The sequence below is a fragment of the Paracoccus chinensis genome, assembly GCF_900102885.1.
In the GTDB taxonomy this organism is placed as follows: domain Bacteria; phylum Pseudomonadota; class Alphaproteobacteria; order Rhodobacterales; family Rhodobacteraceae; genus Paracoccus; species Paracoccus chinensis.
Genome location: NZ_FNGE01000002.1, coordinates 1 through 55,361, shown reverse-complemented (window position 1 = coordinate 55,361; position 55,361 = coordinate 1). Strand labels below are relative to the sequence as shown.

53 protein-coding genes, 2 tRNA genes, 1 rRNA gene and 1 pseudogene (1 of these 57 running past the window's edge) are annotated in these 55,361 nt (G+C 68.6%); 23 read left to right on the top strand and 34 right to left on the bottom strand.

Annotated features, from left to right (window positions below; all coding sequences use genetic code 11):
* Positions 1-836 carry the 5' portion of a glutamate--tRNA ligase gene (gene gltX, locus BLQ03_RS02170; protein ID WP_090752245.1) on the bottom strand. It extends 493 nt beyond the left edge of the window, so the window shows 836 of its 1,329 coding nt (coding positions 1-836); the start codon lies at positions 834-836; the stop codon falls past the left edge of the window.
* 89 nt (positions 837-925) lie between these two features.
* Between gltX and BLQ03_RS02165 the strand changes: the two genes are divergently transcribed.
* From BLQ03_RS02165 to yihA, 5 genes are all read left to right on the top strand, one after another.
* The gene (locus BLQ03_RS02165; RefSeq protein WP_090752243.1) at positions 926-1,333 is read left to right on the top strand and encodes a metallopeptidase family protein; all 408 of its coding nucleotides are present in this window, start codon (positions 926-928) and stop codon (positions 1,331-1,333) included.
* Between the two features lie 2 nt (positions 1,334-1,335).
* Entirely contained in the window at positions 1,336-2,298 is a 963-nt protein-coding gene (locus BLQ03_RS02160; protein WP_245688642.1) for a 1-phosphofructokinase family hexose kinase, read from the top strand.
* A 98-nt stretch (positions 2,299-2,396) separates the two neighbouring features.
* Complete coding sequence (gene yidC / locus BLQ03_RS02155) at positions 2,397-4,256, top strand: membrane protein insertase YidC (RefSeq protein ID WP_090752238.1); 1,860 nt, start codon at positions 2,397-2,399, stop codon at positions 4,254-4,256.
* Entirely contained in the window at positions 4,253-5,011 is a 759-nt protein-coding gene (locus BLQ03_RS02150) for an MOSC domain-containing protein (RefSeq protein ID WP_090752235.1), read from the top strand. Before yidC ends, BLQ03_RS02150 begins: the two co-directional genes overlap by 4 nt.
* Positions 5,008-5,664 carry a ribosome biogenesis GTP-binding protein YihA/YsxC gene (gene yihA / locus BLQ03_RS02145; RefSeq protein ID WP_090752232.1) on the top strand — a complete coding sequence of 219 codons (657 nt, stop codon included), beginning with the start codon at positions 5,008-5,010 and terminating at the stop codon, positions 5,662-5,664. The genes BLQ03_RS02150 and yihA overlap by 4 nt, the downstream gene beginning before the upstream one ends.
* 4 nt (positions 5,665-5,668) lie before the next feature.
* Here yihA and BLQ03_RS02140 read toward each other — a convergent pair whose 3' ends face one another.
* Entirely contained in the window at positions 5,669-6,508 is an 840-nt protein-coding gene (locus tag BLQ03_RS02140; RefSeq protein ID WP_245688641.1) for an ABC transporter permease, read from the bottom strand.
* Between the two features lie 76 nt (positions 6,509-6,584).
* Here BLQ03_RS02140 and BLQ03_RS18560 point away from each other — a divergent pair, with 76 nt between their 5' ends.
* On the top strand, positions 6,585-8,366 hold the full coding sequence (locus BLQ03_RS18560; RefSeq protein WP_217629642.1) for a KpsE/RkpR family capsule polysaccharide export protein: 1,782 nt from the start codon (positions 6,585-6,587) through the stop codon (positions 8,364-8,366).
* A 10-nt stretch (positions 8,367-8,376) separates the two neighbouring features.
* On the top strand, positions 8,377-9,051 hold the full coding sequence (locus tag BLQ03_RS02130; RefSeq protein ID WP_090752229.1) for an ABC transporter ATP-binding protein: 675 nt from the start codon (positions 8,377-8,379) through the stop codon (positions 9,049-9,051).
* Here the strand turns inward: BLQ03_RS02130 and BLQ03_RS02125 are convergent.
* The gene (locus BLQ03_RS02125; RefSeq protein WP_090752227.1) at positions 9,048-10,418 is read right to left on the bottom strand and encodes a phosphohexomutase domain-containing protein; all 1,371 of its coding nucleotides are present in this window, start codon (positions 10,416-10,418) and stop codon (positions 9,048-9,050) included. The genes BLQ03_RS02130 and BLQ03_RS02125 overlap by 4 nt on opposite strands.
* A 128-nt stretch (positions 10,419-10,546) precedes the next feature.
* Here BLQ03_RS02125 and BLQ03_RS02120 point away from each other — a divergent pair, with 128 nt between their 5' ends.
* The 3 genes from BLQ03_RS02120 to BLQ03_RS02110 are packed head-to-tail and all read left to right on the top strand — an operon-like array spanning position 10,547 to position 12,407.
* Entirely contained in the window at positions 10,547-10,954 is a 408-nt protein-coding gene (locus BLQ03_RS02120) for a ketosteroid isomerase-related protein (RefSeq protein ID WP_090752225.1), read from the top strand.
* A complete protein-coding gene (locus BLQ03_RS02115) occupies positions 10,951-11,532 on the top strand; it encodes a GNAT family N-acetyltransferase (RefSeq protein ID WP_090752223.1) in 582 nt (193 codons plus the stop codon). Before BLQ03_RS02120 ends, BLQ03_RS02115 begins: the two co-directional genes overlap by 4 nt.
* Entirely contained in the window at positions 11,529-12,407 is an 879-nt protein-coding gene (locus BLQ03_RS02110; RefSeq protein ID WP_090752222.1) for a carbon-nitrogen hydrolase family protein, read from the top strand. Before BLQ03_RS02115 ends, BLQ03_RS02110 begins: the two co-directional genes overlap by 4 nt.
* On the opposite strand, the gene ttcA is transcribed toward BLQ03_RS02110, so the two are convergent.
* From ttcA to rpmH, 4 genes are all read right to left on the bottom strand, one after another.
* Positions 12,395-13,282, bottom strand: a complete 888-nt coding sequence (gene ttcA / locus BLQ03_RS02105; RefSeq protein ID WP_090752220.1) for a tRNA 2-thiocytidine(32) synthetase TtcA — start codon at positions 13,280-13,282, stop codon at positions 12,395-12,397. The genes BLQ03_RS02110 and ttcA overlap by 13 nt on opposite strands.
* A 37-nt stretch (positions 13,283-13,319) precedes the next feature.
* The gene (gene yidD / locus BLQ03_RS02100; protein WP_090752218.1) at positions 13,320-13,553 is read right to left on the bottom strand and encodes a membrane protein insertion efficiency factor YidD; all 234 of its coding nucleotides are present in this window, start codon (positions 13,551-13,553) and stop codon (positions 13,320-13,322) included.
* Positions 13,550-13,951, bottom strand: coding sequence for a ribonuclease P protein component (gene rnpA / locus BLQ03_RS02095; RefSeq protein WP_090752972.1), 402 nt, complete (start codon positions 13,949-13,951; stop codon positions 13,550-13,552). The genes yidD and rnpA overlap by 4 nt, the downstream gene beginning before the upstream one ends.
* Positions 13,952-14,037: 86 nt before the next feature.
* Positions 14,038-14,172, bottom strand: a complete 135-nt coding sequence (gene rpmH / locus BLQ03_RS02090) for a 50S ribosomal protein L34 (protein ID WP_036703770.1) — start codon at positions 14,170-14,172, stop codon at positions 14,038-14,040.
* Positions 14,173-14,428: 256 nt separating this feature from the next.
* Between rpmH and BLQ03_RS02085 the strand changes: the two genes are divergently transcribed.
* Complete coding sequence (locus BLQ03_RS02085; protein ID WP_090752216.1) at positions 14,429-15,835, top strand: sensor histidine kinase; 1,407 nt, start codon at positions 14,429-14,431, stop codon at positions 15,833-15,835.
* A gap of 69 nt (positions 15,836-15,904) precedes the next feature.
* Positions 15,905-15,981 (top strand) — tRNA-Arg (locus tag BLQ03_RS02080).
* Positions 15,982-15,987: 6 nt separating this feature from the next.
* On the opposite strand, the gene BLQ03_RS02075 is transcribed toward BLQ03_RS02080, so the two are convergent.
* From BLQ03_RS02075 to BLQ03_RS17860, 6 genes are all read right to left on the bottom strand, one after another.
* The gene (locus tag BLQ03_RS02075; protein ID WP_090752214.1) at positions 15,988-17,136 is read right to left on the bottom strand and encodes a tyrosine-type recombinase/integrase; all 1,149 of its coding nucleotides are present in this window, start codon (positions 17,134-17,136) and stop codon (positions 15,988-15,990) included.
* The gene (locus tag BLQ03_RS02070) at positions 17,129-17,311 is read right to left on the bottom strand and encodes a hypothetical protein (protein WP_090752212.1); all 183 of its coding nucleotides are present in this window, start codon (positions 17,309-17,311) and stop codon (positions 17,129-17,131) included. Before BLQ03_RS02070 ends, BLQ03_RS02075 begins: the two co-directional genes overlap by 8 nt.
* Positions 17,312-17,314: 3 nt before the next feature.
* Positions 17,315-17,782 carry a hypothetical protein gene (locus tag BLQ03_RS02065; RefSeq protein ID WP_090752210.1) on the bottom strand — a complete coding sequence of 156 codons (468 nt, stop codon included), beginning with the start codon at positions 17,780-17,782 and terminating at the stop codon, positions 17,315-17,317.
* 99 nt (positions 17,783-17,881) lie between these two features.
* Positions 17,882-18,076 (bottom strand): hypothetical protein, encoded by a 195-nt coding sequence (locus BLQ03_RS02060; protein WP_090752208.1) that lies wholly within the window; start codon positions 18,074-18,076, stop codon positions 17,882-17,884.
* The gene (locus tag BLQ03_RS02055; RefSeq protein ID WP_090752206.1) at positions 18,076-18,300 is read right to left on the bottom strand and encodes a hypothetical protein; all 225 of its coding nucleotides are present in this window, start codon (positions 18,298-18,300) and stop codon (positions 18,076-18,078) included. Before BLQ03_RS02055 ends, BLQ03_RS02060 begins: the two co-directional genes overlap by 1 nt.
* 13 nt (positions 18,301-18,313) lie before the next feature.
* Positions 18,314-18,463 (bottom strand): Arc domain-containing protein, encoded by a 150-nt coding sequence (locus tag BLQ03_RS17860; protein WP_139166605.1) that lies wholly within the window; start codon positions 18,461-18,463, stop codon positions 18,314-18,316.
* A 74-nt stretch (positions 18,464-18,537) separates the two neighbouring features.
* Between BLQ03_RS17860 and BLQ03_RS02050 the strand changes: the two genes are divergently transcribed.
* A complete protein-coding gene (locus BLQ03_RS02050) occupies positions 18,538-18,927 on the top strand; it encodes a hypothetical protein (protein ID WP_090752204.1) in 390 nt (129 codons plus the stop codon).
* Positions 18,928-19,159: 232 nt separating this feature from the next.
* Here BLQ03_RS02050 and BLQ03_RS02045 read toward each other — a convergent pair whose 3' ends face one another.
* The 13 genes and pseudogenes from BLQ03_RS02045 to BLQ03_RS01985 all read right to left on the bottom strand — a co-directional run bounded on the left by BLQ03_RS02045 (position 19,160) and on the right by BLQ03_RS01985 (position 31,292).
* A complete protein-coding gene (locus tag BLQ03_RS02045; RefSeq protein WP_090752202.1) occupies positions 19,160-20,224 on the bottom strand; it encodes a phage portal protein in 1,065 nt (354 codons plus the stop codon).
* A 1-nt stretch (position 20,225) separates the two neighbouring features.
* Positions 20,226-20,780: an HK97 family phage prohead protease gene (locus BLQ03_RS02040; RefSeq protein WP_090752200.1), complete on the bottom strand. Its 555-nt coding sequence runs from the start codon at positions 20,778-20,780 to the stop codon at positions 20,226-20,228.
* Positions 20,780-22,030, bottom strand: a complete 1,251-nt coding sequence (locus BLQ03_RS02035) for a phage major capsid protein (protein WP_090752198.1) — start codon at positions 22,028-22,030, stop codon at positions 20,780-20,782. The genes BLQ03_RS02040 and BLQ03_RS02035 overlap by 1 nt, the downstream gene beginning before the upstream one ends.
* On the bottom strand, positions 22,023-22,370 hold the full coding sequence (locus tag BLQ03_RS02030) for an HNH endonuclease (protein ID WP_090752196.1): 348 nt from the start codon (positions 22,368-22,370) through the stop codon (positions 22,023-22,025). The genes BLQ03_RS02035 and BLQ03_RS02030 overlap by 8 nt, the downstream gene beginning before the upstream one ends.
* Positions 22,361-23,869 (bottom strand): terminase large subunit domain-containing protein, encoded by a 1,509-nt coding sequence (locus BLQ03_RS02025; protein ID WP_245688640.1) that lies wholly within the window; start codon positions 23,867-23,869, stop codon positions 22,361-22,363. The genes BLQ03_RS02030 and BLQ03_RS02025 overlap by 10 nt, the downstream gene beginning before the upstream one ends.
* 170 nt (positions 23,870-24,039) lie before the next feature.
* Positions 24,040-24,324, bottom strand: coding sequence for a head-tail connector protein (locus BLQ03_RS02020; RefSeq protein ID WP_090752192.1), 285 nt, complete (start codon positions 24,322-24,324; stop codon positions 24,040-24,042).
* Positions 24,321-25,715: an AAA family ATPase gene (locus tag BLQ03_RS02015; RefSeq protein WP_090752190.1), complete on the bottom strand. Its 1,395-nt coding sequence runs from the start codon at positions 25,713-25,715 to the stop codon at positions 24,321-24,323. Before BLQ03_RS02015 ends, BLQ03_RS02020 begins: the two co-directional genes overlap by 4 nt.
* Positions 25,715-26,602 carry a hypothetical protein gene (locus BLQ03_RS02010; RefSeq protein WP_090752186.1) on the bottom strand — a complete coding sequence of 296 codons (888 nt, stop codon included), beginning with the start codon at positions 26,600-26,602 and terminating at the stop codon, positions 25,715-25,717. Before BLQ03_RS02010 ends, BLQ03_RS02015 begins: the two co-directional genes overlap by 1 nt.
* Positions 26,599-27,159: a hypothetical protein gene (locus tag BLQ03_RS02005; protein WP_139166604.1), complete on the bottom strand. Its 561-nt coding sequence runs from the start codon at positions 27,157-27,159 to the stop codon at positions 26,599-26,601. Before BLQ03_RS02005 ends, BLQ03_RS02010 begins: the two co-directional genes overlap by 4 nt.
* 90 nt (positions 27,160-27,249) lie before the next feature.
* Positions 27,250-28,757: pseudogene (gene scpC / locus BLQ03_RS02000) on the bottom strand (succinyl-CoA:acetate CoA-transferase ScpC).
* Positions 28,758-28,976: 219 nt separating this feature from the next.
* Positions 28,977-29,465, bottom strand: coding sequence for a DUF411 domain-containing protein (locus BLQ03_RS01995; protein WP_090752183.1), 489 nt, complete (start codon positions 29,463-29,465; stop codon positions 28,977-28,979).
* Between the two features lie 115 nt (positions 29,466-29,580).
* The gene (locus tag BLQ03_RS01990) at positions 29,581-30,216 is read right to left on the bottom strand and encodes an aminotransferase class IV family protein (RefSeq protein ID WP_090752181.1); all 636 of its coding nucleotides are present in this window, start codon (positions 30,214-30,216) and stop codon (positions 29,581-29,583) included.
* Positions 30,174-31,292, bottom strand: a complete 1,119-nt coding sequence (locus BLQ03_RS01985) for an aminodeoxychorismate synthase component I (protein ID WP_090752969.1) — start codon at positions 31,290-31,292, stop codon at positions 30,174-30,176. The genes BLQ03_RS01990 and BLQ03_RS01985 overlap by 43 nt, the downstream gene beginning before the upstream one ends.
* Before the next feature lie 160 nt (positions 31,293-31,452).
* On the opposite strand from BLQ03_RS01985, the gene BLQ03_RS01980 reads away from it, so the two are divergent.
* Genes BLQ03_RS01980 through BLQ03_RS01970 form a run of 3 tightly spaced genes read left to right on the top strand, consistent with a single transcriptional unit; the run spans position 31,453 to position 35,494 of the window.
* A complete protein-coding gene (locus BLQ03_RS01980) occupies positions 31,453-34,662 on the top strand; it encodes a response regulator (protein WP_139166603.1) in 3,210 nt (1,069 codons plus the stop codon).
* Positions 34,662-35,033: a response regulator gene (locus BLQ03_RS01975; protein WP_090752177.1), complete on the top strand. Its 372-nt coding sequence runs from the start codon at positions 34,662-34,664 to the stop codon at positions 35,031-35,033. Before BLQ03_RS01980 ends, BLQ03_RS01975 begins: the two co-directional genes overlap by 1 nt.
* Positions 35,030-35,494, top strand: a complete 465-nt coding sequence (locus BLQ03_RS01970) for a CBS domain-containing protein (RefSeq protein WP_090752175.1) — start codon at positions 35,030-35,032, stop codon at positions 35,492-35,494. Before BLQ03_RS01975 ends, BLQ03_RS01970 begins: the two co-directional genes overlap by 4 nt.
* Here BLQ03_RS01970 and BLQ03_RS01965 read toward each other — a convergent pair.
* Positions 35,482-36,039, bottom strand: a complete 558-nt coding sequence (locus tag BLQ03_RS01965; protein ID WP_175558747.1) for a DUF533 domain-containing protein — start codon at positions 36,037-36,039, stop codon at positions 35,482-35,484. The two genes, BLQ03_RS01970 and BLQ03_RS01965, sit on opposite strands and share 13 nt — an antisense overlap.
* 94 nt (positions 36,040-36,133) lie before the next feature.
* On the opposite strand from BLQ03_RS01965, the gene BLQ03_RS01960 reads away from it, so the two are divergent.
* Together BLQ03_RS01960 and BLQ03_RS01955 are read left to right on the top strand one after the other, a co-directional pair.
* Positions 36,134-37,915 (top strand): SLC13 family permease, encoded by a 1,782-nt coding sequence (locus tag BLQ03_RS01960; protein WP_090752169.1) that lies wholly within the window; start codon positions 36,134-36,136, stop codon positions 37,913-37,915.
* A 50-nt stretch (positions 37,916-37,965) separates the two neighbouring features.
* Positions 37,966-38,847: an alpha/beta fold hydrolase gene (locus BLQ03_RS01955; protein ID WP_090752166.1), complete on the top strand. Its 882-nt coding sequence runs from the start codon at positions 37,966-37,968 to the stop codon at positions 38,845-38,847.
* 20 nt (positions 38,848-38,867) lie between these two features.
* Here BLQ03_RS01955 and BLQ03_RS01950 read toward each other — a convergent pair whose 3' ends face one another.
* On the bottom strand, positions 38,868-39,914 hold the full coding sequence (locus tag BLQ03_RS01950; protein WP_090752163.1) for an AbrB family transcriptional regulator: 1,047 nt from the start codon (positions 39,912-39,914) through the stop codon (positions 38,868-38,870).
* 278 nt (positions 39,915-40,192) lie between these two features.
* On the opposite strand from BLQ03_RS01950, the gene BLQ03_RS01945 reads away from it, so the two are divergent.
* Positions 40,193-40,648 (top strand): c-type cytochrome, encoded by a 456-nt coding sequence (locus BLQ03_RS01945; protein WP_090752160.1) that lies wholly within the window; start codon positions 40,193-40,195, stop codon positions 40,646-40,648.
* Positions 40,649-40,747: 99 nt separating this feature from the next.
* Here BLQ03_RS01945 and BLQ03_RS18980 read toward each other — a convergent pair whose 3' ends face one another.
* From BLQ03_RS18980 to otsB, 4 genes are all read right to left on the bottom strand, one after another.
* Positions 40,748-40,870 carry a hypothetical protein gene (locus BLQ03_RS18980; RefSeq protein WP_281200986.1) on the bottom strand — a complete coding sequence of 41 codons (123 nt, stop codon included), beginning with the start codon at positions 40,868-40,870 and terminating at the stop codon, positions 40,748-40,750.
* 81 nt (positions 40,871-40,951) lie between these two features.
* Complete coding sequence (gene otsA / locus BLQ03_RS01940) at positions 40,952-42,352, bottom strand: alpha,alpha-trehalose-phosphate synthase (UDP-forming) (protein WP_090752157.1); 1,401 nt, start codon at positions 42,350-42,352, stop codon at positions 40,952-40,954.
* Positions 42,349-44,184, bottom strand: coding sequence for a glycoside hydrolase family 15 protein (locus BLQ03_RS01935; protein WP_090752154.1), 1,836 nt, complete (start codon positions 44,182-44,184; stop codon positions 42,349-42,351). The genes otsA and BLQ03_RS01935 overlap by 4 nt, the downstream gene beginning before the upstream one ends.
* A complete protein-coding gene (otsB, locus tag BLQ03_RS01930) occupies positions 44,181-44,954 on the bottom strand; it encodes a trehalose-phosphatase (RefSeq protein WP_090752152.1) in 774 nt (257 codons plus the stop codon). The genes BLQ03_RS01935 and otsB overlap by 4 nt, the downstream gene beginning before the upstream one ends.
* Positions 44,955-45,484: 530 nt before the next feature.
* On the opposite strand from otsB, the gene BLQ03_RS17855 reads away from it, so the two are divergent.
* The 4 genes from BLQ03_RS17855 to BLQ03_RS01915 all read left to right on the top strand — a co-directional run bounded on the left by BLQ03_RS17855 (position 45,485) and on the right by BLQ03_RS01915 (position 54,197).
* Positions 45,485-45,706, top strand: a complete 222-nt coding sequence (locus tag BLQ03_RS17855) for a hypothetical protein (RefSeq protein ID WP_139166601.1) — start codon at positions 45,485-45,487, stop codon at positions 45,704-45,706.
* 868 nt (positions 45,707-46,574) lie between these two features.
* Positions 46,575-46,964 (top strand): response regulator, encoded by a 390-nt coding sequence (locus BLQ03_RS01925; RefSeq protein WP_090752150.1) that lies wholly within the window; start codon positions 46,575-46,577, stop codon positions 46,962-46,964.
* Between the two features lie 13 nt (positions 46,965-46,977).
* Positions 46,978-52,215 carry a HAMP domain-containing protein gene (locus BLQ03_RS01920; protein ID WP_217629641.1) on the top strand — a complete coding sequence of 1,746 codons (5,238 nt, stop codon included), beginning with the start codon at positions 46,978-46,980 and terminating at the stop codon, positions 52,213-52,215.
* Positions 52,212-54,197: a response regulator gene (locus BLQ03_RS01915; RefSeq protein ID WP_090752145.1), complete on the top strand. Its 1,986-nt coding sequence runs from the start codon at positions 52,212-52,214 to the stop codon at positions 54,195-54,197. Before BLQ03_RS01920 ends, BLQ03_RS01915 begins: the two co-directional genes overlap by 4 nt.
* Positions 54,198-55,023: 826 nt before the next feature.
* Here the strand turns inward: BLQ03_RS01915 and BLQ03_RS01910 are convergent.
* Positions 55,024-55,100, bottom strand: a tRNA-Met gene (locus tag BLQ03_RS01910).
* Positions 55,101-55,191: 91 nt separating this feature from the next.
* Positions 55,192-55,306: ribosomal RNA gene (rrf, locus tag BLQ03_RS01905) — 5S ribosomal RNA — on the bottom strand.
* Positions 55,307-55,361 lie beyond the last annotated feature (55 nt).

Here is a 55,361-nt window from a genome sequence, read left to right as displayed (position 1 = left end):
ATCCGCAGCGCGACGGGCTGGTTCGACCCCAGCCGCGCCATCAGCGACAGCAGCGCCTCGGGTGCCACGCCCTTTTCGCGCAGGTCGCGCAGAGACAGCGTGCCGAGGCGCTTGGACAGTTCCTCGCCCTGCGGGCCGGTCAGCAGCGAATGGTGGGCAAAGCGCGGGGGCGTGCCGCCCAGCGCCTTGATGATCTGGATCTGCGTCGCGGTGTTGGTCACATGGTCGGCGCCGCGCACGATGTCGGTCACGCCCATGTCCACGTCATCCACGGAACTGGCGAAGGTATAGAGCACCTGCCCGTCCGCGCGGATCAGAACCGGGTCGCTGACCGAGGCCGCGTCGATCGACACATCGCCGATGATGCCGTCCGGCCATTCGATCCGTTCCTGGTCCAGCCTGAAGCGCCAGTAGCCCTCGCGCCCCTCGGTCCGCAGCCGCGCGCGGTCCTCGTCCGACAGGTTCAGCCCCGCGCGGTCATAGACCGGGGGCTTGCCCATGTTCAGCTGCTTCTTGCGCTTGAGGTCCAGTTCGGTCGGTGTCTCGAAGACCTCGTAAAGCCGTCCCGCGGCGCGCAGCTGGTCGGCGGCCTCGGCGTAGCGGTCCAGCCGATCGGACTGCCGCTCGATCCGGTCCCACTGCAGCCCCAGCCACTCCAGATCGCGCTGGATGCCGTCGGCGTATTCCTGCTTCGACCGCTCGCGGTCGGTGTCGTCCAGCCGCAGGATGAAGGTGCCGCCGGTCTTGCGGGCGATCAGGTAGTTCATCAGGGCGGTGCGCAGGTTGCCGACGTGGATATGGCCGGTCGGCGAGGGCGCGAAACGGGTCGTGGTCATCGGCGTCTCCTTGATCCGCCCGCTCTTTCACACCGGGCGATTCTTGTCCATATCGGCCCCCGATGCCGCCCAACCGCCAAGGGAATGCCATGACCGACTGGACCGAGGCCTCAGCACCCTCTGCCGACGACATCGAGGCGCTTGCGCGCGAGGTCCTGGCGGGCCTGCCGCCCGAGTTCGCGGGTTATGCCGCCGCGGTCATCCTGCGGGTCGAGGACGTGGCCGGCGAGGACGTGCTGGACGAACTGGAAATCGACGACCCGCTGGAGCTGACCGGCCTTTACGACGGCATCCCCCAGACCGAGAAGTCGCCCAGCCAGCCCCAGCATTTCCCCGACACCGTCTGGCTGTTCCGCCGCGCGCTCCTGGACGAATGGGCCGAACGCGGCGACGTGAGCCTGGGCGCGCTGGTCCGCAACGTGGTGATCCACGAATTCGCCCATCACTTCGGCTGGTCGGACGGCGACATCGCCCGGATCGATCGGTGGTGGGAATGATCTTGGCTCCGCAGCCCCAGGCGCCGGTCCTGACCGTCACGCTGAACCCGGCGCTGGACATCTCGACCAGCACCGACGAGGTGGTGCCGGACCTCAAGCTGCGCTGCGAGGCCCCCGACATCGATCCCGGCGGCGGCGGCATCAACGTCAGCCGCGCCATTGCCAACATGGGCGGGCGGTCCCGCGCGCTGGTGGCGCTGGGGGGCGCGACGGGCTCGCGGCTCTGCGACCTGCTGCATGAAACCGGCCTGCCCGTCCTGCGGCTGAACGCGCCGGGCGAGACGCGGCAGTCTCTGTCGGTCATCGACCGCAGCAACGGCGCGCAGTTCCGCTTTGTCCTGCCGGGGCCGGAATGGCGCCCCTCGGACGTGCGGGGCGCGCTGGACGCCATCGTGGGCGCCGCGCCGCAGGGCGGCATCCTGGTGATTTCCGGCTCGAACCCGCCCGGCGTGCCGCCCGATTTCGCGGTGTCGCTGGCCCGCCGCATGGCCGGGCGCGACACGCGGATGTTCGTGGACACCTCGGGCGCGGCGCTGGCGGCGGTGGCGGCCGCGCGCAACGCGCCCATCGCGGTCCTGCGGATGGACGACGCCGAGGCGGAGGGGCTGGCAGGCTGTCCCCTGCCCACCCGCAAGGACACGGCCGACTTCGCATCTGGCCTCGTGCAGGCAGGCGCGGCGCAGTCGGTGATCGTGGCGCGGGGGGCGGACGGCAACATCGTGGCCTGCCCCGAGGGGCGCTGGCACGCCGAAGCGCCGCCCGTTCCCGTCATCAGCAAGGTCGGCGCCGGCGACAGCTTCGTTGCGGGCTATACGCTGGCGGTGGCGCGCGGGATGGCCGTGGCGGACGCGCTGGCGCTGGCCGCAGCGGCCGCGGCGGCGGCCTGCATGACGCCTGCGACCGACCTCTGCCGCCCCGAGGACGTGGCCCGGCTTTACGAGGAACGCGTCGTCACCCCGATCTGAGGGGCCGCAGGCGCGCCCTCACCCGCTATTGGCTTGACCTTTGCAGGGGGGTCCGCTTGAAGCGGCGCGTATTTCTCGCAAGAAGCCGGGGTCCGAGGATGGACGACAACAACCGCAACCTGATCCTTGCCATGGTGCTGTCGGCGCTGGTCATGATCGGGTGGTATGCCTTCTTCGCGCCGCCGCCGCCCGAGCCTGTGGCCCCGACGACGACGACGCAGCAGACGGCGACCGGGGCAGTCGCGCCCAGCGCGCCGGCCGACCAGGCGCCGGGACCGACCCTGATCGGCGCGGCCGACGACCCGGTGCTGACCGCGCCGCGCGTCCCCATCGAATCGCCCTCGCTGCAGGGCTCGATCTCGCTGGCGGGGGGCCGGATCGACGACATCCTGCTGACCGGCTACCGCGAGACGCTGGACCCGAACTCTCCCTTCGTGCGGCTTCTGTCGCCGACCGCGCAGCCGCGCGTGACGACCGAGGGCACGCCCATCGCGCCCGGTGCCGACCCCGAGGTCGTGGTGCAGAAACCCTATTACGCCGTCTACGGCTGGATGCCGGGACCCGGCGTGGACCCGGCGCGGGTCCCCTCGCCCGCGACGCTGTGGACGGTGGAAAGCGGCACGGTGCTTGGCCCCGACCAGCCGGTGACGCTGGCCTGGGACAACGGCGCGGGCCAGATCTTCCGCCGCACCTTCGCGCTGGACGACCGCTACCTGTTCACCGTGACGCAGAGCGTCGAGAACACCGGCTCGGCCCCCTTCGTGGCCGCCCCCTACGGCATCCTCGCCCGCCACGGCCAGCCCGACACGCAGAACTTCTTCATCCTGCACGAAGGCGCGGTCGGCATGAGCGACGGCCAGCTGCTCGAGGCCAAGTACAAGGACATGGCCAAGTTCGACGCGGCCGGCGCCGAGGGTCCTGCCGAGATCACCGAGGTCACGGAAAACGGCTGGGTGGGCTTCACCGACAAGTACTGGATGACCACGCTGATTCCCGCGCCCGGCCAAGCCTTCACCTCGGTCGTGAAATACGCGCCGGGCGCCGACATCTACCAGGCCGAGACGCGCATGCCGATGCAGACCGTCGCGCCCGGCACGCAGATGACCTCCTCCAGCTACCTCTTCGCCGGGGCGAAGGAATGGGAAGCCATCAACGGCTACCAGCAGTCAAAGGGGATCGACCGCTTCGTCGATTCGATCGACTGGGGCTGGTTCTACTTCCTGACCAAGCCGATCTTCCGCCTGCTGCACTGGCTGCACGGCGTGATCGGCAACATGGGCTGGTCGATCATCGCGCTGACCTTCATCCTGAAGGCGCTAGTCTTCCCGCTGGCCCGCAAGTCCTATGTCTCGATGGCCCGGATGCGCGAGCTTCAGCCGGAGATGGAGGCCATCAAGGAGCGCACCGGCGACGACCGGACAAAGTACCAGCAGGAGGTCATGGCGCTGTATCGCAACGCCAAGGTCAACCCGGCGGCGGGCTGCCTTCCGCTGCTCCTGCAGATCCCGATCTTCTTCGCGCTCTACAAGGTGATCTTCGTCACGCTGGAACTGCGCCACGCGCCCTGGATCGGCTGGATCCGCGACCTGTCGGCGCCGGACCCCTCGTCGCTGCTGAACCTCTTCGGGCTGTTCCCCTGGGACGCGCCCGCGCAGGGGACCATGCTGCATTCGCTGTCGCTGCCGCTGCTGGCGATCGTGCTGGGCATCACCATGTGGCTGCAGCAGAAGCTGAACCCGGCCCCCACCGATCCGGCGCAGAAGATGATCTTCGCCTGGATGCCCTGGATCTTCATGTTCATGCTGGGTGGCTTCGCCTCGGGGCTGGTGCTCTACTGGATCACCAACAACATCATCACGATCATCCAGCAGTACGGGATCATGTCGATGCACGGCCACCGGCCCGACCTGTTCGGCAACATCCGCTCGGGCCTGCCCAAGCGCAGCGCCCGGAAATGAGCGCGCGGCTGGCCCATATCCTCCGCTACCCGGTCAAGTCGATCGGGGGCGAGGAGCTGGCCGAGGTCAGCCTGACCGCGGGCGCGCCCCTGCCCGGCGACCGCCGCTTCGCGGTCCTGCACGCGGCGGCGCTCCAGCATCTCGACGGCGAGGATCTGCGCCGCTGGCTGCCCAAGTCCGCCTTCGTGCGCGGGGTCGCGGCGGCGCCCCTGCAGGCGATCAGCGGCGGCTGGGACGGCGATCACCTGGTGCTGTCGCATCCCGACCTGCCCTTGCTGCGCTTTGATCCCCTGCGGGACGAACGCGCCCTGCTGGACTGGCTGTCCCCCTTGTGGACGCCCAGCGGCAAGGCTCCTGCCGCGAAGCTGGTCGAGGCGCCGCAGGCGCTGACCGACGTGAACCACCCGTGGCTGTCGATCCTGTCGCTGTCCTCGCTGCGCGACCTGGAAGGCCGGCTCGGCCAGCCCTTGGGCACCCGCCGCTGGCGGGCGAACCTGTGGATCGACGGCTGGGACGCTTATGCCGAGCGCGACATGCAGCTGCACCGTATCCGCATCGGCCAGACCGTCGTGCTGAAGCTGACCGAGCGGATCGGCCGCTGCGCCGCGACCGGCGTGGACACCGCCACCGGCCGGGCCGACGTGGACATGCCGCAGGCCCTTCAGGACCAGTTCTGGCACAAGGACTTCGGCATCTACGCCGAAGTTCAGACCGGCGGCACCATCCGCCCCGGAGACGAGGTCGAAGTCCTGTGAAGGTTGCCTTCCCCCCTGCCCCAGAACCAGAAGCCGAGGTCGCCGAGGCGGGACGCCTGCTGTTCGCGGGCCCCGTGGATTTCGTCAAGGGCGTGGTCGCCATGGACGGCCTGCCCCCGGCCGACCGCCCCGAGGTCTGCTTCGCCGGGCGTTCGAACGTGGGCAAGTCCAGCCTCATCAACGCGCTGACGGGGCGCAAGGGCATTGCGCGGGCCTCGAACACGCCGGGGCGCACGCAGGAGCTGAACTTCTTTGCCTTGGGCGAGCGCGGCTACCTCGTGGACCTGCCGGGCTACGGATACGCCCAAGCGCCCGTCGCGGTCGTGCAGAAATGGCAGGCGCTGCTGAAGCAGTATCTGGCGGGCCGCCCCAACCTGCGCCGCGCCTTTGCGCTGATCGACGCGCGCCACGGCATCAAGCCGGTGGACCACGAGATCATGACGCTGCTCGACCGTTCCGCCGTGCCCTTCCAGGTGGTTGTGACCAAGGCCGACAAGATGGGGCGCAGCGCGCTGGAGCAGGTCCTGATCCAGATCGAGGGCGAGTTGCAGAAGCACCCCGCCGCCTATCCCGAGCTGGTCGTGACCTCGTCCGAGAAGGGCGAGGGCATCCCCACCCTGCGCGCCATCATCGAGGGGCTGACGGCGGGCTGAGGCTTCAGGCCATCTCCAGCAGGTCGCGATAGCGCCGCCACAGCAGCAGCAGCCCGCTGACCAGCAGGATCAGCGACAGGGTCACGACATAGCCCTCGTTGACATAGTCGGCCGGATAAACGCCGTAGATGCCCCGCCGCATCAGCCCGACCAGATGCAGCACCGGGTTCCACCACAGCACGTCGCGCACCACCGACGGCATCAGCTCGTAGGTGAAGAAGATCCCCGACATCAGGAACAGCGGCCGGGTCAGGATCGACCAGGCCCGTTCCCAGACGGGAAAGCGCATGATCAGAAAGCAGTTCAGCGTGCCGATCCCCCCGCCCAGAAGGACCGTCAGCCCCAGCGCGTGCAGCACGACGCCGACATCCAGCACCAGTGGTATGCGCTGGACAATGGCAATGCCGCCGACGAGGACGGTGAAGACGATGACATGCAGCACGCCGTTCAGGATCAGCCGCGCGATCAGGGCATCCACGAAGGTCACCGCGGGATAGGCCAGCAAGGGACGCGAGAAGCGCAGGCTCTGCGCGGTCTTGTTGGAAATGTCGTGATACATCTGGAAGGGCAGATAGCCCGACGCGTAGAACAGCGGAAAGCTGGTCCCCAGCAGCGGATTGGTGTTGCCCAGCGCATGCTGGAACACCAGCGTCAGCAGCGCCACCCCCAGGATCGGGTCGGCCAGCGCCCAGACATAGCCGCCGGGCGAGCGGCCATAGGTCGTGGCGATCTCGCGCAGGATCAGGGCCGCCACGGTGCGCACCATGCGGAACAGCCCGTTCGGCGGACGCCGCGGGGGCGCGGGCGGTGCGGGCCTTTGCGGATGGGTGAGGCTGTCGGACATTTATACTGCTGAGGCTGGCATTCGTTGGGTCGGCTCTGTAACAACTGCCGGTAAATTGGAAGCAGCGAAAGCCCAGATGGCCAGCGATCGTCCCCAAGCCGCGCCCCAGGCACAGCCGCCGGGCCAGGACCGTCCCGCCCCGGCCTCGCACCCCGCACTGCCGAACGGCCCGGCCTGGCCGGGCGCGCCCGGGGCGGCAAGTCCGGCTGCGGGCGGACCGGCCAACTCGGCAGCGGCGGGACCGGCCCGACCGGCATCGCCCGGCGAGGCAAGGCCCGCAGCCGCAGCTTCCTCGCCCGCACAAGCGGCGCCCGCCACGCCAAAGCCTGCGGCGTCGAAAGGGGCCGCGCCTGTCCAGGTCCCCAATTCCCAGCCCGCCGCAAGGCCCGCAGAGGCTGGACCTGCCAAGGCCGCGCCCACCGCACCCGCAGCCCAGCCCGCCGGCAATCCGGCGGCCGCAGCCGCGCCGCCCCGGCCGAATCCCACGCCTGCGGGATCCGCGCCGCAGCCCACGCCGGGTCGCCTGATTCCCGCCGATGCGGCCACCGCCGCAGCCGCCGCGCGTGCCGCGGCCGCCCGCCCGGTAGGAGCGCCCGCCCAGCCGCCCGCCGCGGCAGCCCAGACCGCGCAGGTTCCCGCCCCGGCGCGCCCCGCCGCGCCGCCGCCTGCCGCGCGGCCCGCGTCTCCGCCCCCGCCTGCAATCCCGCCCGCGGGCGGCGTCCATCAGCCGGTGGCCGAACCTGCCCCCGTGGCCCGCCCGCGCCGCCGCCACTGGGTGCTGCTCGTCAGCCTGTTCCTTCTGGTGATCCTGCCCAGCGCGCTGTGGGGCGCCTATCTGTGGACGCGGGCCACCGACCAGTTCTCCTCGACCGTCGGCTTCTCGGTCCGCCGGGAGGAAGGCATGCCCTCGATGGACATGTTCGGCGGCATCTTCGGGGGGTCGTCCTCAGGAACGGCCTCGGACACCGACATCCTTTACGAATTCATCCGCTCGCCCGACCTGGTGCAGCGGACGGATGCGGCGCTGGACATCCGCACCATGTTCTCGCGCCCCTGGCCGCGCGACTTCGTCTTCACCTTCGATCCCGAAGGCACCATCGAGGACCTGACCGAATACTGGCGCCGCCAGGTCCGCATCTATTACGACGACTCGGCCGGGATCATCACCGTCAAGGTCAGCGCCTTCACGCCCGAGGACGCCAAGGCCATCGCCGACACGATCTTCACCGAAAGCGAGAAGGTGGTGAACGGGCTGTCGGACCAGGCGCGACTGGACGCCACCCGGCAGGCCGAGGCCGAGCTGGAAAAGGCCCGCAGTGTGCTGACCGAGGCGCGCCAGGCCATGACCGCCTTCCGCGTGCGTACCCGCATCGTGGATCCGACGATCGACCTGGGCGCGCAGATGACCGTGATGACCTCGCTGCAGGGCCAGCTGGCCGAGTCGCAGGTCGCGCTGGACCAGCTGCGCCAGAACGCCCGGCCCGGCGACCAGCGCATCAAGCAGGCGGAACTGCGGGTCGAGTCGCTGGAGAAGCAGATCGAGCAGGAACGCGACAAGTTCGGCGGCGACACGCCCGAGGGCGAGAACTACGCCCAGCTGATGGGCGAATACGAGCGCCTGAAGGTCGACCTGGAGTTCGCCGAGGGCGCGCACCAGTCGGCGCGGGTCGCCTATGAATCGGCGCTGGCCACCGCGCAGCGGCAGACCCGCTATCTGGCCGCCCATATCACCCCCACGGTGGCGCAACGCTCGCTGGAGCCGTCGCGCCCCTGGCTGCTGGCCTTGGGGGCGGGGCTCGCCTTCGTGCTGTGGTCGATCCTGATCCTGGTCTACTACAGCGTGCGGGACCGGCGCTGAGGCGGGGGGGATGATCCGGCTCGAGAACCTGACCAAGATCTACTACACCGACGGGCGGCGGAAGCTGGTCGCGGACCGGATGAACGCGGTCTTCCCGACCGGCGCCTCGGTCGGGCTTCTGGGGCGCAACGGCGGGGGAAAATCGACGCTGTTGCGCATGATCGCGGGGACGGCACTGCCCACATCAGGGCGGATCGTCTCGGACGGCACGATCTCGTGGCCGGTGGGCTTTGCGGGCAGCTTCCACCCCGACCTGACGGGGGCGCAGAACGTCCGCTTCGTGGCGCGCATCTACGGCGTCGATACGGATGCGCTGGTGGACTACGTCGCCGATTTCGCGGAACTGGGCGACAGCTACCGCGCCCCCTTTGGCACCTATTCCTCGGGGATGCGGTCACGGCTGGCGATGGGATGCAGCATGGGCATCCACTTCGACACCTATCTGGTGGACGAGGTGACCAGCGTCGGCGACGCCGAGTTCCGGGAAAAGTCGCAGCGCGTCTTCGCGGACCGGATGCAGCGGTCCTCGGCCATCGTGGTCAGCCACTCGATGCCGATGATCCGGCGGCTGTGCAACATGGGAGCCGTGCTGGACCGGGCGCAGTTGACGTTCTTCGACAACATCGACGACGCAATCGCCTACCACGAATACGTGATGGGCGTGCCGGACACGATCGGCGACTAGCCCGCCAGCAGGGCCGATATCTCGGCCACCTTCGCCGCGACCAGCCCGGCGTCGCCTCGGCTTTCGACATTCAGCCGCACCACGGGCTCGGTGTTCGACCGGCGAAGGTTGAAGCGCCAGTCCGGGTATTCAAGGCTGATGCCGTCAGTATCGTCGCGGGCGATGGCCTGCGCCTCCATCGCCGCCAGCACGCGGGCAAGGCTCGCCTCGGGGTCGGACAGGCGGAAGTTGATCTCTCCCGAGGACGGGAAGGCGGCCATCCGGTCGCCTACCAGCCGGGACAGGGGCTGACCCGAGCGGCTGATGAGTTCGGCCACCAGCAGCCAGGGGATCATGCCGCTGTCGGCATGGGCGAAGTCGCGGAAATAGTGATGCGCCGACATCTCGCCGCCATAGACCGCGCCGCTTTCCCGCATGGCCTGCTTGACGAAGGCATGGCCGGTCCTGGACTGCACCGCCTCGCCCCCTGCCCGCGCGATGATGTCGCGGGTGTTCAGGACGACGCGCGGGTCGTGGACGATGCGTGCGCCGGGATGGCGGGCTAGGAAGGCCTCGGCCAGCAGCCCCACGACATATTCCCCGGGAATGAAGCGGCCGGTCTCGTCGAACATGAAGCAGCGGTCGAAATCGCCGTCCCAAGCCACGCCAAGATCGGCCCCATGCGTCCGCACCGCGTCGGCCGTCATGGGCTGGTTTTCCGGCAGCAGCGGATTCGGGATGCCGTTCGGGAAGCTGGCGTCCGGCTCGTGGTTGATCCGCACGATCTGAAGCCGCGCCCCGCGCCGAGCGAGTTCCGCCGCGATGGCGTCAAAGGCGGATCCGGCCACGCCGTTGCCCGCGTTCACCAGCAGCTTCAGCGGCCCCACCGCCGAGGCCTCCACGAAATCGCAGACGCGCCGCGCGTAGTCCGCGCGGGTGCCGCTGGCGTCCGTCACCTGGCCCGGCGCAGCCTCGAGGAACTCGCCCGCCTGCGCCGCCTGCGCCAGTTCCACCAGGTCCGTCGCGGGATCGAGCGGGGCGGCCCCGGCCTTCACCAGCTTCATGCCATTGTAGTTGATGGGATTGTGCGAGGCCGTGACCTCGATCCCTCCGTCCGCACCAAGGTAATCGGTGGCGAAATACATCTCCTCGGTTCCGGCAAGGCCGAGGTCCAGCACCTCGACGCCGCCCTCGACCAGCCCGCGCATCAGCGCCGCGGCCAGGGCGGGCGAGCTTTCCCGCCCGTCGCGTCCCACGATCACCCGCCGCGTGCCCGGACGCGCGGCAAAGGCGCGGCCCACGCGCCAGGCCACGTCTTCGTCGAGTTCCTCGCCCAGGCGGCCGCGCAGGTCATAGGCCTTGAAGCAGGTGATGGTGCGGGCAGTCATGGGCGTTCTCCTGTGGTCGCGCGACCCTGCCCAAGCCGCAAGGGACGCGCAAGCCGTCCGACCTTCGGAGGGGGCTGACCTTCGCCGCGCCCCCCGCTAGTCCTTGGGAAACCACGGAAAGGAAGCCCATGTCCCAAGCCGAAACCAAGCAGCTGATCGCCGCCTATTACGACGCCTTCAACCGGGGCGAACCCGAGGCGATGGAGGCCATGCTGCACGACGATTTCGAGCATCACGTCAACGAGGGCGGCATCCGCCGCGGCAAGGACGGTTTCGCCGCCTTCAACCGGCACATGAGCGAGACCTACCGCGAGAACCTCACCGACATGGTGATCTTCGCCAACGAGGACGGCTCCAGCGCCGCCGCCGAGTTCGTGGTGAACGGCACCTATCTCAAGACCGACCCCGGCCTGCCGGAGGCGCGCGGCCAGAGCTATCGCCTGCCCGCCGGAACCTTCTTCGCCATCCGGGACGGCAAGATCGCGCGGGTGACGACCTACTACAACCTCGCCGACTGGATCCGGCAGGTCTCGTGATCACGACCCGCATCCTGACCGGCGAGGCCGTGGCGGGGGCGCTGGACGATCTCGCCCGGCTGCGGATCGCGGTCTTCCGCGACTGGCCCTATCTCTACGACGGTGACCGGGCCTATGAGCGCGAGTATCTCAAGGCCTATACCGCCCCCGGAGCGGTCGTGGTCGCGGCGTTGGATGGAAACCGCATTGTCGGGGCCGCCACCGGCGCGCCGATGGAGGACCACGCCGAGGATTTCGCCGCCGCCTTCGCGGACCGCCCTGAGCGGCTGGAGGACATCTTCTACTGCGCCGAATCGGTCTTGCTGCCCGAATATCGCGGCCACGGCCTGGGCCACGCCTTCTTCGACGGGCGCGAAGAACAGGCCCGCAGCCTGGGACGGCGGTATTCGGCTTTCTGCTCGGTCATCCGGCCTGCCGACCATCCGGCCCGGCCCGCCGACTACCGCCCGCTCGATGGCTTCTGGCGCAAGCGCGGCTATGAGCCCCTGCCCGGCGTCATCGCCAGCTTCCACTGGCGCGACCTGGGCGACGCCGAGGAGACGACCAAGCAACTGCAGTTCTGGATGAAACCGCTGTGAGCCGCGCCGTCCGCATCGCCGCCGCCGCCTATCCCTTCGACTGGTTCGACGACCTGTCGGCCTATGAGGCCAAGATCACGGCTTGGGTCGCCGAGGCCGCCGACTGCGACCTGCTGGTCTTCCCCGAATATGGCGCAATGGAACTGGCGAGCCTCGGCGGCCACGAAATCGCCCGCGACCTGGAAGCCAGCCTTCACGAGGTCGCGCGCCACGAGGCCGCGCGGGACGCGCTCCACGCGCGGCTGGCGGCGGAACATGACTGCCATATCCTCGCCGCTTCGGGTCCCGCTTTCCCTTCGCCTGGCAAACGGCCGGTGAACCGGGCGGTGCTGTTCGGGCCGCAGGGGCGGATCGGGCAGCAGGACAAGCAGATCATGACCCGCTTCGAACGCGAGGACTGGGACGTGACCGGCGCGCCGGGCCTGCAGGTCTTTGATACGCCCGTCGGCCGCCTTGGCATCACCATCTGCTACGACAGCGAGTTTCCCCTGCTCGCCCGCAAGCTGGCCGAGGCGGGGGCCGAGATCATCCTCGCCCCAAGCTGCACCGACAGCGTGGCGGGCTTCATGCGCGTCCGCATCGGCTGCATGGCGCGCGCGCTGGAGAACCAGTGCGTCGTCGTGCAGGCCCCGACCGTGGGCGACTGCGACTGGAACCCCGCCATCGACGAGAACCGGGGCATTGCCGCGATCTACGCGCCTCCGGACGGGCTGTGGCCGGAAACGGGGATCGTGGCCGAAGGGGCGATGGACGCGCCGGGCTGGGTCAAGGCCGAGATCGACCTCGACCGCATCGCCGAAAGCCGCCGCGACGGGCGGGTGCTGCCCTTCGCGCATTGGCCGGAAAGCGAATCCGTCCCGGTTCAGTCCGCCTGATCACGCAGCCGGGGCACGTCCCCGGCGGGCGCCTGTTCCGGCGCGAGGTTGGCGAAGTCGAACAGCGCCGGGTCGGGCAGATGCGAGGGACACACGTTGGTCAGCGCCCGGAACATCACCTGCCGACGGCCGGGGCTGCGGGTCTCCCATTCGTCCAGCAGCTTCTTGACCTGCATCCGCTGCAGGCCCTCCTGGCTGCCGCAGAGATCGCAGGGAATCACCGGATAGTTCATGGCGCGGGCGAATCGCTCGCAATCCGCCTCGGCGACATAGGCCAGCGGGCGCAGCACGTTCAGGTCGCCCTCCTCGTTCAGCAGCTTCGGCGGCATGGAGGCCAGCCTGCCGCCGTGGAACAGGTTCATGAAGAAGGTTTCCAGGATGTCGTCGCGGTGGTGGCCCAGCACGACCGCGCTGCAGCCTTCTTCGCGCGCGATGCGATACAGGTTGCCGCGCCGCAGGCGGGAACACAGGCTGCAATAGGTGCGCCCCTCGGGCACCTTGGCCTTCACGACGGAATAGGTGTCCTGGTACTCGATCCGGTGCGGCACGCCGCGCTCGGTCAGGAACTCGGGCAGCACCGTCGCAGGGAATCCCGGCTGGCCCTGGTCGAGGTTACAGGCCAGCAGGTCCACCGGCAGCAGCCCGCGCCATTTCAGTTCGTGCAGCACGGCAAGCAAGGTGTAGCTGTCCTTGCCGCCCGACAGGCAGACCAGCCAGCGGTCGCCGGGGGTGACCATGTGATAGGTCTCGATGGCGGCGCGGACCTCGCGCACGAGGCGCTTGCGCAGCTTGCGGAACTCGGTGGACGAGGGCGCGCCGCGGAACAGCGGGTGAATCTCGGTCTCGTCGGCGGTGTCGGTGGCGTCGTCCAGCATCAGGCGGCCTTCAGGTGAGTGGTCCGGGCGCGGCAGGTCACGGGCGGGTCTTCGGGGGCACGGGATCATGGCCCCAGCTGCCCCAGGGATGACAGCGGCCGATGCGGCGCAGGGTCAGCCAGCTTCCGCGCAGCGCTCCGTGGCATTCCAGCGCCTCCAAGGCATAGGCTGAGCAGGTCGGTTGGAAGCGGCAGGCATGGCCCACCCAAGGACTGAGCAGCAGCCGATAGGCGCGCACCGGCAGCGCAACAATTCGGGCCATCGGGCTCATCGCTTGCCCCTTCGGCGGGGCTGGGCGCCCGGATCGGGGCTGCGGGGCTCGGGGCCGGCATGGACGCGGGCCAGCGCACGGGCAAGATCCGCGCGCATCTCGGCGAAGTCGCGGGTGGCGGTCGCCTCGGGACGGCCGACCAGCACATAGTCCCAGCCGCCTCGCCCCTCGGCCGGAATCACCTCGCGCGCAATCGCCCGCAGCCGGCGCTTGGCACGGTTGCGGGCCACGGCATTGCCGAGCTTCTTGGAACAGGTATAGCCCACCCGCATCGCGCCCGAAGGCTCAACCGGTTCGGCCGGGTCGCGGCGGCGTGCCTGCAGCAGAAAGCCCGCCGTTCCCTGACGACGGGCGGATGCCGCGCGCAGGAAATCCGCGCGCCGGGTCATCGTGGTCATGACCGCGGCCTTGCGCCCTGCCCCGTCCTCCCCGGCGGGTGCCGGGGCGTCAGCGGTCAGCGCATCGGCCACAGGCCCATGCCCGATCAGGCCGACAGGACCTTGCGGCCCTTGGCGCGGCGCGCGGCCAGGACCTTGCGGCCGCCCTTGGTGGCCATGCGGGCGCGGAAGCCGTGCCGGCGGGCGCGAACCAGGTTCGACGGCTGGAAGGTGCGTTTCATCGTCGTAGCTCCAACAACAAGGGCGCGCAGGGTATGGGCCGTCAGCCCACGCAAGCGCGCCGGGAATGCGAAGCCCGGCTGATATGACGCGCATGTGCCCGAGTCAACAGAAACGACAACCCGACATCCTCTTCCAGACGTAACGGCGCGATCATCCACCCTTGGGAACTGCGCGCTCATCACATATGTTTGATCCGCAGCGCCGCCAGGGCCGATGCGATTGCCGGTGCCCGGCTCTGCGACGATACGGGACGACATGAACTTCAACAGCATATCCGGCCGCTTCGCCCTGCTGACGATCGTGTTCGTGGTGCTGGCGGAGATCCTCATTCTCGTTCCCAGCGTCACGAACTTCCGCCGCGACTACCTCGAGACGCGACTGGAACGGGCGCAGATCGCCAGCCTTGCCCTGCTGGCGACCGACGAATCAATCGCGGCCGACCTGGAAAGCGAGCTGCTGGAGAACGCGGGCGTCTTCAACGTCGTGCTGCGCCGCGACGACATCCGCCAGCTGGTGCTGTCCTCACCGCTGCCGCAGCCGATCTCGGCCACCTACGACCTGCGCGACGACAGCTGGGGCGTCAGCGTCCGCGATACGTTGCACCGCCTGCTGAACCCCCGCCCCGAGGTCATCCGCGTGATCGGAGAGCCCGTGCGCCAGGCAGGCCAGCTGATCGAGATCACCATGGACACCGCCCCCATGCGCGCGGCCATGATCGAATTCGCCCTGCGCCTGCTGGCGGTCTCGGCGGCCTTCTCGCTGATGACGGCGCTTCTGCTGAACCTCGCCACGCAGCGGCTGATCGTGCGCCCGATCCGGGGCGTGATCGACCACATGATCGCCTATGCCGCCTCGCCCGAGGACAGCCGCACCATCATCACGCCCGGCGCCAGCATGGGCGAGGTGCGCGAGGCCGAAAGCGCGTTGGCCCAGATGCAGCGCACCGTCACCGCCTCGCTGAAGCAGCGCGAGCGGCTGGCGCAATTGGGGCAGGCAGTGGCCAAGATCAGCCACGACCTGCGCAACATCCTGACCACCGGTCAGATCCTCGCCGACCGGCTCGAGGAAAGCGCCGACCCCGCCGTGCGCCGCGCCGCGCCCAAGCTGATGGGGGCGATCTCGCGCGCGGTGAACCTGTGCGAAACGACGCTGGCCTTCGGCAAGGCCGAGGAGCCCCAGCCCTCGCTGACGCTGTTCCACCTGCGCCCCCTGGTGGCCGAGGTCATCGAGGCCGAGGAGCTTGCGGGCGAGGCCGTGCCCGAGGCCACCGTGGAATTCATCGCCGACATCCCGGCAGGCATGCGCATCCGCGCCGACCGCGACCAGCTTTACCGCGTGCTGGCGAACCTCGCCCGCAACGCGCGCCAGGCGATCGAGGCCACCCGCCGCCCCGGCACCATCGAGATTTCCGCCACCGAGGACGAAAGCCACTGGTGCATCCGTGTGGGCGACACCGGCCCCGGCCTGCCGCAGAAGGCGCGCGAGAACCTGTTCCAGCCCTTCACCGGCGGCATCCGCAAGGGCGGTACCGGCCTTGGCCTCGCCATCGCCGCCGACCTGATCCGCGGTCACGGCGGGCGGCTGGACCTGATGCGCAGCGATTCCGAGGGCACCGAGTTCCAGATCAGCCTGCCGCGCGAGATTTCCCGGCTGCCGGAGTGAAAAACGACATCGACGTGTTTTTTCCGCTTGCATCCCCCCGCCGCTGCACCTAGTTAGCCGCCCTACGACGGACCCGTAGCTCAGCTGGATAGAGCACCAGACTACGAATCTGGGGGTCGGGCGTTCGAATCGCTCCGGGTCCGCCATCCATCCTATTGATCTCCTTGTGCTTTAAGGTGCAGGTGGTCGGCCCCTTGGGGGCCGGTTTGCAGCCGGTTTGCAAAAGCAGTTGCCGGGCTGTTCTCGAAGGCGAGAATCGCGGCCTTCGACAAGGCCGGTGTCATCGCCAGATATTTCTCCAGGATACGGGTCGCGGATTGCAGCGTGTGCCCTGTCACCGCGCAGATTTGCGGGATGCCATTTCCGGCCTCTGACAGCAGCGTGACCGCCGTCCCCCGCAGATCATTGAAGCGCAGATGCTCGGCCTTCCGGGCCTTGGACAGCTCGGCATAGCCTTCCGGGCGTAAGCCGCAGGCGATCATGTGCGCCGACCACTGCTTTCCCAGTTCCTTGTCGTTGCCCTCGGTAAACCAGGGCCGCCCATCGTCGCGGGTCAGGATGTAGGGTCCGCGCCGGTCCATACCGTCCAGCATCCGCGCCAGAGCCTGCGACACATGGATCGTCACGCGGGCCTTGGTCTTGTTCTGCTTGAGGCTGATCGTCTCGCCCCGGAAGTCCGACCAGCGCAGGCGGATCAGGTCGCCGTATCGCTGGCCCGTGTGCAGCGCCAAGATCATCGCCTGTTGCATTTCCAGCGGCGCGGCGGCCATGAACGCGGCGATATCGTTGGCGGTCCAGATCATCTCGGATCGGTCGCCGGAATAGATGCGCTCGAACCCGGCCAGCGGGTTGTCCTTGATACGCCCTTTGCGCGCGGCGTAGCTGAACACGGCGGACAGCACCGACAGCCGGTTGTCGGCCTCGCGCGGGCGGTCCCGGCCGATCTCTTCCTGATAGTCCAGGAACACGCCCCGGACGCGGGGGCTTTCCAGCGCCCGAATCGGCAGCTTGCCGAACTTCACCTCCAGCTCGGTCAGCATCCGCTTGTATTCGCGCTGGGTGCTGGCGGCCTTCTTCTCGAAGGTCAGGGACAGCAGGTAATCACGGATCAGGGCATTGACGTTGCCAACGTCCTTCGGCGCGATCTTCTCGGCCTCGACCATCGCAGCCAGGAACGCAGGATCGCCGGGCTTCCCCGGCAGCGCCGCGCCGGTCGCGCGGTGATAGTAGTAGGCTCGCACCGTGCCGTCAGCGAGGCGCTTGCGGACAGTGTTCACACCCTTGATCTTCGCCTTAACCATTTCGCGACCTCAACCAGCCGTCCAGCGCCGCATCGGCCGCGTCCTGCTTTTCTTGCGCGGTCAGGACACGGAAGCCGCCATCCGGGAACACGTCCACGCCCGCGACAGTCAAGCCCATCTCCTGAACGAGCTTGACCATCTTGCGGACGTTGGGAACCGTGGCGGCTCGGGTCATGGATCAGTCCTCGTCGGTCCGGTCGTCCGGGTGCTGGACGCTGTAGAAGGCTTCTTCCATCTCGTGGATGATGCGAGGGAGCATGTCCCCGATCCGCCAGTCGCGGGTCGAAACAATGTTGACGCCGCTGATGAACTCGGAGTTGGCGGAAAACTGGTCGGCAGGAATCCAGGTCGTGCGGCCGAAGCCATCCTTGACCTGCAACCAGCGGTCATGGCCGGGATAGGCGCGCAGCAGGTGAAGCAGCTCGCAAGTCATCGGCCCCGCCTTCGCGGGGATAACGCCTTCTTCCGTGAGGTGGCGATAGACGTTCAGCGCCAGCACGTCGTTCACGTCGAACATGCGCGTTTTTCCTGGGGCGGTGCGGGGCGCGCACTCGTAGAAACCCGCAGCGACGGCCTCGTTGAACCGCTGCTTGTTGATGCCCGCGATCTGCGCCGCGACTGTGCTGGATACCTTGATCCGCGTCATGTTAATTGCTCCTGTGCGTCGGTCAGAGCCGTTCGCCCTACCTATTGAAACAACAATAAGCGTGACCGATTGATAAAGCAATAGGTCTTTATGCCCCGATCAGGGCGCAGTCCTCGGCAGCCGGTCGATCTCGTTCACTAGCTCGCCTGCCATGTCGCGGGCGGCCATGATCAGCGACACGCTCAAGTCCCTGATGCTCTTTGGCGCGTCAGATTCGGTCATCAGGTGATCGACAACCTTGATCATGTCGGCCAGCAGCACGGCGCGGTGCTGCACGTCTGCAACCGTTGCCATCAGCAGGGCCTCCCGTTGGCGCGGGCCTTGAGGTGGGTCAGCCGCAGAGCGACACGCTGATGGATCATGCAGTTAACCAGATAGAGCATGTCCACGTCCGCCGGGCCGTCGCCCAAGGCGTCCAGCGCCAACTCCAGGGCGTCGTGCAGTTCGTCCCACTCGGATTGCGTCAGAACGGCTGGCAAGCGGGCGCTGTTCGCGCGAGCGCGTTGGTTCGTTTCCATTGGGATGTTCCTCTTAGGTCTGGGGTTGAGCTTCGCGATCCATGCGCTCGCGCAGGCAGACGACGATCTCCGCGCTTTGCGAACGCAGGTTCTTGGCGGCTTGCGCCTCGATCCACGCCTTCACATCGGGAGGAAGGATCAATTTGAACTGGATCGGCTTCATAGTCGCCTCACGGACAAATCTTGTCCCCATATGGACAACAAATGTCCGTGGCGTCAAGGACAAATCTTGTCCATATGTTCGGCATGGATGAAGATCGTCTTGTTCAGTTCAAGTTGATGCTGCCGGCCAGCTTGAAGGCTGACCTTGAGGCTGGCGCTGCCGAAGCACGGCGCAGCCTGTCGCAGCATATCGTCGGCATCCTTCTCGGGGTTCAGAAGCTGGCAAACGAAGCCGAGAAGTTCGGCGATCCTGTTGCCTTCATCGAGAACGCCGTTGCCCACGGGGAAAAGGACGAAATCCGCCTCATGCGGGAAGAGACCATCAAGATGAGCGAAGCGGTCAGTGCTGCCTTTGAGAGCCTGAAGAGGCGCGAGGATCGCGTTCAAGAAATCGAAGAACAGTTGATTGAGCGATTGAAAGCCATCGAGACAATGAACGTTCGGTTCACTAAGCCCCAGGAATAGATCGGGGCCGACGCAACATCTCGCTGCAATCGGCCCCTGCCCAGACGCGGGCGATGCGCTTACACGCGCTGCGGATGGCCCCGGTTCGCGCCGTGCCAGCCTGCGCCGCGCCAGATGAAGGGTCCGACCGCGCCGTGACGGGGTTGTGGCTCCCAAGGGCCGGGCACTCACCGTCTGATCCCAGATGCTTCGCGGTGAACAACTCCGCAGGGCGCATCCCGGCCCTAGCTCGTCATTCCTGCCAGTCTACGAATTGCAGCGCGTCTTGCAGGGTGGTGCCGTCCAGCCCGGCCTCCTTCGCCGTGGCATAGGCTTGCAGCATCGCGCCGAACGCCCGCGCCTTGCCGCCGTGGTCGAAAGCTTGCATCGGCCGCACCACGTCCAGCTTGACCTCGCTGCCCAACTTGGCCGTCGCCTCGTCCGCGACCAGCATGGCGATCGGTTGCAGGACCAGTTGCGCCAGGTGCCGCTGCGCCTCTCGCACCAGCGGCCCGGTGGTGGCCGGGTTCAGCAGGGCGGGCAGGACGCCATAGGCCATCAGGACCGCGCCACGGGCGGCTTGCAGCGTCTCGGCCGTCATGGCCTTCTGCAAGTCCGGGGTCAGGCCCTCGGGGCGCTGGCCAAGCTGCGGGTGCATCCCTGCGGCGACCTGTTGCGCCACGCCCTCGATGACCAGGGTGGCCCCGCGCCTGCCCCGGAAGGCGGACCGCATCGCGGCCATGTCCTCGGCCGATCCTTCCGGCAGCGGAACGATCAAACTGCCCAAGGGCGCGTCCCGATAAACATCGCGCAAGGCCGTCTCGACCTCTTGCAGCAGCTCGGCCGACAGGCTCGCCCGGTGAAGGGGTGCGGTCCCGGCCCAGGGCGTCACCGGGGACGATCCGATGCGGACGTGCAAGACCTCGCCCGCCAGCACCGTCTCCGAGGTGCCGCCGCCGATCTCCGACACGCTCACGCGATAGGCGCGCGGCTCGCCATGCAGGGTTTTCACGTCCCAATCGGTGACGGGCAACAGCTTGTCCCGGATCAGGAACATCGCCTCGCCGCGCAGGGCCAGGGACCGCGCCAGCATCGCCAGCGTCCGCCGGTCGAGCATGTCGGTGCCCGCCACGTCCGCCAGGGTGAAGCCGCTTTCCCAGAGGCTCACACAGCCTTGCACGGTCGCCGTCAGCTCGGCCGTGTTCGACCGGCCGGACAGCCATTCCGCCCGCGCCGCGATCAGGTCGGCCGTGAAGCCGGACGCAACCGCGCGGGTCTCTGTGGGTTGCTTGCGTCGGAACAGGTCCATCAGCCCCATGTCATGCCCTCCATCGGTTGAGCGCATAGACGGGGACGCGAACCGGCTGGCGGTCCTGATGCGTTTCCCATGCCCGCGCCTCGATCTGCGCTTGGGAATAGGCGGGCCGGGTGACGGTCGAGACCTCGAACAGCTCGGCCGCCGTGATCGTCCGCAGGATGCCGCTGGCCCGTTGCTCGATCCGCTCGCCGCCACGCGGAACACGAAAGCCCGGGGACAGCCCTTTTATCAGGCCCGCCCGATAAGCCGCCAGGAAGTCCCGCGCCCAGGTGGTGCCTTCCTCGATCTCGGCTTCCACGGTCAGGGCATCATCCCCATCGGTCAGCCGCAGATTGCCCGCAGAACGGGACGCCAGCGGCCGGTCGTAGCTGTGGCCCGCCAGCAGGTGAATATCCTCGCCCGCCTCGATCCGGGCGGCGAAGGCGCGGGGGGCGATCCGCTCGAACCGCCCCGGCGCGATTTCCGCCTCGGCCCCATAAGGGAACGTGGCGCGAAGGCGGGTGGTCCCGCCCTCGGCTCGCAGCTCCAGGCTGCCGTTGTGACCGCCCCAGAGCATCAGGGTGCCCCGATGCCCGAGAGGATCGCAAGTTGCGACCCGCGCGCCACGGTCACGTCCGCCGTCATCAGCGCCGTCAGACGCAGGGTGCCCGATTGCGCGTCCGAGAACGGATCGCGGATCAGGTCCAGCCCGCCCCAGATCCCGACATAGAACGGGGCAATCCCGCCCGTGTTCGTCGTCAGCACCGCCGTGCCCTCGGGCAGCGTCGGGGCCAGGGCGATCTGCCCGGCGGGAACGTGCTTCACCAGCCGGTCCCACTGCGACACGGCCGTGCCGCTGATCAGGGCGTCGTCCAGGTCCGCCCAGATTTCGGGGTTGAAGCCCATGCGGATGTCGCCCGGCGACTTGACCAGGTTGCCGTCCATGAAGGCCACCGCCGCCTGCCGGAACGCCGCCCAGCTTGCCGCAGCCCCCACGGCCGTCTCGGTGATGCCGTAGTCGGCCGCGCCGGTGATGATGCCCAGAGGCTCGCCATTGGCCCCGCTGCCCATCAGGATCGCCCGGTCCAGCTCGGTCTGCACGGCCGCGTTCATGTCGCGCCGGATCGCCGCTTCCAGCCCGTCGCCCGCCTGCTTGAGCGCCTTGCGGGTGATCCGCATATGGACGCCAAGTGTGTGGTCCGGCTCCAGCATCCGTTCCGCGAAGTCGAAGGCTTGCGGACCGGGGACGTTCGCGCCCTCGGTCGGTGCCCAGCCTGCCACCGCGCCCGCCGTGGCGACGGGAATGGCGACTGCGCCCGAGGTGATGTTGATGACCTCGCCGCCCAGGCGGGACGCGACGGACGCGGGGAAGATGCGGTCGATCAGCGGGCGGATCGTGACGGGCTTGGGCACGTCCGCGCTCGTCGTGGTGCCTGCGACCAGCTCGCGCTGCTCCAGCGCCGCCAGCGGCACGGGGATGCCCCGATAACCGCCGTGGCTCCGCATCTCGGAAACGATCTCGGCCGTCTGGCCCGACAGGGCGCGGCCTTCCTCCAGCGCGGCGACGATCTGGCGCAGCTCGAAGCCCGCGACCAGATCATCCCACTGCCGCCCGGCGCGAGTTTCCAGATCGGCCCCGGCCTCGCGCCGCTCGGTATCCTCGGCTGTCAGCGCCGCGCGATACTTGATCTCGTTCTGGCGATACTCGCCGTCGAGAGTTTCCATCTGGCGGATTTCATCCTCGCTGGCATCGGACTTGCCGACCAGCGACGACAGGGTTTGGCGGATTTCAGACTGCCGCCGTTGCAGTCGGACAGAATCAAGCATGTGTTTCCTCTTTGCTCGATAGGGGTTTGTTGTCGGCCGTCAGTTCGTTGACAGCCTTCCGCCAGCCGTGGCGGTCATACGAAGGCGGGGGGTTCCCGACCTCGATCCGGGTTTTTGCCGAGTGACACGAAGGACACCGCATGGCGCAATTTTCGGGGGCGTAGGCCAGATCAGGCCGCAGCCGGACCGGGATGACGTGATCGCACTCCAGGCGGCCCCGGCTCTTGCCGCAGTCCACGCATTTGAAGCCGTCGCGTTCCAGCACGGCCATCCGCAGCGTGTGCCAGCGCGGGCCGCGCGTGATGCGCTTGGAGTGGCGGGTGTAGTCCCTCACGCCCATGCCACCCTCGCTTTCCGGGTGGGGGCCGCCAGCATCCGCTGGCCCTGCGCCACCGCCAGCACCGTTGCCGCCGCCGCGTCGATGCGCCCGAGGCTTCGGGCTTTCGCCAGCTTGGCGTTGCCAGCCGGATCATTGAGAACGATGGCATCCGAGAACGCCGACCGCAGCAGCAGGGATGGAACGCCCTTCACCTCGCCGTCAAACAGCGCCCGGCGAAACCGCTCTATGTCCTCGCTGCCGTCCTTCCAGCCAAAGCCCCGGTAGATGAACGGGACACGCAGGCCCGCCTTGTCCATCGCCTCGGTGAACTCGGCATGGCGGAAGCGGTCGCCCGCGATACAGGCCGGGGTGATGCCGTCCAGCTTGCGGACGATCTCGGCCAGCCAGGGACCGGGCGGCACCGTGGCCTCGCCCATCACCGTCAGCTCGCCGCGTTCCTGCATCTGGGTGTAGCGGTCAGACACGCCGTCAGCCGCGCCACGATCCGCAAGGCTGGGGTTGCCGGGGAAGGTGCCCAGAGCCTCCAGGCGGCCCGTCTGGGGCCAGTAGAACGCCGCTGCGGACATGGACCGCGAGCCGCCCAGGTCCACGCCCAGGATGCAGGGACCGTCGCGGGGGGGTAGATCGCCCGGCGAGACTTCTCCGGCGAGCCATTCGTCAACTGTGACGAGAACCGAGCGATCCTCGGTGGAAACACGCTCGTTCCTGTTAAGGTTCCGAAACGACGACAGCGCCGATCCGCCGCGCGCAATCGCCCGCTTTGCCTGCGCCACCAGCCAGTCCAGGGATGCGCCGATGCCCTCGACCGCGCCGGCGTTGGCTTCCAGCAGCGACGGCAGATCATCGGCAGGCAGCCCGAAGGGGGGCCGGTGTTCCTGCACGAACGTGCCGGGGGGCGGATCGTCCAGCCAGCGCGAGAACGTGTTGGCGTCGTCAGGTGCGGACGTGCTGATGATGAGCGCCCGGCCGTCGCGCTTGCCGAGACCCGACAGGATGGCATTCTCCAGGTTGTCGCCCTTCTCGCGCTCCCAAGCCGCCCGCTCGTCCATCAGCGCCAGCGTCGGGGCGCCGCCCAGGATCGACTTGCCATCGGCAGGGATGACGCGGATCAGCCCGCCGCCATTGCCGGGATACTCGACTTCCAGCTTGGACCCGCGCCGGATGATGAACTGCTCGCGCTCATCCTCGGGCAGCCCCTCGATAAAGCCGGTCACGAACTGAAAGGCGGTCTTGGCCTGATCGCGGTTCCGCGCGGCGAACAGGATTTCCCGCTTGGGCTGGTCGTCCCAGACGCCCATGAGGCTGCCCAGAGCGAGGCCCGCTGATAGGGCCGTCTTGGCGTTGCCGCGCCCGATCGACAGGCAGGCGACCATCACGCCGTCAGCCAGGGCGCCCCGCACAAACCTGCGCTGGAACTCGGCCAGTTGCAGAGGCTCGCCCGCCTTCGGACCCTCGGGAACGGTCAGCGTCTCAAGGAAGGCAATCGCCTGATCGGCCAATTCCTCCCCGGATTTTTTCGGGAGAGGGAAAAGAACAGGTGGACGCCGGTATCCCTGTTTCGCGGAAGTCTGCCCATTGGGACCAGACCGCAGGTCGGCCGCTCGCGCCTCTGGCGACCCTGCGGGCAGACCATCCTTGCGCGGTCGTCCTCTCGGGCGCTTCGCCTCGGTCACAGCCGCACTCGCTTGTAGCGCGCCGCAATGCGGGCAGCCGCAGGCACAAGGCCGGGCTTCACGTCCACGCTGCCCCGGTTGTCATAGTGCCACGCTGCCTGCTCCAGCACGGCCAGTTGCAGGTCGTCGGGCAGATCGCCCGTGGGCATGTCGGGGCCGATGTAGTGGGCAAGCTCCTGCCCCGCCGCGTCCAGCAGACGCTGGATCAGCAGATCATCATCATCGGCGCCCACACGCAGATATTCCTTGGCGTCGGTCAGGGGCACGGGGGAAGGGGTCATCGCCACATCTCCGGGTCGAAGGTGTCGGGGTCAGGCAGCGGGATGCGCGCGCCTGTTTGGGGAAGCGTGGTGTCGGTGGAAGGTGCGGGGTTTTCCCCTAGGTCGGGGACAACCTCTTTGCCCGGCTGGGTCAGCGTTCCCTCGTTCCCGCTCTTATAGAGCGCGGGAACGGTGGGAACGGCAGCATGACCGACGTTCCCTGCGTTCTCGGGAACGGTTTGGGAACGGTGGGAACGCTTGTCATCAGGCTCCACCTTCCAGACGAAGCCATCAACGATGCGGACGATCTCTTTATCTTGCAGGCGGTTCTTGAGCTTATGGAAGGCGGTGCGCTTGCTGCTATCGCCCTCGCCGCTCGACAGGCTGTGTCGGTCGCAGAACTCGCGCCAGCGATCCAAGGAAACGCACTGCCGGGAACGCGGGAACATATCCCCTTGGCGGACCTCGCCATGATGCGCCAGGGCATCGGACAGCGCCTGCATCCCGATCTTGTCGGTGCCGGTCAGGCGGACCTTGTTCTTGCGCGTTACCGCCTCGGCGGGCGTTACAACGGCCGAGGTAACGCGGTCCCCCTCATCGTCCAGTCCAAGGAACACCGATTTGAGCGTGTAGGCGAACACGCCATCGCACGGCATGTCCCGCTGCTTGCGCTGCTCGGCCATGATTGTGTCGTCGCTGCGGGTCAGCTCGATCTCAGTGTCCGCCGCCGCTCGCAGGCTGCCAGAGCCGCGCGCGCCCTTGCTGGCGTCCTTGCCGCTGTGGTGGATCACCATGACATGCGCGCCCGTCTCGGCCCGCAGGTGGTCGATGCTGCGGACGAACTGGCCCATGTCCTGGGCCGTGTTCTCGTCGCCGTTCCCCATCGCTCGGGCCAGCGTGTCCACGACGATCAGAGACGGCCGCTGCGGCAGCTTGGTCAGGATCGTCTCGACCAGCCACTGGCTATCGTCGGACGTGCAGAGGTCCAGCCCGGCGGGCAGCAGGATCAGCTTGTCGCCGTCCAGATCGGGGTTCTCGCGCCGCATGGCTTCCATGCGGTTGCGGATGCCGGTTCCGCCCTCGCTGGCGATGTAGAGAACGGGGCCTGCCCATTTCTCGCCCGAGGGGACGCGGTGCCCGTGCCAGTCCAGCCCAGCCGCGACGTGCGCTGCCAGATCGAGCGCGAAGAACGTCTTGCCCACGTTGGACTCGCCATAGACAACCGACATGGCCCCGCGATCCAGCCAGCCCTTGACCAGATGCCGGGACCGCAGCACCGGCCGGACGCGGTTCATGGGGATCAGCGCGTCCGCCAGTTCGGCTGCCCGGCCCGTCAGCAGGCGGCCCGGATCAATGCCCCGTTCCGCGCGGTGCTGGGCGTCCATAGTGCCCATGATCTCGAAGGCCCCCATCACGCGGCCCTCCCGATGAACTTCATCAGCGTGTCGCGTTCGGCGGCCTCGATCTCTTTCAGGCGCTCCAACTCATCGGCGGGCAGGTGCCGCTCGATAGCCCAGCGGACCAGATCACGCAGATCGTCGGGCGGGATCGCGTCCAGCTCGGCCGCGAACTCGTAGGGCCAACGCTGATCGGCCTTGGTGTTGCGCTTGGCCGGGCGGGTCGGCAGGCGCATGTTCTTCACCTGATCGCAGGTCAGACCCAGGTGGTAGAAGTCCACGTGGACGCCGTATTCCGCGCCGAACCGCTCGACCTTCTCTTGCAGCGAGGCGGATGCGTCCTGCCCGCTGCGGTCGAAGTCATAGAGCGCATAGATCACCAGCGTCTTGCCGGTGCCCCTCATGCTCTCGACGGCCCCATGCGCGAAGGTCTCGGACGTGAAGCCGCCGGTCGGCATCAGCGGCACGTCGAACTCGGACGTGACCGGGTAGATCACGCCAGCCAGCGCCGATTTCTCCAACCAGATTTCCACATCCACGGTGGACTCGGCCCAGAGCGATTTCCGATAGAACCGGGCGGTGTCGCGCAGCGCATCTTCCCAGCCGTCGAACGTCTGCGGCTTCCGCATGTAGCGGGTGGCGTCTGCGATGCAGTGATAGGGCATCCGCCCCTCGCGCCGCAGGGTCAGCACCTGCGCCTGCACCTTGTTGTATCCATCCTCGGTCTTTTCGATGCCGGGTAGCCCGGCGACCGTGGCCTGATAGAAGAGCTGGCGGACAGTGACCGGGCCGTGCGCCTCGGCATAGTCGATCAGAAACCGCGCCCTGATCTCCATCTCGGCCGAGGTGGCGCGACGACGCGGTGCAGGATTTATTAGGCTGGCCGGGTAAAGCGCGTTCATGCCGCATCCCTCCCCTGCACATAGCCGAGGAACGCGGCCTGATCGGCCGGGGTCATCCGCTGATAGCTGGCAAGGCAGTAGGCTTTCAGCTCCACGCGGGACGCCATGTCAGCCCAGAACCCGGCTTCCTCCATCACGCCGCAGAGGAACGGCACCTGCGGCCAGCCGGGGCGCAGTTCCTCCAGCAGCCGCTCCAGGAAGGGAACGCGGTCGTCCGGGTCACAGGCTGCGACTGCACAGGCCAGGGCGCTTGCAGTCCGCAGGCGGTTCAGAGTATGTTCGTGGGTGACACTACTGCTATGCAGTTTGACCCCGGTTGCGCCCGCCAGCGCGCCGGGGTTTTCGTTTTCGGGGTCCGTGCCGGTTTGCACCGATTTCGTAACCCATTGATCCGAAACTACGCCATCCAGCGCCGGTTGCGAGATTTTCCCTTTAGATTCAAAGCCGTGGGTCAGGCTACGAATCTGGGGGTCGGGCGTTCGAATCGCTCCGGGTCCGCCATTTCCAAAAGGGCCGAGGCATCGCTGCCTCGGCTCTTTTTCCTTGCTTCGCGGCATGACCTGTCCGGGCTGTCACCGCCTGACAGCCGGGACAGATGCTCTCCTGCCCCGGCTGTCAGGCGGTGGTGATGCGCCCGCCCTGCTGCCTCAGGGCAGCATCGAGCCGGTGTCGATGAAGCGCTGGTGCCAGCTCAGCGCCTCGGTCAGCAGCGAGGGCGAGTGCTTGCCATAGGAGCCTTCGCCGGCGCGGCGGAAATAGTCGGCCAGATGCGGGCGATAATCGGGATGGGCGCAGTTCTCGATGATGGCCCGGGCGCGCTGCTTGGGCGACAGGCCGCGCAGATCGGCAAGCCCCTGTTCTGTCACGATCACCTGCACGTCCTGCGTCACGTGATCGACATGGCTGGCCTGCGGCACGATGGCCGAGATGCGCCCGCCCTTGGCCGTGGACGGCGTCATGAAGACCGACACATAGGCGTTGCGGGCGAAGTCCCCGGACCCGCCGATCCCGTTCTGGATGCGCGAACCCATGATGTGCGTCGAGTTCACGTTGCCGTAGATGTCGGCCTCGATCAGCCCGTTCATGGCCAGGCAGCCGAGCCGCCGGATCAGTCCGGGTGGTTGCTGATCTCCTGCGGGCGCAGGATCATGCGGTCGCGATAGCGGGCCATGTCGGCGTTGACGCGCGCCGCAGCCTCGGGCGACAGCGAGAAGGAGGTGGCCGAGGCCATCCGCAGCTTGCCCGAATCCAGCAGGTCCAGCATCCCGTCCTGGATCACCTCGGTGAAGGCGGTCATGCCCTCGAAGGGGCTGTCCACCAGCCCCGTCAGCACGGCGTTCGCGATGTTGCCCACCCCCGACTGGATCGGCAGCAGCGAGGCGGGCAGACGGCCACGGGCGACCTCGTGGCCGAAGAACTCCAGCAGGTGCCCGGCGATGGCGCGGGCGGTCTGGTCGGGCGGGGAGAAGGGCAGGTTGCGGTCCGGCGCGTCGGTTTCCACGATCGCCACGATCTTATCCGGGTCGCAGCGCAGGCAGGGCTCGCCGATCCGGTCGTCGGGGCGGGTCAGCGGGATCGGCACGCGGTCCGGCGGCAGGCGGGTGCCGTAGTAGATGTCGTGCATCCCTTCCAGCGCCGGGTTCTGCCAGCGGTTGACCTCGATGATCACCTTCTCGGCGCGGTCGAGCCAGGTCTTGTTGTTGCCGACCGAGGAGGAGGGGATCAGCATCCCGTCCGGTCGGATGCCCGTGACCTCGACCACGGCGGTGTTCAGGGGTCCCAGGAAGCCTTGCCAAGCCATGGGCGCCACCTGGCTCAGGTGCATGTCGAAATAGTCCATCTCGCCGCGGTTGATCTTTTCGCGGGCAATGGGGTCCGAGTTGTAGGGCAGCCGGAACTCGATCCCGTCGGCCTTGGCCAGCGCCCCGTCCAGTTCCGGGCCGGTCGAGGCTCCGGTCCAGACCCGCACCCGGAAGGGGCGCCCGGCCGCGTGCTCGGCCTCGATCCGCGCGGCAAGGGCCATGGGTACGGCCTTGGGATAGCCCGAGCCGGTGAAGCCGCTCATCCCCACGGTATCGCCCGAATGGATCATCGCCGCCGCGTCCTCGGCCGACATGATCTTCGCGCGAAGGTCTTGGGGGGCGATGCGGGTCATGGCAGGTCTCCTCGGCTGCAGATGGCAAGGATGCCCTTACCGCCGGGGCGCGAAGAATGTGAAGCTGGCTCGCCTGACGCGCCGGTCAGGCTTGCGCTGGGCGCAGGTCTGCATGGCCGTCAGCGAAGGCCGGTTCGCGCCTGGATGCCGTTTGAAACGCACCGGGCGGCCCGGCCATGATCCGGCAGGCCGCCGCCCTTCACTGACCCGGGCGGGACCTCAGACCTGCCGCCCGCCTAGGAAGCGGGCGAAGGTTTCCTGCCCCTTCGAACCGAACAGGACCACCTCGTAGGGCTCGGGCACGGTGCCCGGGTAATCCATGCCCGGCGAGCCCGCGGGCATCCCCGGCACGGCCAGCCCCGTCGCCGCAGGCCGCTCGGCCAGCAGGCGCGTCAGGGCGGCGGCGGGGACATGGCCCTCGACGACATAGCCCTCGACCTCGGCGGTATGGCACGAGGCAAGCTCGGCCGGGACCCCGAGCCGCGACTTGAGCGCGTCCACGTCGTCCGATTCCACGACCCGCACGGGGAAGCCCGCGGCGCGAAGATGATCGACCCAGGCGCCGCAGCAGCCGCAACTCGGATCCTTGGTTACCGTCACAAGCGGCAGGGTTGCGGCCCACCCTGCCCTTCCGACCGCCAGCAGCAGGGGCAGAGCGCCCATTCCGGCCAGAATGGCCCGCCGGCCGATCCCGTGAGTGTTCCGCATCTTCAGACCTCGTCCTCGCGCCTGTGACTGATGCCTGACGTAAGCCCGTCGGGCCGGACACCAAAGGGGCAAGGGCCGCGACATGATGCCGCCAACGCCCGGCGCCCGGCCCGGCTCACCGCTGCCAGCGCGCCGGCATCAGCCCTCGCAGCGCATTGCCGACCCATAGGCGCACCTGCGGCAGATCGCCGGCCAGCAGCTTTTCCTCGCGGCAGTGTCCGCCTGCCAGCAGTTCGGCGCGCAGCACACCCGCCAGCAACCCGCAGGACAGGGGCGGCGTGCGCAGCCCCTCGCCCCGGTCGAAGAACAGCGTGGTTATGGTGCCGTCGCAGACCTCGCCCCGCTCGTTGAGGAACAGAAGCTCGTCGAGACCCTCGGGCATCGTCGCGCGGGCCGCGTCATAGACCGCGCGCCGCGTGGTCTTGTGCCGCAGCCAGGGGTCGGCCGAGTGCAGCCGCGCCGAGGCCAGCCCCAGCCGCCATTCGGGCGGCGAGGGCGGCAAAGGCGCACGCGCGACCTCTAGCATCCCCGCGCAGTCTAGGGTCAGCCGCAGGCGCGCGGGCGTGCCCGGTTCTCCCTTCAGCGCGGCCCCTGCAGCCCTGGCGTCGCAGGGCCAGCCCAGCGCCGCCGCGCTGGCCGTCAGGCGCGCGAGGTGCCCCTCCAGCCGCGGACAGGCCGCGCCGTCCCACAGCGCCGTCTCGATCAGCCTCAGCCCGGGGTCGTCAGCGGCAGCGCGAAGCGGGTCTTCCACAGCGCCTCCTCCCATTCCGAGGGGGCGGTCGAATCGTCCACCACGCCCCCGCCCACGTTCAGCGTGACGCGCCCGTCCGGCCAGACCGACAGCGTGCGGATCGCCACGGAAAAGCAGCCCGCCCCGTCCGGCCCCATCCAGCCCAGGCTGCCGCAATAGACGCCGCGCGCGAAGGGCTCGACCTCGCGGATGATCTCCATCGCGCGGATCTTGGGGGCGCCGGTGACGGACCCGCAGGGGAACAGCGCGCGCATCAGATCGGGAAGGCTCGCGGGGGCGGCAAGCTGCCCCGTCACGCGCGAACTCATCTGGTGGACCGTGGCAAAGCTGTCCACCGCGAACAGTTCCGGCACCCGCACCGAGCCCACTTGGCAGATCCGCGCCAGGTCGTTGCGCAGAAGGTCCACGATCATCAGGTTCTCGGCCTGGTTCTTCTCGGACGCCGCCAAGCCCGCCGCCAGTTCCGCGTCGCGCGCAGGGTCGGGATGGCGCGGCGCGGTCCCCTTCATGGGCCGCGTCTCGATCCGCCCCGAGGACTCGAGCCGCAGGAACAGCTCGGGCGAGCGCGACACGACCACCGGCCCGCCCAGGTCGGCGCAGGCCCCGAATCCCACCGGCTGAAGCCGTTGCAGCGCGCGGTAAAGGCCCCAGGGCGAGCCGCGTTCCATCCGGCTTTCCAGCGGAAAGGTCAGGTTGACCTGGTAGCAGTCGCCCGCACGGATATAGGCCTGCACACGCGCGAAGGCGGCCTCATAGGCGTCGCGCGACACCAGGGGGCGGAAGGGCGAAAGGCGGACCTCCTCCTCGGGGGCCGCTTGGTCCTTCCCGGGCGCGTCGAAGACCCCGAAGGCCAGCAGGGGGCCGGGCGGTTCGTGCATCAGGGGCCGCAGCCGGTCCTCGAGCGCGTGGCCCGCCTCGTAGGACAGCCAGCCCGCGATCCACTTGCCCGCGCGGCGGGCCTGTTCCAGCCGCTCCAGCGCGGGCAGCACCTCGTGGGAGGCATGGGCCAGCACCAGCGCCGAGGGGTCGCGGAACAGGGCGGGCCTGCCGCCTGGGCCGAATTCGCAGGATATCACAGGCGCCAACGCAATCCCTCTAGGCGCAGCAACCCGCCATGGCCAGGGTCCCGCCGCCCTTTACAGGCCGTGCCGTGTCCAGGCAATCGCCACGCCGGAACGGCAACGCCCGGCCCGAGTTGAGCGAGGCACATGCGCCCTGCCGTTCCACGAGGCACCCTTGGACTCACCCCTTTCCCCTGCCCCGCTGCCCGCCGAAAGCGCCATGCTGGACGCGCTGGGCTTCGGCCTTTACCGCCTCGATGCCGAGGGGCGCTGCACCTATGCCAACCCGGCCGCGCTGCAGATGCTGGGCTATGCGGCGGACGAGGTGCTGGGGCGGAACATGCACGAGCTGATCCACCACAGCCATCCCGACGGCTCACCCTTTCCGCAATCCGCCTGTCCGCTGCTGGCCACCCGCCTGACCGGCCGCGCGGTGCGGCTGTCGAACGAGGTGCTGTGGCGCAAGGACGGCAGCTTCTTCACCGCCGAATATTCCGCATGGCCGCTGATCGAGGGGGGCGAGCTTGCGGGCAGCGTCGTGACCATGGTGGACACCGCGCGCCAGGGCAGCGCCTCGGACCGGCTGGCGCTGCAGGTCACGGTCAGCCGGATGCTCGCGGGCAGCGCCGAGATCGAGGAGGTGCTGCCGCGCCTGCTGGCGGCCGTCGGCGGCAGCCTCGGCTTTCAGGCCGGGTTCTTCTGGGCGGTGAACCACCGCGAGCGGCAGCTTGCCCCCGAGGCGAGCTGGGTCGCGCCGGGGCTGGACGCGCAGGCGCTGGTCGGGGCCACGATGGACCTGACGCTGGACCGGGGCGAGGACCTGGCCGGGCGGGCCTGGGAAGAGGGCGAGATCATCAAGTCCCTGGACCTCGGTGATGCCGGACGGCGCAAGGCGGCGCAAGCGGCAGGCTTCGTGGCGGCCATGGCCGTGCCCGCGCGCCTTGGCCGCCGCGTGCTGGGCGTGATCGAGCTTTACGCCCGCGCGGCGCCCGAAGGCGGGGACGACCTTCTGGACAGCGCCAATGCCATCGGCCAGCAGGTCGGCCAGTACCTGCGCCGCAGGCGCGCCGAGGCGGCGCTGCGCGACCGCGAGGAGGAGTTCCGCGCCTTTGCCGAGAAGCTGCCGCAACTGACCTGGATCGCCGACGCAAGCGGCGCGATCAACTGGTTCAACAAGCGCTGGTACGACTATACCGGCGGCAGCTTCAGCCAGATGGAGGGCTGGGGCTGGTGGTCCCTGCATCACCCCGACCACGCCGCCCGCGCCGAGGAGTCCTATCGCGCCGCCATCGAGGCCGGGACCGTGTGGGAGGACACCTTCCCCTTGCGCGGCCAGGACGGACGCTATCGCTGGTTCCTGTCCCGCGCTGTGCCGATCCCCGACGAGGACGGCCGCGTCACCCGCTGGTTCGGCACCAGCACCGACATCACCGCCCAGCGCCAGGCCGAGGCCCGCGCGCTGGCGGCCGAGCGCCGGTTGCGCTTTGCCCTGCAGGTGGCGCGGATCGGGTCCTGGACCTGGGACTTCGACCGCGAGGTGCTGGAGGCCGACGAGGGCTTCCGCACCCTCTTCGACCTGCCCGCGGCCGAGGGCGAGCTGCCCGCCGCCGAGTTCCTGGCCCGCATCCATCCCGAGGATGCCCCGCATGTCGCCGCCACCTTCGAGCAGGCCCGGCGCGAGCAGGGCGAGTTCGATCTTGAGTTCCGCCTTGGGAGCGAAGGGGGCGAGGTGCGCTGGGCCGTGGCCCGCGGCTCGGTCGAGCGGCGGCCCTTCGGGCGTGGCCTTTATGCCCTGGGCATCACCTGGGACGTGACCGAGCGCCGCCGCCGCGAGGAGGACCTCGCCGCTGCCAAGATGGCCGCAGAAGAGGCCAACCTCGCGAAAAGCCAGTTCATCGCCAACATGAGCCACGAGCTGCGCACGCCCCTCAGCGCCATCATCGGCTATGCCGAGCTGCTGGAGGAGGAGGCCGAGGACCTGGGAGAGGCCGCCGCCCACATGGCCGAGGACCTGGGCAAGATCGAGGTCAGCGCCCGGCACCTCTTGTCGCTGATCAACGGCGTTCTGGACCTGTCCAAGATCGAGGCCGGAAAGATGGAGGTCGAGGTCGAGGCCTTCGACGTGGCCCCGTTGGTGGACGAGGTCTGCGCCACCGTCGAGGGGCTGATGGCGAAAAAGGACAACAGCTTCACGGCTGAAGTTGCCCCTGATCTGGGTGCCATGCAGTCGGATCCCGTGAAGCTGCGGCAGTGCCTGTTCAACCTGCTGTCGAACGCGGCCAAGTTCACCGAGAACGGCCGCGTCACCCTGACCGCCACCCGCAGGGGCGACTGGCTTGAGTTCCGCGTGGACGACACCGGCATCGGCATGACGCCCGAACAGCAGGAGAAGCTGTTCCAGCGCTTCACCCAGGCCGACGTGTCCACCACGCGCCGCTTCGGTGGCACGGGCCTGGGGCTTGCGCTGACCAAGGCCTTTGCCGAGATGATGGGCGGGACCATCGCCGTGGACAGCGCTGAAGGCGAAGGGACGAGCTTCACCCTGACCCTTCCCGCCGACGTGCGCCATCCGGTCGGTCCAGACACCGCGGCCGCAGAGCCGGGCGGCGAAGCCGGTCCTACCGACCGCGTGCTGGTCATCGACGACGACCCGCACATGCGCGATCTTCTGACGCGGTTCCTCGGGCGCGACGGGCTGGCCGTGGCGGCGGCGGCGAACGGAGAGGACGGGTTGGCGCTGGCGCGCGAGATCGCGCCCTCGGCCATCATCCTGGACGTGATGATGCCCCGCATGGACGGCTGGGCCGTGCTGTCGGCGCTGAAGGCCGACCCGCAGCTGGCCGAGATCCCGGTCATCATGGTGTCCATGATCCGCGAAACCGGCCTTGCCTATTCGCTGGGGGCCGCCGACTACCTGACCAAGCCCGTGGACTGGCAGCGGCTCAAGGAAACCGTGGACCGCCACCGCCTGCCCTCGGCCGTGCCGTCCGGGCTGGCGCTGGTGGTCGAAAGCGACGCGCCCACGCGCGATGAACTGGGCCGCCTTCTGACCGGCGAGGGCTGGGATGTGACGGAGGCCGCCAATGCCTCTGCCGCCCAATTGCGGATCGCGGAACGGCGGCCGGACCTGATCCTCGTCAACCTGGACCTGCCCGCGGTCGAAGGTTTCGCCCTGCTGGGCCGCCTGCGCCGCAGCCCCGACCTGCGGGCGATCCCGGTCATCGCCCTGACCGAAGGGGGCCTGCCGCCCGAGGAGCGCGCGCGCCTGCGCGATCAGGTGCGGCAGGTGATCCAGCCGGGCGAGGACAGCGTTGACGAACTGCTGGACGAGTTGAAGCGCATCGCGGCCGAGCGCGCGGGAACGAAGAAGGAAGGACGGGACTGATGGCGAAACTGCTGCTGGTCGAGGATACGCCCGAGATCTGGGACTTTCTGTCCCGGCGTCTCAAGCGGCGGGAACATGACGTGGTGCTGGCTCATGACGGGCAGGCGGGGCTGGAGATGGCGCGGGCCGAGCACCCGCAGGTGATCCTGCTGGACATGAACCTGCCGGTGATGGACGGCTGGACGGTCGCGCGCCAGCTCAAGGACGACCCGGCCACGGCCGCCATTCCGATCATCGCGCTGACGGCGCACGCGCTGGCGGGCGACCGGGAAAAGGCGCTGGCCGCGGGCTGCGACGACTATCACCCCAAGCCGATCGACTTTTCCAAGCTGCTGACCCAGATCGACGCCGCGCTGGGGGCCGTGGCATGAGGGTGGGCGAGATCATGGCCCTCTATGTCGAGTTCATCCCCGCCGAGGTCCCCGTGTCCGAGGCGGCCGAACTGATGGGCGAACTGGACGTGGGCGCGCTGCCCGTGGGCACGGCCGAGGACCTGCAGGGTGTCGTGACCGACCGCGACATCCTGTACCGCGTCGTGGCCAGGGGGCTGAACGGCGCCGAGGTCACCGTGGGCGCCATCGCCACCCGCCCCGTGATCGGCTGCGGCGAGGAGGACAGCCTGCAGGACGCCATGAACCTGATGGCCGCCCATCACATCCGCCGGCTGGCCGTGCGGGACGACGGTGGCCGGGTGATCGGCTGGCTGACCCTGGGCGATGTCGCGCGCCATCTTCTGGTGGAAAGCGGGTCGGTCCAGACGGTGCTGCGCGACCTGACCGAAGGCCATGGGACCGAGGCCGCGCCCGAGGCCCGGCCCGTTCAGGTGCGGTAGCGGCGCTCGAGGCTGCCTGCCACCTCGGCCGACAGCCCCAGCCGTTGCGCGACATAGTCAAGAAAGGCGCGGTTCACCCCGCCGCGCCGGTTGATCGCCAGCAGCGCCGCCGCATAGGCATGGGTGGTCAGGCCCGCCTCCTCGACCCGCGACAGAAGCTGGCCGAGATGCTGCGGCTCGGCCAGCGCGGCTTCCAGCCGCCGCGTCTCGGCCTCGCCCGCGCCAAGCCGCTCCAGCGTCAGCGGCAGCTGCCGGGCCTCGCGCGGGTCCACCTCGCCATCCCCCTGGGCGGCGGCGGCCATGACATCGACCAGCAGGGCGGATTCCTCGGGCGCGAGCACGCGGAAGTTCAGCGTGTGCGGGACCAGCACCTGCCTGCGGTTCGACAGCCAGCCGTCCAGCAGCTTGGCGCCCAGCGCGAGTTCCAGCCCCTCGGCTGCAACGGGCGGGAGCGGCGCGGGCGCGGGCGCCACCTCCTGCGCCTGCGCCTCCAGCGCATGCGCCTGTCCGTCGCGGTTGCGCGCCGTCCTGAAGATCCATCCCATGATGTCCACCGCCCTGCCCTCGTGTCCGACGCCCGGTGGAACCGGCCAGCGGGCCGCGCGGTTCCGCCCTGCCCCTGCGGAGTGACCCCCGGAATTGACCCTCGACCAAGCGCTCGCCTTCGGCCTGATGGCCGTCACGATTGGCCTCTTCATCTGGGGCCGTCTGCCCTATGACCTCGTGGCACTGCTGGCACTGCTGGCGGGCGTGCTGATCGGGATCATCCCCGCGACCGAGGCCTTTTCCGGCTTCGGCGACGACGTGGTGATCATCGTGGCGACCGCCCTGCTGGTCTCGGCGGCGGTGGCGCGCTCGGGCGCGGTGGAAACGGCGATGCGCCCGCTTCTGCGCAACCTCAAGGGCGCGCAGGCGCAGGTCACCGTGCTGGTCTCGGCCGTCACCGTCCTGTCCATGATCACAAAGAACGTGGGCGCGCTGGCCATGCTGATGCCGGTCGCGGCACAGCTGTCGCGGCGCACGGGCACGCCCCTGTCCTATATGCTGATGCCCATGGCCTTCGGCTCGCTGATCGGGGGGATCGTGACGCTGGTGGGCACCTCGCCCAACATCCTGGTGTCCAAGGTGCGCGAGGACATCCTGGGCAAGCCCTTCGGCATGTTCGACTATACGCCCGTGGGGATCGTCATCGCCGGGCTGGGCGTGGTCTTCCTGTCCTTCGCCTATCGCCTGCTGCCCGACCGCCGCGCCGCCAGCCGGTCCATGGACGCGGCCTTCAACATCGAGGAATATTCGACCGAGGCCCGCGTCCCCGAGGGTTCGCCCTTCGTCGACCGCACCGTGGCCGAACTCGAGGCCCTGGCCGAAGGCGGCCTGCGCGTCACCACCATCATCCGGGAACGCTTCCGCCGCCATGCCCCTCGTCCCGACAGCCTCCTGCAGGCCGAGGACGTGCTGCTGCTGAGCGGTGAGCCCGACGACCTGGAGCGCGTCGTGGCCCGCGCCCGCCTGCGCCTGGCCGGCGAGGAGGTGGCCGAGGACGAGGAGGCCGACGCCGACAGCGTCGTGGCCGAGGGCGTCGTCACGGCCGATTCCGCGCTGGTCGGCCGCACCCCAGCCGAGGCGCATCTGCTGCGCCGCCACGGGCTGCAGCTTCTGGCGGTCAGCCGCAGCGGCCAGCGCCTAACGCGGCGGCTGCGGCGGCTGCGGCTGGAGGTGGGCGACGTCCTGATCCTCAAGGCCACGCGCGAGCGTCTGGCGCCGTCCCTGGGCGAGCTGCGCGTGCTGCCGCTCAGCCAGCGCGACGTGGCGCTCGGCAGCCGCAAGCGCAGCTGGTTGCCGCTGATGATCCTGGCGGCGGCGATGGTGCTGGTGGCCGCGCATGTGGTCCCCGTGGCCGTGGCCTTTGCAGGCGCGGCGGCCCTGGTCCTGCTTCTGCGCGTGATGACGATGGACGAGGCCTATGAGTCGATCGAATGGCCGGTGATCGTCCTGCTGGCCGCGCTGATCCCGGTCAGCAATGCGATCCAGGCCACCGGCGGGACCGACCTGATCGCGGCGGGCCTCGAACGGGTGGCGGGCAACGTGCCGCCGCTGGTCGCGCTGGGGCTGATGATCGTGCTGGCGATGGCGGTGACGCCCTTCCTGAACAACGCAGCGACCGTGCTGGTGATGGCGCCCATCGCGGCCAGCCTTGCCGAGCGGTTGGGCCTGAACCCGGACCCCTTCCTGATGGCCGTGGCCCTGGGGGCCGCCTGCGATTTCCTCACCCCTATTGGGCACCAATGCAACACGCTGGTCATGGGGCCGGGCGGCTATCGCTTTGGCGACTACTGGCGGCTGGGGCTGCCCCTGTCGATCCTTGTCGTGCTGGTCGGCACGCCGCTGATCGCCATGGTCTGGGGGTTGAGCAGCCTCTGACGCCGGACAGGCGGCAGGGCAGGCTTTCGAACGGAAGGGAGGCTTCCCCGATGTCGGACAGCGGACTCCTCGCGCCCGGATGGCGCCCGGGCAGGCGGCAGGTGAACGGCCTGTCGCTGCATGTCGTCGAGGCGGGCCCCGAGACCGGCCCCCTAGTGGTTCTGCTGCACGGCTTCCCCGAGTTCTGGTGGGCCTGGCGCCACCAGATCACGCCGCTGGCCGAGGCGGGCTTCCACGTGGTCGTGCCGGACATGCGGGGCTACAATCTCAGCGACGCGCCGCGCGGCATCGCAAGCTACCACCTCGACCTTCTGGTGGCGGATGTGCTGGCGCTGGCGGACAGTTTCGGGGCGGACCGCTTCGACCTCGTGGGTCACGACTGGGGCGGCGTGATCGCCTGGGCCACGGCGGCACGCCACCCGGGCCGGATCGGGCGGCTGGTGATCCTCGACGCGCCCAATCCCGACCTTCTCGGCCAAGCGCTGAGGCACCCGACGCAAGCCCTGCGCAGCAGCTATGCCGCGCTGTTCCAGCTGCCCCTGCTGCCCGAGGCGATGCTGCGCCCCTTGGGATTTGCAGGTCTGCGCGCGATGATGCGCGGCAGCGCAAGGCCCGACACCTTCCGCCCCGGCGATCTCGACCGTTACGCCACGGCCTGGGGCCAGCCTGGACGCCTGAGCGCGATGCTGAACTATTACCGTGCCCTGCGCCGGCGCCGAAGGCCCGCGGAACCGGCGCGCATCCTGCCACCGACCCTTGTGCTATGGGGCGAAAGGGACGCGGCGCTGGAACGCCACGTGGCGCGGGACGCCGTGGGGTTGTGCGACAGCGGGCGGCTTCTCGTCATTCCCGGCACGACCCACTGGCTGCATCTCGAGGAACCGGAGCGCGTCACGGCCGAGATCGGGGGCTTCCTGAAGGGGGGTTCCTGACGGCTACGCCTGCATCCTCCTCAACGTGACCCGCGAAGCCACAAGGGGCCGACGAGATTGAGGCCGAGAATGCGCAGGATGTGATGCGTGCCCACGAAGGCGGGTTCGAGCTTCAGCACCAGCGCCATCGCGGCCATCGCCTCGACCCCGCCCGGCGCATAGGCCAGCCACAGCTGCCCGAAGGGCAGGCCCAGCATCCAGGCCCCCGCCGCCGCGAAAAGGGCCGAGACCCCAAGCGCCAGCAGGATGCTGACCGTGGCGCCCGGCATCGTGCGGACAACCGTCCGAAGCGTCGTGCCCCGGAAGCGCGCACCGATCACCGCGCCCGTCGCGATGAAGCCCAGGATGATCAGCGGCTGCGGAAAGCGCCCCTCCACGAGGCCGCTGGCATGCAGCCCCGCGCTGACCACCATGGCCCCCAGAACCGTGCCCGCCGGTACGCGCAGCCGGTTCAGCAGGATCGCCGCCGCGCCGCTTGCAAGAAAGACGGCCAGCGCCTCGGGGGGCGTGTTGGTCGGCTGCGGCCCCGTGGCGGCCCCGCTGATCGCGCCGCCGCTTGCCAGGGACAGCACCGGCGGCATCAGTGCGACCAGGGTGAACACGCGCAGGCTTTGCGCCAGGATGACGCGCGGCAGGTCGGCGCTGCTGTTCGCGGCCATGATGGCGACCGACGAGAACGCCCCCGGCATCGAGGCGAAGCGCGCCGTGGTCCTGTCCCAGCCATGCACCCGCGCGAGATAGACGCTGGACACCGCCATCGTCGCGGCGATCGAGGCCACCAGCAGCGCGATGCTGCCGGGCCAGGCCTGCACCTCTCCCAGGATCCCGGGCGTGACGCTGGAGCCGATGGAGATGCCCACCAGAAGGAAGGCCACCTCGCGCGGACCCCGTTCGAGCCCGACCGGCAGCCCCGCCAGCGCGCCCGCCGCCGTGGCGATCATCGCCCCCATCAGCCATGCCGCGGGCAGGCCCAGCGCCACCGCCAGCCCCGCACCCGTGGCGGCGAGCACCGCCGTGGCCAGCCCCCAGCCAAGCCGGCGCGGACCGGGTCGAGAAAGCTGCGCCATCCTGTTGTCACCCTTCGCCTGAACAGCCCCCGATTGGCTGCGCCCGGTCCCGCAGGCAAGAGGACAGTTGGTCTGATAGTAAGAGCGACGTAGCGGGAGGGCAGGTTTCCGGCCCTGATCCTGTCGGTGAGCCATGGGTGAGGCCGACCTGTGCCTTGAGATTGCCTTCCGCCGCCGCGGACCGCCTGACGTTACTGCCCTGCTACGTCCGGGGCACTCCCCCGGGCGCTGTCAGCGCCAAGGTTGACCTTCGCGCAAAGGGCCGCAATCTGCCCGCCATGTCCCGAAGCTTTCCATCCGCCCTCGTCCTTCCGGCGACATGGCTGCTTGCCGCAACCTTGGCCGGTGGAACGCTCCGGGCAGGATGGGCCTACGCCAAGCGCGCCGAACTGCGGCATGGGGCCGAGCTTTACGCCATCCATTGCGCGAACTGCCACGGAGCACGGCTGGAGGGCCAGCCCGACTGGCAGCTTCCCGGCGCGGACGGCACCTTCCCTGCCCCGCCGCATGACGATTCCGGTCACACCTGGCACCATGACGATGCCATGCTGACGGACTACATCCGCCGGGGCGGGCAGGCGGTCTTGGATGACATGGGGGTAGCCATGACCTCGGGCATGCCCGCCTTCGGCGAGATCCTGACCGAGGACGACATCGCCGCCATCCTGTCCTTCATCAAGTCGAACTGGCCCGACGACATCCGCGCCATCCAGGCCAGACGAAACGGTGGCTAGGCACTGGCCCGAACAGGACAGCCTTGCCGGTTCGGCATGCGCCCGTGTTCCAGATCTGCGGCAGATCGGTCCTTGCAGGTTCAGCGGCGGCCGTGGTGCTTACTGCTGTCCTGCGTTCTTCTCGACCCAAGCGGTCATCTTCTGCATCTCCGACAGCCCAGCCTTCGACTGCTCGTCATCGCCGTATTCCAGTTCAACCCGGCATGGCGATGGCCCCGGCATGATGCGCGGTCATTCCGCAGTGGAAGGCAGGGTCCAGGTCCTCGATAACTTAGGCGGCCCCGGATCTCGCGGTGGCTGCCTTCAGGCCAGGGCCGGTTCGGTGGTGCGCTGCTGCTCGGGTTGCAGCATGCCGAGGAAGTCCGCGGACCATTTCGAGATGTCGTTCTGCTCGATCCTGGCCATCATCGCCGTGTAGCGTTCCACCCTTGCCTCGAGCGGCATCGACAGGGCGCGGGCGATGGCATTGCCGATCGCCTCGACATCGTAGGGATTGACCAGCACCGCGGCGTCCAGCTCGCGCGCGGCCCCGGCGAAGCGGGACAGGACGAGGACGCCGGGATCGGCGGGGTTCTGGGCGGCGACGAATTCCTTGGCGACCAGGTTCATGCCGTCCCGCAGGGGCGTCACCAGTCCCACCCGCGCGATGCGGTAAAGCCCCGCGAGCGTGTTGCGACCGACCGACTGGTTGATGTAGCGGATCGGCGTCCAGTCCAGCGTGCCCATCGCGCCGTTCACGCGGCCCGCATGCTCGGCCACCTGCCGCTGCATGTCGGAATAGCCCTGCACCTCGCTGCGCGACTTCGGCGTCACCTGCAGCAGCGTCGTGCGGCCGCGCCAAGCGGGGTTGGCGATCAGGAAGCGCTCGAAGCCGTCGATGCGGTGGGTCAGGCCCTTGGAATAATCCAGCCGGTCCACACCGATGATCAGGTCGCGCCCGGCGAAGCTGACGGCGGTGCGCTTGACGGCCTTGCTCCGCACGGCCTCTCTGGCGGTCGAGGCGAACTCGGCCACGTCGATGCCGATGGGAAAGGCCTTTGCCTGGAAGCGCCGGCCATAGGCGGCCATCCAGCCGTCGCCCATGTCGCGCCCGATCCCGTCGCGCTTGAGGGCCAGCGCGAAATTCTCGACGTCATGCTCGGTCTGGAAGCCCAGAAGGTCATAGGCGGTCAGGTTGTCGATGATCGCTTCGTGCACGGGCAGCGTGAAGAACACATCCGGCGAGGGCCAGGGGATGTGCATGAAGAAGCCGATGCGGTTCCCGACCCCCAGGCGGCGCAGCTCGGAGGCCATGGGGATCAGGTGGTAGTCGTGGATCCAGATGATGTCGTCAGGCTGGATCAGCGGGCGCAGCCGTTCCGCAAAGAGACGGTTCACCCGGAAATAGCCGGCCATGTCCTTGCGGGCGTATTCGGTCAGGTCCAGCCGGTAATGGCAGAGCGGCCAGAGGACACTGTTGGCGAAGCCCGTGTAGTATTCGGCCAGGTCGCGCCGCGACAGGTCCGTCAGCGCGAAGGTGATGTTGCCCCGTTCCACGAACTGAAGAGGCCCCGGCTCCTTCACGCCGCTGGACTTGCCGGTCCAGCCCATCCAGACGCCGCCCATCTTTTCCAGCGCCGAGTTCAGCGCGACGGCCAGCCCCCCGGCCGGCGGTCCCTTGGCGGGGTCGGGAACGCGGTTCGAGACGACGATCAGCCGGCTCAAAGGACATCCTCCCAGCGGCGGGACAGGTGCATCGCCGCATAGACCAGCCCGACCATTGAATAGGTCTGCGGGAAGTTGCCCCAAAGCTCGCCCGTCTCGACATGCACCCCTTCGGACAGCAGGCCAAGGTGGTTCCGGGTCCGCAGGATCTCGTCGAAGATCTGGCGGGCATCCTCGCGCCGGCCGACGCGGACCAGCGCGTCGATCAGCCAGAAGGTGCAGGCGGTGAAGGCGGTTTCCGGCGCCCCGAAATCGTCGGGCGCACGGTAGCGGTAAAGGTGGTTGCCAAAGCGCAGGTGCTTCTCGCAGGCGTCCAGCGTGGACAGGAAGCGCGGGTCATGCGCCGGGATGATGCCGATCTGCGGCATCAGCAGCAGGCTCGCGTCCAGGTCCTGGCCGCCGAAGCTGGAGACAAAGCTCTGCAGCTCCTTGTTCCAGCCCTGTTCGAGGATGCCTTCGCGGATCTTGTCGGCCTCGGCCCGCCAATGCGCCTGCCGCTCGGGCAGCGCCAGCTTGGCCGCGATTTTGGCCAGCCGGTCGCAGGCGGCCCAGCACATCACGGCGGAATGGGTATGGACGGCGCCGCGGGTGCGGAATTCCCACAGGCCCGCGTCGGGCTGGTTCCAGCGCTCGGCCGCCTGCCGCCCCAGCCGTTCCAGCCGGGTGAACAGCGCCTCGCCGCCCATGGTGGGCAGGCGTTCGTCGAAGAAGGCCTGCGTGATCGACAGGATCACCGAGCCGTAGCCGTCGTTCTGCACCTGCGTATAGGCGGCGTTGCCCCTGCGCACGGGGCCGAGGCCGCGATAGCCGGGCAGGGTCGGAACGGTCTCCTCGTCCACCTGCCGTTCCAGCCCCAGCCCGAACAGGGGCTGCAGGTAGCCGTCGGGCGAGCCTGCCGCAATGTTCGAGACATAGGCGAGGTAATCCTCCATCGTCCGGGTCGCGCCCAGCAGGTTCAGCGCGCTGACGGTGAAATAGGAATCCCTCAGCCAGCAGAAGCGATAATCCCAGGTCCGCCCGCTTTCCCCGTATTCGGGGATCGAGGTCGTCAGCGCCGCGACGATGCCGCCGGTTTCCTCATGCGCGCAGAGCTTCAGCGTGATGGCCGAGCGGATCACCACGTCCTGATAGTCCAGCGGCACCGACAGGTAGCGGACCCAGTCGCGCCAGTAGCTGGCGGTCTGGTCCAGGAAGCTGCGGGCGATCTGCATGGGGGCCTGCGACAGCCGCTCGTCGGCGCCGAAGACGAAGGCATAAGGGCGATCGACCAGGAAGGCCTTGCCGTTCTCGACGAAATCGACCGGGGCGTTGGTGGTCAGGCGCAGCACCTGGTCGCCCAGGATGAAGCGGATGTGGTTGGTGCCGCGCGTGATCTCGGGAACATGGGCGCCATAGCCGTGCCGGGGGCGCATCAGGACGCGGACGCGGGGGGTGCCCTCCAGCGGCTCGATGATGCGCACGATGCCCAGGGGGCGGAACATGCGGCCCAGGTCCTTGAAGCGCGGCGCGAAGTCGAGGATGCGCAGCCGGTTGCCCGAGCCGTCGGTCAGGATCGTTTCCAGGATCGCCGTGTTGCGAAGATAGCGCTGCTCGCTGTGGGCAAAGTCCTCGACGGTGATCGACCAGTCGCCGCCACCCTGCCCTGCGGGCCCGCCCAGAAGGCGGCAGAAGATCGGGTCGCCATCCATGCGCGGCGCGCACATCCAGACGATCGAGCCGTTGCGGTCCACCAGCGCGGCCGCCGCCGCGTTGCCGATGACCCCGAGGTCAAGCGAGTGGGCCGGGACCGTGCTGGTCGTGGCGGGGGCGAGGGATTCGACGGGGACGTTCATCGCGCCACCCGTTCAACCCAGGCGCGCACATCCGCCGGCGAGGCGACGCGGCCCTGCGCGAGGGTGTCGCGCCGATCCGTGCCGACCCGGACCGACAGGCCGCCCAAGCGGTTCGCGGCCGCGAACATCGCCTCGTCCGTCACGTCGTCCCCGATCGCCAGCGGCAGCCGTCCCGCGAAAGCCTCGTGCCCCATCGTCTGCATCAATGCATCTCCCTTGTCACGGCCACGCGGCCGCAACTCCACAACCGCCTTGCCCTCCTGCAGTTTCCATCCGTCGCCCACGCTTTCGGAAAGCGCCCGCATCAGGTGCCGCACCTGTCCCTCGCTGGCCGGGGCAAGGCGGTAATGCGCGGCAAAGGCGGCACCCTTGTCCTCGAAGATGACGCCAGGCCAGCGCGCCGCCTGCTCGCGCAGCCGGTGCTTGGCCGCCGAGAACTCGTCGGTGACGCCGGCGCCGAAAACCCGCCCGGCCCCGTCGCGCCATTCCGCGCCATGCAGCCCGTTGATCACGACAGGAAGGCCGGGAAACAGCCGATCAACCGTGGCAACCGAGCGCCCGGTAACCAGCGCCACCGCGCCGCCCAGCCTCGCGGCCAGCCGGGCCAGAGCCGCGGGCAGGCCCGAAGGCACGCTGATCCCGTCGGGGGTGTCGGCAATGTCCAGAAGCGTGCCGTCGATGTCGAGAAACACGGCCAGGCCGTTCACATCGTCGGGCAATCCGTCCAGGGCCTGCAGGCCTCCAGTCGTCTGATTGGATTTCTGATCCATCGCGGCAACCTAGGCACCGCGCGCGCGGGGGACAACCCCGGCGCGCAGGCCGGAAGGCTCTGGTTGCCTTTCTGCGGAGGGCTGTCGGGGTGCCTGCCCTCGGGTTGAGCATCCGTGCGCGAGACTACTGCCCGGTTCTGCAAAGGCGGAGAAAGGCCCGAATTTCGGTCGCGGGGGCGTCAGGCTGCTCGAGCGCGGGGAAGTGGCCGCCACGCTCGAACGATGTGCACCGCCGGGTGTCGGTAAAGGTCCTTGCGGCCAGCGAGCGTAGCGGGCGCAAGATCTCTCGCCGGGAGGCCGCATGGCCGGTCGGCACATCGGCCGTTTTGCCCACGGGAACCGGCCAAGGGTCGTGAGCCCGCGCATGATGGGGCCCGAAGGACGAATTGATCGCCCCCGCAATCCGACCAGCCCCGGAACCTCTCGGTTATCCACGCGGCCAGCCCCGCGGGAGAGTCGGTCAGGGCGTAGGCTAGGGTCTGTGGGCGCGTGCCCTGAATGGCCTGGTAGCCGGCTTCTTCGCCAAGGAAATGCGCGAATTTCTGAAGATAGCGCGCCTCTTCCGGGGTGGGCTCCGCGATCAGTCCTGCATCGCGCCGTGGCGGCATGAAGTTCAGGTGGATGCCCGAGATCCTGTCGGAACAGGCATGGTCGAGCCTTGCCGCGACGAACAAGCCCCAGTGGCCTCCCTGCGCTTCGAACCGTGGGTAACCGAGCGCGTCGGTTATCAGGGACGCCATGGCTTTGGCTGAAAACCGCAACTGATGCGGGGCAACGCGTGCTCGACCCCGTTGCGGTCCTGGGCCGTCGTGTCCCCGCCGAGGTTCCCGGCTTGTCCATCGCTTGTGTCGAAGACAGGGCCTGTCACCTGCTCACTCTGCGACGCGGCACGGCAGAATGATGAGCCTGCGAGCTTGGATGGTGTGGGCAAGGCTGCGCCAGCGCTGCGACCGCGCGATAGTGGCATCCCGCCTCGACCGCTCCGGCTACGGTCAAGTGTCGGAAGGCTGTGATGTGATGGCCGACCTCTTGGAAGCTGGAGATGCACTTCCCATGCTTCGAAACGAGCAGGCTGCTGCGGCCTGCCACGCCCTTCGCATGTCCGGCACTGCCGGAATCCGGTTGGCCGGGGTTAGCGCGCAATTTCTTGTTCAGCGATTAAGGGGACTGACCCTCTCTCCAGCGTCTCGCCGCCACATCGCCAGCCGCCTCCTCGAGCGAGGCTTTTTCCGAGGCGTTGTGGGAACCTGCCTCGGCTGCCACAGGCCCGGACGCCGCCCTTTCCGCAGGCAGAGGCTGGAACTCAAAGAATGACAGGAGCGTGACAGCGGCAGAAAAGGCCCCATCAGCGATATTGATCATTCAGGTTTGCCGCGGTTCTGGCGACATGAGCGCTCCCCTCTGTGGATCGTCGCAGACCCACTCGGCACAGAGATGCCATTGGTGGGCGGTCACATCATCAGCACAACCTTCTCGATAGCCATGTTTTTTCAGTTGAGGCATGTGACGGCGCGCTCCGGGCTGCCAAGCCCCGAGAGCTGCAGACGGACGATTGCGGCCAGATGCTGCGTGCCATACCTGTCAACGCGCTCTCATTCCTAGCCTTATCGAAAGAACCGCATGTCCACGTCTGCCAAGCTCCGTGTGCTGATCGCCGAGGATGAGGTCCTTGTCTCGATGTTCCTGGCCGACCTCGTCGAGGATGCCGGCTTCGAGGTGGTGGGCGTCGCCCGCACCGCTCCCGACGCGGTCGCGCTGGCGCAGCAGCACCGGCCCGACATTGCCCTGATGGATGCCAACCTCAAGGGCGGGGCCAGCGGGATCGCGGCGGCCGAGGCAATGGCCCGCGACCAGGACATCGCCATCATCTTCATCTCGGGCGACAGCGGCTTGGCCGACGATCCCGCCGTCGCCGCGCTCAAGCCGGTGGCGGTGGTGGAAAAGCCCTGCATGCCCGACGACCTCACCGCCGTGCTGCAGCGCGCGGCCCGCCTGCGCAATGCCGACTGATCCCGGAACCACCATGCCCCAGAACCTGATCCAGACGGACGGCAGCCCTGTCGGGCTGACCGCAGCCCTGCGTGCGATCGCACGCGGGGATTTCTCGATCACCCTGCTTGAGGATGGCGAGAACGCGCCCCTCGCCCAGGCCTACAACATGCTGGCCGACCAGAACCGCGCGCTCGTCTCGGAACTGGCGCGGCTGCAGCAGGCAGTCGTCCACGAGGGGCAGACGAACGAGCGCATCCACCTGGAGGGCGCCACGGGCGGCTGGCGCGAGGCGGTGGATTCCGTCAACGGCCTGATCCAGGGCAGCATGCTGCACGGCGAGGGCATCACCCGCGTCGTCCGCGCCGTGGCCGAGGGCGACCTGTCGCAATCGGTGCCGCTTGAACTGGCCGGCCGGCCGCTGAAGGGCGACCTGCTGCAGACCGCCGATGCCATCAACACCATGGTGGACCGGCTGAAGTCCTTCGCCTCCGAGGTCAGCCGGGTCGCCCGCGAGGTCGGCACCGAGGGCAAGCTGGGCGGGCAGGCGCGGGTCGAGGGCGTCGCCGGCACCTGGCGCGACCTGACCGACAACGTGAACGCCATGGCCTCGAACCTGACGGGGCAGTTGCGCAACATCGCCGATGTCACGACGGCGGTGGCGCGCGGCGATCTGTCCAAGAAGATCACGGTCGATGTCCAGGGCGAGCTGCTGACCCTGAAGGACACGGTCAACACGATGGTTGACCAGCTGAACGCCTTTGCCTCCGAGGTGACGCGCGTCGCCCGCGAGGTCGGGACCGAGGGCAAGCTGGGTGGGCAGGCGCGGGTCGAGGGTGTCGCCGGCACCTGGCGCGACCTGACCGACAGCGTCAACGGCATGGCCGGCAACCTGACGATCCAGCTCCGCGACGTCAGCAAGGTCGCCACCGCCATCGCCTCGGGCGACCTGACCCAGCAGATCACGGTCGAGGCCGAGGGCGAGATCCTGCAGATCAAGCAGGTCATCAACACGATGGTGGACCAGCTGTCCTCCTTCGCGTCCGAGGTGACGCGGGTCGCGCGCGAGGTCGGGACCGAGGGCATCCTCGGTGGCCAGGCCGAAGTCGAGGGCGTGGCGGGAACCTGGCGGCGCCTGACGCAGAGCGTGAACAGCCTTGCCACCAACCTGACCAGCCAGGTGCGCGAGATCGCCGAGGTCACGACCGCCGTGGCCCGCGGCGACCTGTCCAAGAAGATCACCGTCGATGCCAAGGGCGAGATCGCGGAACTGAAGAACACCATCAACACGATGGTGGACCAGTTGTCCGCCTTCGCGTCCGAGGTGACGCGGGTTGCCCGCGAGGTGGGCACCGAGGGACGGCTTGGGGGACAGGCGCGGGTCGAGGGCGTCGCCGGCACCTGGGCCGACCTGACCGGCCGCGTGAACCAGATGGCCGAGAACCTGACCGGCCAGGTCCGCAACATCGCCGAGGTCACCACCGCCGTCGCGCGCGGCGACCTGTCCAAGAAGATCACCGTCCAGGTCCAGGGCGAGATGCAGGAGCTGAAGGAGACCATCAACACGATGGTGGACCGGCTCAACCGCTTCGCCTTCGAGGTGACGCGCGTCGCCCGCGACGTGGGGACCGAGGGCAAGCTGGGCGGCGAGGCCCGTGTCGAGGGCGTCGAGGGCACCTGGCGCGACCTGACCGAGAACGTGAACGGGCTTGCCTCGAACCTGACGGAACAGGTCCGCAACATCGCCGAGGTCACGACCGCCGTCGCCCGCGGCGACCTGTCCAAGAAGATCACCGTCGATGCGCGGGGCGAGATCCTGGCCTTGAAGAACACCATCAACACCATGGTGGACCAGCTGAACGCCTTCGCGTCAGAGGTCACGCGGGTCGCGCGCGAGGTGGGCACCCAGGGCAAGCTGGGCGGCCAGGCGCAGGTGCCGGGCGTGGCCGGGACCTGGGCGGACCTGACCGACAACGTCAACCTGATGGCCGACAACCTCACCAACCAGGTGCGCGGCATCGCCCGCGTCGTCACGGCGGTCGCGAACGGCGATCTCAAGCGCAAGCTGACGCTGGACGTGAAGGGCGAGATCGCGGACCTGGCCGAGACGATCAACGAGATGATCGACACGCTGGCGACCTTCGGCGACCAGGTCACGGACGTGGCCCGCGAGGTCGGGATCGAGGGCAAGCTGGGCGGGCAGGCGCGCGTGCCGGGCGCCTCGGGCCTGTGGCGCGACCTGACCGACAACGTGAACCAGCTGGCCGACAACCTGACCACCCAAGTCCGCGCCATCGCCGAGGTGGCGACAGCCGTGGCCGAGGGCGACCTGACGCGCTCGATCTCGGTCGAGGCCAAGGGCGAGGTCGGCGCGCTGAAGAACGACATCAACCGGATGATTGCCAATCTGCGCGACACGACCGAGGTCAACCGCGAGCAGGACTGGCTGAAGACCAACCTGACGCGCTTCACCCGGCTGGTGCAGGGCCAGCGCGACATGGAAACCGTCAGCAACGTCCTGCTGTCGGGGCTGGCGCCGCTGATCAACGTCCAGCACGGCGCGATCTGGCTGGCCGCCGAGGACGAGGATGGCCCCGTCTTCGAGCTGGCCGCCACCTATGCCATGACCGAGCGCAAGTTCCTGGCCAGCCGCATCCGCCCGCGCGAAGGGCTGATCGGCCAGTGCGCCGTCGAACGCGAGCGCATCCTGCTGACCAACGTGCCGCCCGATTACGTCCGCATCCGTTCCGGCCTGGGCGAGGCCGCGCCGCTGAACATCGTGGCTCTGCCGGTGCTGTTCGAGGGCCGGGTTCTGGCGATCATCGAGCTGGCCTCGTTCAGCCGCTTCACGGAAACGCATGTCGCCTTCCTCGACCAGCTGGTGGAATCCATCGGGGTCGTGCTGAACGGCATCAGCGCCTCGATGCGGACCGAGACGCTGCTGAGCCAGTCGCAGATCCTCGCGTCCGAACTTCAAAGCCAGCAGGACGAGCTGCGGTCCTCGAACGAGCGGCTCGAGGAGCAGGCGACCCGGATGCGCGAAAGCGAGGAGATGCTGCGCCAGCAGCAGGAGGCGCTGCGCGTCAAGAACGAGGAACTGGAGGAGAAGGCCGAGCAGCTGGCGCTGACCTCGAAATACAAGTCCGAGTTCCTGGCCAACATGAGCCACGAGCTTCGCACCCCGCTGAACAGCCTGCTGATCCTGTCGAAGCTTCTAGCCGAGAACGGCCGCGGCAACCTGTCCGAGAAACAGATCGAGCAGGCCTCGACCATCCACGCGGCAGGCGACGACCTTCTGCGGATGATCAACGACATCCTCGACCTGTCCAAGATCGAGAGCGGCACGATCGTGCTGAACCTCGAATCCATGCGCTTCGGCGACTTCGCCCAGGCGATGGACCGCCAGTTCCGCGCCCTGGCCGAGCAGAAGGGGCTCGATTTCGTCGTCGACCTTTCGCCCGACCTGCCGGCGGTGATGACGACCGACGGGCCGCGGCTGCAGCAGGTGGTCAAGAACCTGCTGTCGAACGCGATCAAGTTCACGGAACGCGGAGCCGTGCGGATGGAGGTCGCCCCGGTCCCCGCGGGCCAGGTCTTCCGCAACGCCCGCCTTGCGGCGGCCTCGCGCCGGGTGGCCTTTGCCGTCGTCGACACCGGCATCGGCGTCGCCCCGGCCCAGCAGCAGGTGATCTTCGAGGCCTTCCAGCAGGCCGACGGCACCACCTCGCGCCGCTATGGCGGCACCGGGCTCGGCCTCTCGATCAGCCGCGAATTGGCGACGCTGCTGGGCGGCGAGATCAGGCTGGAATCGACGCCGGGCGAGGGCAGCCGCTTCACATTGTACCTGCCGCTGGAAAGCGGGCTGGCGGAATCCGACGCGGGTGACGTCCTGTCCCTGCCCGCAGCCCCCGCAGCCCTGCCGGCGCCGTCCGAACCGGCCCCGTTCCGGCCTGCGCCCCCGCCTGCCCCGCAGCCCACGCGGAGGGACGCCGAGGCGTCCGCCGCCGCGGTCGAGGCCCCGCGCGCGTCCCGCTGGATGTCCGAGACCCCTGCCCCGGCCGTCCCGGCCCGCCGCGACGGCAGCCGCCCGCTGGTCGCCATCGTCGAGGACGACCCGGTCTTCGCCGGCATCCTGCAGGACATCGCAACCGAGCGCGGCTTCGATGGGCTCATCATCGCCCGCGGGCGCGAACTGCCCTCGGTCATCCGCCACCAGCGGCCCGACGCGGTCAGCCTCGACATCCAGTTGCCCGACGTGGACGGCTGGGCGCTGGTGGACCGCATCACCACCGACCGCGAGATGCGCCACCTGCCGGTGCATCTGATTTCCGTCGTCGATGACGAGGAACGGCTGCGCGGGCGCGGGATCGAGTATTCCGGCAAGCCCGTCAGCCGCGAGCGGCTGATCGAGGTCTTCGACAGCCTCAGGGTCCAGGCCACTCGCCGCACCTGGCGGGTCGTCATGGTCCGCCCTAGCGCCCGCGTGAGTGCCGAGCTGCGCCCGCTGCTGGACGGCATCGAGGGGCTGGCGCTGGAGGAGGTGACCCCCGCAAAAGCTGCGGCCGCACTGCAGACGCCCGCCGACGCGGTGATGGTCGTCGCCGCGACCGCCGACAAGGCGGTGGGCGAGTTGCTGGCGGCGCTGGCCGCGCGCAAGGACGCGCCGCCGGTCGTCGTCGGGCTGGACGCCGCGCCCGGCGCTTCGGCGGCCGGTGTCATCTCCCGCCTCGGCGCCGAGCTGGTGATCCGCAGCGAGACGGGCGGCGACGGCCGGCTGCTCGACGCGCTGGTGGCCACGCTCAAGCTGCGCTGGGACGGCCTGCCCGAATCCTTGCGCGCCGCGATCACCGCCGTGCGCTGCCGCGACGAACTGCTGGACGGTCGGCGGGTCGCGGTGATCGATGACGACATCCGCAACATCTTCTCGATGACCGCGCTGCTCGAGGACCACGGCATCGAGGTCGTCAGCGCCGAAAGTGGGGCTGCGGGACTGGCCCTGCTGGACGCCCAGCCCGACCTTGCGGCGGTGCTGGTGGACATCATGATGCCCGAGATGGACGGCTACGAGGTGATGCAGCGCATCCGCGCCGATGCCCGCTTCCGCGAGTTGCCGCTGATCGCGGTGACGGCCAAGGCCATGGCCGAGGACCGCGAGCGCTGCTTCAACGCGGGGGCCTCGGACTACCTGTCCAAGCCCGTCGAGAAGGAGGAGCTGATCGCGGTGCTGCGCACCTGGATCAAGCGCCGCAAGCCGCGGGGGACGGTGGCGTGAGCGGCGCCGCGGCCGACGCGCCGGCCCGGATCCTCGTCGTCGATGACGACGAGGCCAACCTGGTCGCGGCGCAGGCCGTGCTGGCCGATCTCGGCCATCCGGTCGTCACCGCGTCTTCGGGGGCCGAGGCCCTGCGCGCCGTGCTGCGCCACGAATTCGCGGTGATCCTGCTGGACGTCCGGATGCCCGGCATGGACGGCTACGAGACCGCCGAGCTGATCCGCCAGCGCGAACGCTCGCGCCACGTGCCGATCATCTTCCTGTCGGGCGTCGACAAGGAGACCTCGCACCAGTTCCGGGGCTATGCCGCAGGCGCTGTCGATTACGTCCTGAAGCCCGCCGAGCCGCTGATCCTGCGGTCCAAGGTGCAGGTCTTCGCCCAGCTTTACGAGCAGCGCCGCCAGATCGCGCTGAAGGCCGAGGCCGAGCGCCAGCTGATGGCCGAGAACCTCGCCGTCCGCGCCCGCGAGGCCGAGGTCGCGCGCGAGCTGGAACGCACGCTGATGACCCAGGCGCTGGTGCTGGACGCGCTGCCGCTGGCGCTGTTCGTGATCGAGCCGGGCGAGGAGGCGCGCCGCTTCGTTGGTGGCAATGTCCAGGTGCTCTGTGGGGCGGCGGACGATCCCGATTTCGTCATCGGCGACTGGATGGACCGCGTCCATCTCGACGACCGGCCGCGGCTGGCGGCGGCGCTGGCCGCGCTGCCCCAAGGCTACGAGATCGAATACCGCATCCAGTGTGGCCGCGACGAGCGCTGGATGATGGAACGCGCCAGCGCCGGCGATGAGGGCGAGGACGGGCTGATGATTTCCGGCGTCGTCACCGACATCACCAGCCGCAAGCGGCTGGAGGAGCAGCTGACCCATGCCCAGAAGCTCGAGGCGATCGGGCAGCTTTCGGGCGGGGTCGCGCATGATTTCAACAACATGCTGGGCGTCATCATCGGCTCGCTGGACCGGGTGCAGGCTACCGCCGAGCTGGACGACCGCAGCCGCGGGCGGCTGGCGCTTGCGCTGCAGGCCGCGCAAAGCTGCGCCGACTTGACCAAGCGGCTGTTGGGCTTTGCCCGCCGGCAGAAGCTGCAACCTCGCGAACTGGACGTGACATCGGAGATGGATCGCCTGCGCGGGCTGTTCGAACGCGTGCTGGGCGAGACCGTCACCGCGACGCTGGACATCCCCGCGGACCTGCCGCCGGTGTGGATCGACGCCTCGCAGTTCGAGGGAGCGATCGTCAATCTGGTGGTGAACGCCCGCGACGCGATGCCCGACGGCGGCAGCCTGGCGGTGACGGCGCGGCTGGTCGAACTGGATACGGACGAGGCCGCGATGGCGGGCCTGCCGGCCCAGCCCTTCCTCCGCCTGTCGGTCAGCGACAGCGGCACGGGCATGGACGCGGAAACCCAGACCCGCGCGCTGGAGCCCTTCTTCACGACCAAGGGGCCGGACAAGGGCACGGGGCTGGGGCTGAGTTCGATCTATGGCTTCCTGCGCCAGTCGGGGGGCGGGCTGCGGATCGAGAGCGCGCCGGGCGAGGGCACGACCGTACATCTCTACCTGCCGCCGATGCAGAACCCCGCGGGACTGGCCCAGGACGCCCCGCATGCTGCCGCGGTCGACCTGACCGGGTTGCGCGTGGCCGTGGTCGAGGACAACGACGCGCTGCGCGATGTCACCTGCGGCATGCTCAGCGAGCTGGGCTGCGCAGTCACCAGCTTTGATAGCGCCGACGCAGCGGCAGAGGCACTGGATCCCGCGAGTATCGATCTTCTGGTCACCGATTGCGTGATGCCAGGGCAGTTGAATGGTCCTCGCCTTTGCGAATTGCTGCGCGAGCGTCGCAATGATCTGCCGGTACTCTTCATCTCGGGTTTCCGCGCGGATGCTGACGAACTGCCGACACGGGCTGCGACCCTCCTGGCCAAGCCCTTCGACACAGCGCAGGTCCACACGGCGATCGGGAACCTGCTGAAGTTGGGATAATCGGGTCGGCCTGTTGAAGGTTGCGGTCGACCTTGCCCTGTCCAGAGAGTTGCCGATACTGAGGGGGCTGACGAGGGCGCATAGCTGGCGCAAACCGCGCTAAGCAGACCCTCTGCCTATGTTCTTGGGCTGCCCAGGGCCTTGCGTGGGCAGAGAGCGCGGTCGATCCGGCCTGGCTGCATAGTGGACGCCCTATATCAGGATCCCGCATCGTCGTAAGCACCGCTGTCCGTCGTACGCTCTGTATGGTTATGCCTTAGCCATGGCTCTCGGACCGGTAGCTTCCATTGGCTTCGATCGCGACGAGTCCATTAGTACGTGCTGGCAGCGTCGTGTCGGCCAGTAGCCGTTTCAAGTTGCCGCTGTTCGCCTGTTCTTTGGAGCCAGTGCCTTCGCAGGCTCAAACCTCGAGTGCCTCAGCCGCCGGGCGTGAGAGAGGTTCATGCCGCCATAATAAGCTTGCAGAACCTGACCGGGCCCGATCCGGGGCCCACACAGGGCCGTCGCCGACGGCATGCAGTCAAGGCGATGTGTTGATTTTGTCCCTCGATTATTCCGAGGACCTGTGTTTGGTGCAGCGACTTCCCCTCGTGCCGTCTGCGCCTGCGTGGTGAGGCAAAATCGACGGCAAACCGAGGGACGTCGCGGTGGAGTAATGTCACGGCCCCAGGCTGCACTCCAGAACACAGTGCGAGAGTACCGCAATCGGACCCTCATTTTTGCACCATGTCCTGCCATCCACCGCCTGTGCTTTGCTGACACGCTTGCGGAACGCAGAAAGCGCCCCGTGGGGCGCTGCGCATGTAGCGGATATATTGCAAGAGTTTGGTTGCGGGGGCAGGATTTGAACCTGCGGCCTTCAGGTTATGAGCCTGACGAGCTACCGGGCTGCTCTACCCCGCGTCCGTGCTGCGTTTGTGCAGCGGGTTCCCCGCGGGTTTTTGGGTGCGGGGGGTGGTGCGATCGTTTCAGAGAGATGTGCGTTTCTTTCCAGGTCTGGCGGTGACCTACTCTCCCACGTCTTGAGACGCAGTACCATTGGCGCGACGGCGCTTAACGGCCGAGTTCGGGATGGGATCGGGTGTTTCGCTCGTGCTATGGCCACCAGACCGGGAAAGAAACGCTCAGCGTTGCGGCTTTCGCCACAGGTTGTCCAAGGTGATG

What these genes read in the sequence shown, in the direction of transcription:
- rnpA (WP_090752972.1), bottom strand. Translation starts at nt 13,951, where the DNA reads ATGACCACGATGACCCGGCGCGCGGATTTCCTGCGCGCGGCATCCGCC.
- BLQ03_RS02125 (WP_090752227.1), bottom strand. Translation starts at nt 10,418, where the DNA reads ATGACTGCCCGCACCATCACCTGCTTCAAGGCCTATGACCTGCGCGGC.
- BLQ03_RS02075 (WP_090752214.1), bottom strand. Translation starts at nt 17,136, where the DNA reads ATGGTTAAGGCGAAGATCAAGGGTGTGAACACTGTCCGCAAGCGCCTC.
- BLQ03_RS02165 (WP_090752243.1), top strand. Translation starts at nt 926, where the DNA reads ATGACCGACTGGACCGAGGCCTCAGCACCCTCTGCCGACGACATCGAG.
- BLQ03_RS01995 (WP_090752183.1), bottom strand. Translation starts at nt 29,465, where the DNA reads ATGCGGAACACTCACGGGATCGGCCGGCGGGCCATTCTGGCCGGAATG.
- BLQ03_RS02055 (WP_090752206.1), bottom strand. Translation starts at nt 18,300, where the DNA reads ATGGAAACGAACCAACGCGCTCGCGCGAACAGCGCCCGCTTGCCAGCC.
- BLQ03_RS02010 (WP_090752186.1), bottom strand. Translation starts at nt 26,602, where the DNA reads ATGAACGCGCTTTACCCGGCCAGCCTAATAAATCCTGCACCGCGTCGT.
- yidD (WP_090752218.1), bottom strand. Translation starts at nt 13,553, where the DNA reads ATGAGCCCGATGGCCCGAATTGTTGCGCTGCCGGTGCGCGCCTATCGG.
- ttcA (WP_090752220.1), bottom strand. Translation starts at nt 13,282, where the DNA reads ATGCTGGACGACGCCACCGACACCGCCGACGAGACCGAGATTCACCCG.
- BLQ03_RS01935 (WP_090752154.1), bottom strand. Translation starts at nt 44,184, where the DNA reads ATGAACGTCCCCGTCGAATCCCTCGCCCCCGCCACGACCAGCACGGTC.
- yidC (WP_090752238.1), top strand. Translation starts at nt 2,397, where the DNA reads ATGGACGACAACAACCGCAACCTGATCCTTGCCATGGTGCTGTCGGCG.
- BLQ03_RS01965 (WP_175558747.1), bottom strand. Translation starts at nt 36,039, where the DNA reads ATGGGATGGATCTTCAGGACGGCGCGCAACCGCGACGGACAGGCGCAT.
- BLQ03_RS02020 (WP_090752192.1), bottom strand. Translation starts at nt 24,324, where the DNA reads ATGACCCCTTCCCCCGTGCCCCTGACCGACGCCAAGGAATATCTGCGT.
- BLQ03_RS01920 (WP_217629641.1), top strand. Translation starts at nt 46,978, where the DNA reads ATGCCCCAGAACCTGATCCAGACGGACGGCAGCCCTGTCGGGCTGACC.
- BLQ03_RS17855 (WP_139166601.1), top strand. Translation starts at nt 45,485, where the DNA reads ATGCGCGAATTTCTGAAGATAGCGCGCCTCTTCCGGGGTGGGCTCCGC.
- BLQ03_RS02045 (WP_090752202.1), bottom strand. Translation starts at nt 20,224, where the DNA reads ATGGGGCTGATGGACCTGTTCCGACGCAAGCAACCCACAGAGACCCGC.
- BLQ03_RS17860 (WP_139166605.1), bottom strand. Translation starts at nt 18,463, where the DNA reads ATGAAGCCGATCCAGTTCAAATTGATCCTTCCTCCCGATGTGAAGGCG.
- BLQ03_RS02085 (WP_090752216.1), top strand. Translation starts at nt 14,429, where the DNA reads ATGAACTTCAACAGCATATCCGGCCGCTTCGCCCTGCTGACGATCGTG.
- BLQ03_RS02015 (WP_090752190.1), bottom strand. Translation starts at nt 25,715, where the DNA reads ATGGGGGCCTTCGAGATCATGGGCACTATGGACGCCCAGCACCGCGCG.
- BLQ03_RS18980 (WP_281200986.1), bottom strand. Translation starts at nt 40,870, where the DNA reads ATGCCGGGGCCATCGCCATGCCGGGTTGAACTGGAATACGGCGATGAC.
- BLQ03_RS02040 (WP_090752200.1), bottom strand. Translation starts at nt 20,780, where the DNA reads ATGCTCTGGGGCGGTCACAACGGCAGCCTGGAGCTGCGAGCCGAGGGC.
- otsB (WP_090752152.1), bottom strand. Translation starts at nt 44,954, where the DNA reads ATGGATCAGAAATCCAATCAGACGACTGGAGGCCTGCAGGCCCTGGAC.
- BLQ03_RS02070 (WP_090752212.1), bottom strand. Translation starts at nt 17,311, where the DNA reads ATGACCCGAGCCGCCACGGTTCCCAACGTCCGCAAGATGGTCAAGCTC.
- BLQ03_RS01970 (WP_090752175.1), top strand. Translation starts at nt 35,030, where the DNA reads ATGAGGGTGGGCGAGATCATGGCCCTCTATGTCGAGTTCATCCCCGCC.
- BLQ03_RS02120 (WP_090752225.1), top strand. Translation starts at nt 10,547, where the DNA reads ATGTCCCAAGCCGAAACCAAGCAGCTGATCGCCGCCTATTACGACGCC.
- rpmH (WP_036703770.1), bottom strand. Translation starts at nt 14,172, where the DNA reads ATGAAACGCACCTTCCAGCCGTCGAACCTGGTTCGCGCCCGCCGGCAC.
- BLQ03_RS02035 (WP_090752198.1), bottom strand. Translation starts at nt 22,030, where the DNA reads ATGCTTGATTCTGTCCGACTGCAACGGCGGCAGTCTGAAATCCGCCAA.
- BLQ03_RS02050 (WP_090752204.1), top strand. Translation starts at nt 18,538, where the DNA reads ATGTTCGGCATGGATGAAGATCGTCTTGTTCAGTTCAAGTTGATGCTG.
- BLQ03_RS01945 (WP_090752160.1), top strand. Translation starts at nt 40,193, where the DNA reads ATGTCCCGAAGCTTTCCATCCGCCCTCGTCCTTCCGGCGACATGGCTG.
- BLQ03_RS02130 (WP_090752229.1), top strand. Translation starts at nt 8,377, where the DNA reads ATGATCCGGCTCGAGAACCTGACCAAGATCTACTACACCGACGGGCGG.
- BLQ03_RS02065 (WP_090752210.1), bottom strand. Translation starts at nt 17,782, where the DNA reads ATGACGCGGATCAAGGTATCCAGCACAGTCGCGGCGCAGATCGCGGGC.
- BLQ03_RS02150 (WP_090752235.1), top strand. Translation starts at nt 4,253, where the DNA reads ATGAGCGCGCGGCTGGCCCATATCCTCCGCTACCCGGTCAAGTCGATC.
- BLQ03_RS01975 (WP_090752177.1), top strand. Translation starts at nt 34,662, where the DNA reads ATGGCGAAACTGCTGCTGGTCGAGGATACGCCCGAGATCTGGGACTTT.
- BLQ03_RS01955 (WP_090752166.1), top strand. Translation starts at nt 37,966, where the DNA reads ATGTCGGACAGCGGACTCCTCGCGCCCGGATGGCGCCCGGGCAGGCGG.
- BLQ03_RS01925 (WP_090752150.1), top strand. Translation starts at nt 46,575, where the DNA reads ATGTCCACGTCTGCCAAGCTCCGTGTGCTGATCGCCGAGGATGAGGTC.
- BLQ03_RS01950 (WP_090752163.1), bottom strand. Translation starts at nt 39,914, where the DNA reads ATGGCGCAGCTTTCTCGACCCGGTCCGCGCCGGCTTGGCTGGGGGCTG.
- BLQ03_RS02030 (WP_090752196.1), bottom strand. Translation starts at nt 22,370, where the DNA reads ATGGGCGTGAGGGACTACACCCGCCACTCCAAGCGCATCACGCGCGGC.
- BLQ03_RS02140 (WP_245688641.1), bottom strand. Translation starts at nt 6,508, where the DNA reads ATGTCCGACAGCCTCACCCATCCGCAAAGGCCCGCACCGCCCGCGCCC.
- BLQ03_RS02005 (WP_139166604.1), bottom strand. Translation starts at nt 27,159, where the DNA reads ATGCCGCGAAGCAAGGAAAAAGAGCCGAGGCAGCGATGCCTCGGCCCT.
- BLQ03_RS02060 (WP_090752208.1), bottom strand. Translation starts at nt 18,076, where the DNA reads ATGGCAACGGTTGCAGACGTGCAGCACCGCGCCGTGCTGCTGGCCGAC.
- BLQ03_RS18560 (WP_217629642.1), top strand. Translation starts at nt 6,585, where the DNA reads ATGGCCAGCGATCGTCCCCAAGCCGCGCCCCAGGCACAGCCGCCGGGC.